The sequence below is a fragment of the Streptomyces sp. NPDC054786 genome (assembly GCF_053611685.1).
In genome coordinates this window covers 56,042-113,332 of the sequence record NZ_JBSHAW010000012.1, presented here as the reverse complement: position 1 = coordinate 113,332, position 57,291 = coordinate 56,042, and the positions used below count along the sequence as shown (strand labels likewise).

General features: G+C 71.8%; 43 protein-coding genes, 1 tRNA gene and 1 pseudogene (1 of these 45 running past the window's edge). 24 read left to right on the top strand and 21 right to left on the bottom strand.

The genetic code is table 11. The features are described from left to right. Nucleotides 1-119: 119 nt before the first annotated feature. From ACWGI6_RS12785 to ACWGI6_RS12775, 3 genes are all read right to left on the bottom strand, one after another. Nucleotides 120-1,067, bottom strand: a complete 948-nt coding sequence (locus ACWGI6_RS12785) for a YihY/virulence factor BrkB family protein (RefSeq protein WP_393907742.1) — start codon at nt 1,065-1,067, stop codon at nt 120-122. 87 nt (nt 1,068-1,154) lie between these two features. Continuing rightward, entirely contained in the window at nt 1,155-2,534 is a 1,380-nt protein-coding gene (locus ACWGI6_RS12780; protein WP_453267504.1) for a cryptochrome/photolyase family protein, read from the bottom strand. 58 nt (nt 2,535-2,592) lie between these two features. Further along, nucleotides 2,593-3,717, bottom strand: a complete 1,125-nt coding sequence (locus ACWGI6_RS12775; protein ID WP_453267503.1) for a DUF1266 domain-containing protein — start codon at nt 3,715-3,717, stop codon at nt 2,593-2,595. Nucleotides 3,718-3,818: 101 nt separating this feature from the next. On the opposite strand from ACWGI6_RS12775, the gene ACWGI6_RS12770 reads away from it, so the two are divergent. After that, a complete protein-coding gene (locus ACWGI6_RS12770; protein ID WP_453267502.1) occupies nt 3,819-4,733 on the top strand; it encodes a class I SAM-dependent methyltransferase in 915 nt (304 codons plus the stop codon). Nucleotides 4,734-4,898: 165 nt separating this feature from the next. Here the strand turns inward: ACWGI6_RS12770 and ACWGI6_RS12765 are convergent, their stop codons facing one another. From ACWGI6_RS12765 to ACWGI6_RS12750, 4 genes are all read right to left on the bottom strand, one after another. Further along, complete coding sequence (locus ACWGI6_RS12765) at nt 4,899-5,690, bottom strand: VOC family protein (RefSeq protein ID WP_453267501.1); 792 nt, start codon at nt 5,688-5,690, stop codon at nt 4,899-4,901. A 201-nt stretch (nt 5,691-5,891) separates the two neighbouring features. Next, nucleotides 5,892-6,725: an aldo/keto reductase gene (locus ACWGI6_RS12760; protein WP_453267500.1), complete on the bottom strand. Its 834-nt coding sequence runs from the start codon at nt 6,723-6,725 to the stop codon at nt 5,892-5,894. Nucleotides 6,726-6,992: 267 nt separating this feature from the next. Then, nucleotides 6,993-8,819: an AMP-dependent synthetase/ligase gene (locus ACWGI6_RS12755; protein WP_453267499.1), complete on the bottom strand. Its 1,827-nt coding sequence runs from the start codon at nt 8,817-8,819 to the stop codon at nt 6,993-6,995. A gap of 287 nt (nt 8,820-9,106) precedes the next feature. Then, on the bottom strand, nt 9,107-9,970 hold the full coding sequence (locus ACWGI6_RS12750) for a LysR family transcriptional regulator (RefSeq protein WP_453267498.1): 864 nt from the start codon (nt 9,968-9,970) through the stop codon (nt 9,107-9,109). 209 nt (nt 9,971-10,179) lie between these two features. On the opposite strand from ACWGI6_RS12750, the gene ACWGI6_RS12745 reads away from it, so the two are divergent. Further along, nucleotides 10,180-11,232 carry a bile acid:sodium symporter family protein gene (locus tag ACWGI6_RS12745; RefSeq protein WP_453267497.1) on the top strand — a complete coding sequence of 351 codons (1,053 nt, stop codon included), beginning with the start codon at nt 10,180-10,182 and terminating at the stop codon, nt 11,230-11,232. 54 nt (nt 11,233-11,286) lie between these two features. On the opposite strand, the gene ACWGI6_RS12740 is transcribed toward ACWGI6_RS12745, so the two are convergent. Both ACWGI6_RS12740 and ACWGI6_RS12735 read right to left on the bottom strand, forming a co-directional pair. Continuing rightward, nucleotides 11,287-13,260 carry an exo-alpha-sialidase gene (locus tag ACWGI6_RS12740; RefSeq protein ID WP_453267496.1) on the bottom strand — a complete coding sequence of 658 codons (1,974 nt, stop codon included), beginning with the start codon at nt 13,258-13,260 and terminating at the stop codon, nt 11,287-11,289. A 247-nt stretch (nt 13,261-13,507) separates the two neighbouring features. Then, nucleotides 13,508-14,450, bottom strand: a pseudogene (locus tag ACWGI6_RS12735) (quinone oxidoreductase family protein). Between the two features lie 215 nt (nt 14,451-14,665). Between ACWGI6_RS12735 and ACWGI6_RS12730 the strand changes: the two are divergent. Further along, a complete protein-coding gene (locus ACWGI6_RS12730; protein WP_393907753.1) occupies nt 14,666-15,109 on the top strand; it encodes a MarR family winged helix-turn-helix transcriptional regulator in 444 nt (147 codons plus the stop codon). A 69-nt stretch (nt 15,110-15,178) separates the two neighbouring features. Here ACWGI6_RS12730 and fdhD read toward each other — a convergent pair whose 3' ends face one another. Both fdhD and ACWGI6_RS12720 read right to left on the bottom strand, forming a co-directional pair. Beyond that, complete coding sequence (gene fdhD / locus ACWGI6_RS12725) at nt 15,179-16,039, bottom strand: formate dehydrogenase accessory sulfurtransferase FdhD (RefSeq protein WP_453267495.1); 861 nt, start codon at nt 16,037-16,039, stop codon at nt 15,179-15,181. Between the two features lie 224 nt (nt 16,040-16,263). Next, on the bottom strand, nt 16,264-17,586 hold the full coding sequence (locus ACWGI6_RS12720) for an FAD-dependent monooxygenase (RefSeq protein ID WP_453267494.1): 1,323 nt from the start codon (nt 17,584-17,586) through the stop codon (nt 16,264-16,266). 397 nt (nt 17,587-17,983) lie between these two features. Between ACWGI6_RS12720 and ACWGI6_RS12715 the strand changes: the two genes are divergently transcribed. The 18 genes from ACWGI6_RS12715 (at nt 17,984) to ACWGI6_RS12630 (ending at nt 41,264) form a co-directional block, all read left to right on the top strand. After that, nucleotides 17,984-19,165 (top strand): ROK family transcriptional regulator, encoded by a 1,182-nt coding sequence (locus ACWGI6_RS12715; protein WP_393907756.1) that lies wholly within the window; start codon nt 17,984-17,986, stop codon nt 19,163-19,165. A gap of 289 nt (nt 19,166-19,454) precedes the next feature. Next, nucleotides 19,455-21,032 (top strand): sugar ABC transporter ATP-binding protein, encoded by a 1,578-nt coding sequence (locus ACWGI6_RS12710; RefSeq protein ID WP_453267493.1) that lies wholly within the window; start codon nt 19,455-19,457, stop codon nt 21,030-21,032. Nucleotides 21,033-21,234: 202 nt separating this feature from the next. Continuing rightward, nucleotides 21,235-22,260, top strand: coding sequence for an ABC transporter permease (locus tag ACWGI6_RS12705; protein ID WP_453267492.1), 1,026 nt, complete (start codon nt 21,235-21,237; stop codon nt 22,258-22,260). Beyond that, the gene (locus ACWGI6_RS12700; protein ID WP_453267491.1) at nt 22,257-23,420 is read left to right on the top strand and encodes a substrate-binding domain-containing protein; all 1,164 of its coding nucleotides are present in this window, start codon (nt 22,257-22,259) and stop codon (nt 23,418-23,420) included. Before ACWGI6_RS12705 ends, ACWGI6_RS12700 begins: the two co-directional genes overlap by 4 nt. 155 nt (nt 23,421-23,575) lie before the next feature. Continuing rightward, entirely contained in the window at nt 23,576-24,691 is a 1,116-nt protein-coding gene (locus tag ACWGI6_RS12695) for a Gfo/Idh/MocA family protein (RefSeq protein ID WP_453267552.1), read from the top strand. 12 nt (nt 24,692-24,703) lie between these two features. Continuing rightward, nucleotides 24,704-25,720 (top strand): sugar phosphate isomerase/epimerase family protein, encoded by a 1,017-nt coding sequence (locus ACWGI6_RS12690; protein WP_453267490.1) that lies wholly within the window; start codon nt 24,704-24,706, stop codon nt 25,718-25,720. A 65-nt stretch (nt 25,721-25,785) separates the two neighbouring features. After that, on the top strand, nt 25,786-28,254 hold the full coding sequence (locus tag ACWGI6_RS12685) for a PQQ-dependent sugar dehydrogenase (protein WP_453267489.1): 2,469 nt from the start codon (nt 25,786-25,788) through the stop codon (nt 28,252-28,254). Nucleotides 28,255-28,340: 86 nt separating this feature from the next. Then, complete coding sequence (locus ACWGI6_RS12680; RefSeq protein ID WP_453267488.1) at nt 28,341-29,717, top strand: ThuA domain-containing protein; 1,377 nt, start codon at nt 28,341-28,343, stop codon at nt 29,715-29,717. Then, nucleotides 29,717-30,892 (top strand): inositol-3-phosphate synthase, encoded by a 1,176-nt coding sequence (locus ACWGI6_RS12675; RefSeq protein ID WP_453267487.1) that lies wholly within the window; start codon nt 29,717-29,719, stop codon nt 30,890-30,892. The genes ACWGI6_RS12680 and ACWGI6_RS12675 overlap by 1 nt, the downstream gene beginning before the upstream one ends. Nucleotides 30,893-31,035: 143 nt before the next feature. After that, nucleotides 31,036-32,259, top strand: coding sequence for an SCO3242 family prenyltransferase (locus ACWGI6_RS12670; RefSeq protein ID WP_453267486.1), 1,224 nt, complete (start codon nt 31,036-31,038; stop codon nt 32,257-32,259). Continuing rightward, complete coding sequence (locus ACWGI6_RS12665; RefSeq protein ID WP_453267485.1) at nt 32,256-33,317, top strand: TIM barrel protein; 1,062 nt, start codon at nt 32,256-32,258, stop codon at nt 33,315-33,317. Before ACWGI6_RS12670 ends, ACWGI6_RS12665 begins: the two co-directional genes overlap by 4 nt. Further along, nucleotides 33,311-34,006, top strand: a complete 696-nt coding sequence (locus tag ACWGI6_RS12660) for an EboA domain-containing protein (RefSeq protein ID WP_453267484.1) — start codon at nt 33,311-33,313, stop codon at nt 34,004-34,006. Before ACWGI6_RS12665 ends, ACWGI6_RS12660 begins: the two co-directional genes overlap by 7 nt. 152 nt (nt 34,007-34,158) lie before the next feature. Then, complete coding sequence (locus tag ACWGI6_RS12655; RefSeq protein WP_453267483.1) at nt 34,159-35,010, top strand: TatD family hydrolase; 852 nt, start codon at nt 34,159-34,161, stop codon at nt 35,008-35,010. A gap of 12 nt (nt 35,011-35,022) precedes the next feature. After that, on the top strand, nt 35,023-36,234 hold the full coding sequence (eboE, locus tag ACWGI6_RS12650; RefSeq protein ID WP_453267482.1) for a metabolite traffic protein EboE: 1,212 nt from the start codon (nt 35,023-35,025) through the stop codon (nt 36,232-36,234). After that, complete coding sequence (locus ACWGI6_RS12645) at nt 36,231-37,640, top strand: alkaline phosphatase family protein (protein WP_453267481.1); 1,410 nt, start codon at nt 36,231-36,233, stop codon at nt 37,638-37,640. Before eboE ends, ACWGI6_RS12645 begins: the two co-directional genes overlap by 4 nt. 59 nt (nt 37,641-37,699) lie before the next feature. After that, nucleotides 37,700-38,749: a sugar phosphate isomerase/epimerase family protein gene (locus ACWGI6_RS12640; protein ID WP_453267480.1), complete on the top strand. Its 1,050-nt coding sequence runs from the start codon at nt 37,700-37,702 to the stop codon at nt 38,747-38,749. Nucleotides 38,750-38,960: 211 nt separating this feature from the next. Beyond that, nucleotides 38,961-39,329 (top strand): chorismate mutase, encoded by a 369-nt coding sequence (locus ACWGI6_RS12635; RefSeq protein ID WP_393907770.1) that lies wholly within the window; start codon nt 38,961-38,963, stop codon nt 39,327-39,329. Between the two features lie 339 nt (nt 39,330-39,668). Beyond that, entirely contained in the window at nt 39,669-41,264 is a 1,596-nt protein-coding gene (locus tag ACWGI6_RS12630; protein ID WP_453267479.1) for an aldehyde dehydrogenase family protein, read from the top strand. Here ACWGI6_RS12630 and ACWGI6_RS12625 read toward each other — a convergent pair. Beyond that, nucleotides 41,246-41,494, bottom strand: a complete 249-nt coding sequence (locus tag ACWGI6_RS12625) for a hypothetical protein (RefSeq protein ID WP_453267478.1) — start codon at nt 41,492-41,494, stop codon at nt 41,246-41,248. The genes ACWGI6_RS12630 and ACWGI6_RS12625 overlap by 19 nt on opposite strands. Nucleotides 41,495-41,599: 105 nt before the next feature. Here ACWGI6_RS12625 and ACWGI6_RS12620 point away from each other — a divergent pair. Beyond that, nucleotides 41,600-41,684: transfer RNA gene (locus tag ACWGI6_RS12620), tRNA-Leu, on the top strand. Nucleotides 41,685-41,830: 146 nt separating this feature from the next. Here the strand turns inward: ACWGI6_RS12620 and ACWGI6_RS12615 are convergent. The 5 genes from ACWGI6_RS12615 to ACWGI6_RS12595 form a co-directional block, all read right to left on the bottom strand. Next, on the bottom strand, nt 41,831-43,762 hold the full coding sequence (locus ACWGI6_RS12615) for a collagenase (RefSeq protein WP_453267477.1): 1,932 nt from the start codon (nt 43,760-43,762) through the stop codon (nt 41,831-41,833). A gap of 139 nt (nt 43,763-43,901) precedes the next feature. After that, nucleotides 43,902-44,936, bottom strand: coding sequence for a LysR family transcriptional regulator (locus ACWGI6_RS12610; RefSeq protein ID WP_453267476.1), 1,035 nt, complete (start codon nt 44,934-44,936; stop codon nt 43,902-43,904). A gap of 623 nt (nt 44,937-45,559) precedes the next feature. After that, entirely contained in the window at nt 45,560-47,122 is a 1,563-nt protein-coding gene (locus ACWGI6_RS12605; protein WP_453267475.1) for a GMC family oxidoreductase, read from the bottom strand. A gap of 15 nt (nt 47,123-47,137) precedes the next feature. After that, nucleotides 47,138-48,712 carry an APC family permease gene (locus ACWGI6_RS12600; protein ID WP_453267474.1) on the bottom strand — a complete coding sequence of 525 codons (1,575 nt, stop codon included), beginning with the start codon at nt 48,710-48,712 and terminating at the stop codon, nt 47,138-47,140. After that, nucleotides 48,709-50,178, bottom strand: a complete 1,470-nt coding sequence (locus ACWGI6_RS12595) for an aldehyde dehydrogenase family protein (RefSeq protein WP_453267473.1) — start codon at nt 50,176-50,178, stop codon at nt 48,709-48,711. The genes ACWGI6_RS12600 and ACWGI6_RS12595 overlap by 4 nt, the downstream gene beginning before the upstream one ends. Before the next feature lie 232 nt (nt 50,179-50,410). Between ACWGI6_RS12595 and ACWGI6_RS12590 the strand changes: the two genes are divergently transcribed. Further along, a complete protein-coding gene (locus ACWGI6_RS12590; RefSeq protein ID WP_453267472.1) occupies nt 50,411-50,911 on the top strand; it encodes a DUF6314 family protein in 501 nt (166 codons plus the stop codon). Nucleotides 50,912-51,020: 109 nt separating this feature from the next. On the opposite strand, the gene ACWGI6_RS12585 is transcribed toward ACWGI6_RS12590, so the two are convergent. Continuing rightward, entirely contained in the window at nt 51,021-52,562 is a 1,542-nt protein-coding gene (locus ACWGI6_RS12585) for a hypothetical protein (RefSeq protein ID WP_453267471.1), read from the bottom strand. A 195-nt stretch (nt 52,563-52,757) separates the two neighbouring features. Here ACWGI6_RS12585 and ACWGI6_RS12580 point away from each other — a divergent pair, with 195 nt between their 5' ends. Further along, nucleotides 52,758-54,095, top strand: coding sequence for a PucR family transcriptional regulator (locus tag ACWGI6_RS12580; protein WP_453267470.1), 1,338 nt, complete (start codon nt 52,758-52,760; stop codon nt 54,093-54,095). A 62-nt stretch (nt 54,096-54,157) separates the two neighbouring features. Here ACWGI6_RS12580 and ACWGI6_RS12575 read toward each other — a convergent pair whose 3' ends face one another. The 3 genes from ACWGI6_RS12575 to ACWGI6_RS12565 all read right to left on the bottom strand — a co-directional run. Next, nucleotides 54,158-55,027, bottom strand: a complete 870-nt coding sequence (locus ACWGI6_RS12575) for a class I SAM-dependent methyltransferase (protein WP_453267469.1) — start codon at nt 55,025-55,027, stop codon at nt 54,158-54,160. Nucleotides 55,028-55,091: 64 nt separating this feature from the next. Further along, on the bottom strand, nt 55,092-55,739 hold the full coding sequence (locus ACWGI6_RS12570) for a TetR/AcrR family transcriptional regulator (RefSeq protein ID WP_453267468.1): 648 nt from the start codon (nt 55,737-55,739) through the stop codon (nt 55,092-55,094). 327 nt (nt 55,740-56,066) lie between these two features. After that, on the bottom strand, nt 56,067-57,291 hold the 3' portion of the coding sequence (locus ACWGI6_RS12565; RefSeq protein WP_453267467.1) for an OmpL47-type beta-barrel domain-containing protein. Its footprint extends 701 nt past the window's final position; only the last 1,225 of its 1,926 coding nucleotides appear in the window; its start codon lies off the right edge, out of view; the stop codon is at nt 56,067-56,069.

Below are 57,291 nucleotides of genomic sequence, written 5' to 3'. Positions count from 1 at the left end.
TTTTTTTTCCGTGGGGGCGGGGGGGCGGGCGGGCGGGGGACGGGGGGGGGGGGGGGGGGGGGCCCCCGGGGGGGGCCGGGGGGGGGGGGGGGGGGCGCCCCCCCCCCCCCACGCCGGTCTCAGCTCCCCGACCGCGGCCGCACCACCACCCGCCCCGCGCGTGCCAGCTCGACATTGAACTGGGCGCCGGACAGCAGCGACAGGTGGGAGAACCACAGCCAGATCAGAAACACCACCGGCCCCGCGACCGATCCGTAGAGCCGGTTGAAGGTGCCGACGTACGAGGTGTAGAGCGCGAAGCCGGCGGACGAGACCAGCCAGAGGAGAACGGCGACGACCCCGCCGGGGGCGGCTCTGCGCATGCCACGGGAACTGGGCGGTCCGGAGCGGAAGAGCACCATTGCCAGCACCGTGGCCAGGAGCAGCAGCAGCGGCCACTTCAGCAGGTTCCAGGTCGCCTCGCCCGCCTCACCGAGCCCGACGGCCCGGCCCAGCGCGGTCGCGATCGGCCCGCTCACCAGCAGCGCCACCGCACTGCTGATCAGCAGGGCCATCAGCAGCAGCGCCGTCATGAGAATCCGCGGTGCCTTGCGCCACGGCGGGCGGTCGTCCTTGGTGCGGTTCATGGCGTGCAGCGCGCGGCGGAAGACGGCCAGATAGCTGCAGGACGACCACAGCGCGCTGATCAGGGCGCCGCCCAGCACCACCCAGGCGGCGGTGCGCTGATGCGCCATGCTCACCAGCGCACGGTGGACGGTCGGGCCCGACTGGGCCGGGGCGATCGAACTGATCTGGTTGATGAGCTGCTCGGTGGCCGCCGGATCGGCGAGACCGATCAGCGACACCGTGACGATCAGCGACGGCAGCAGCGCCAGCACCGAGTAGTACGTCAGGCTCGCGGCCCAGTCCGTCACATCGTCGTGCCACACCGACAGCGGTGTATGGCGCAGTGCGGTACGGCACTGGGCCCAGGTCGGCAGCGCGGCCGGCTGCCGCGGCCCCGCCGCCCCGAGTGCACGGTCCAGCAGCGTCCGGTCCAGCCCGCGGCGCATACCACTCCCGCCCATGTCGTATCCGTCCTCTCCGTCGATCCGTCCTGCATCATCTCCCGGCACGGGGACCGCCCACGACACGGCGACCGTCCACGGACCCGCCTACTCCAGCCCGCGTGCCCGCCGGAACCGCACCAGCCCGTCCGCCAGGTCCACCACGGGATCCGGATAGTCGTACGCCGTGCGCTCCGGCCCGGTCAGCTTCCACGGCTGGTGCACCGCGGCACCCGGGAGACCCGCCAGTTCCGGTACCCAGCGCCGTACGTACTCGCCCTGCGGGTCGAACCGCTTGGCCTGCACGAGCGGATTGAGCACCCGGTTGGGGCGGGTGTCGGTGCCGGTCCCGGCCATCCACTGCCAGTTGAGCTGGTTGTTCGCCATATCGCCGTCCACCAGCAGATCCAGGAAGTGCCGCGCGCCCACCCGCCAGTCCACATACAGCGTCTTGGTCAGAAAGCTCGCCACCAGCATCCGCGCCCGGTTGTGCAGCCACCCCTCGTGCAGCAGCTGTCGCATCCCCGCATCGACCACCGGATAGCCGGTGCGGCCCGCCTTCCACGCCGTCACCTCGGCGTCGTCGTGCCGCCAGCGGTCGCCCCGGCTGCGGTAGTCGGCGTGCGCCGCTTCGGGACGGGCCGCCAATACCTGATGGTGGAAGTCCCGCCAGGCCAGCTGCCGTACGAACGCCGCGGCGCCGGCATCCGGCCGGCCCGCCGCCGTGTGCACCAGCTCCACCGGCGAAAGACACCCGAAGTGCAGATACGGCGAGAGCCGCGAGGTGGCATCGCCCGGCAGATCGTCCTGCCGGTCCTGGTAGTCGGCCATGCCCGAGCGCTGCCAGGCTCCGAACCGGCGGCGCCCCGCCCGCTCGCCGCCCTCCGGCAGCGCGGGCGACGGCGTCCCGTCCGGGCACAGATCCGCCGCCGACGGTACGTCGTCGGAGCTCAGCCCGGCCGGGACCCGTACGGACCGCGGGGCGGGCAGCACCGACCGCAGCCCCGCGGCCTGCCACCGACGGAAGTACGGCGTGAACACCGCGAAGTGGTCCTTTCCCGGGCCGGCGGGCAGTACCGCGCCGGGCGGCAGCGCCGTGATGACCGCGTCATGCACCACCAGCGCACGCCCCGCCGCCGCCAGTTCCGCACTCAACCGCCGCTCCCTGTGCAGCGCATAGCCGCTCACCCCGGCCGCGAGATGCACCTCCCCGGCTCCGGTCTCCGCCGCCACCCGGCAGGTCTCGGCGACGACATCCCCCGTACGGATGACCAGCCGACCCCCGCCACCGCGCAGCCCGGCATCGAGATCCGCCAGCGCATCGGCCAGGAACGCCGCCCGATTGGGCACCATGAACCCGGCGTCAACCACCCCCGCATCGACGACGAACAGCGGTACCACCTGCGCCGCTGAGCGCAGCGCGGCATGCAGCACCGGCTGATCGTGCAGCCGAAGGTCGGAGCTGAACAGGCAAACCGCGACATCCATGCCCTACGTCTACACCGAACCCGCGCCCCGCGAGCCGCCCGCCGGGGGCGTACACGGCTCAGGCGAAGGGCAGGCCGCGCCACGGTGAGGACGGGTCCTGGGTGAGGACACGGTGGAGGTGCACGGCCTCCGCGTACTGCGGTCCGAACCAGCCGTTGTCGAACGCCAGCATCCGGCCCAGCGCATAGCCCGCGGCGAACTCCTCCCACGAGCCGTACACCTCCCTTGCCTTCGCACCGGCCTGCGTCACTGCCTGCTCGGCCTGCTGCGGTGCGCACAGCCGGGCGCCCAGGCCCCAGCGGACGAGATTGACGGCATGCGCATGGTCCAGCGCGGCGAGGGAAACGACCCGGCCGTCCGCCGGCAGCAGCCCGTCCGTGCGGAACCGCTCCTCGTACTTGGTCACGAGCTCGGGGACGGCGGGCGCGTCCGCGGCGTCCTGGGCGCCCGCGGTCTCCTGGCCCGCTGTGCTCTCGGCGGCCTCGGCGGCCTCTGCGGCCTCTGCGGCCTCGGCGCCGCGGGCGCCGGCGCGTGCCCGCAGTGCCGCCTCCGTCTCCGCCGGTACGAACTGCCCGCCGAGCAGCTGGTCCAGGCGCTGCTGCCAACTGGCGGGGTCGGTCACCGACCACTGCTCGCGCAGCGTCTGCGCGTCCGCGGCGTGGTCGAGGAAGGCCGTACCGAGTTCGTTCCACGGCACGCTGTGGTGCACCGCGAGCGGCGCACCGCACGCCAGCCCCTGGGCCACGGGGCCGTGCAGCGGACCGCCGAAGTGTGTGACGAGCAGCCCGCCGGGGCGCGGCCCGACCTGGGCGCGCCGCTGCATCCAGCCTGCGCGGTGTGCCGGGGAGGCGGGCAGATACGCGGCGCACGGCGTCCCGGGGTTGACCGCGAGCCGCCACTTGTCGTTCGGCCAGTCCTGCGCCAGCTCCTCCACCGAGACCCGGTCGAAGAACTGCTGCGGCTGCCACGGCGGCAGCATGCCGCGGGTCAGGACGGGAATGCACTTACCACCCGTCGCCGGGTCGTCGTAGACGGGCAGCGGGTCCTGGCCCTGCTGCGGTGCCGCCAGATACAGATCCTCACCGGCGATCGCCGCGATCTGACCGTCCCAGTCACCACGCGCCGTCGCTTCGCACAGCCGCCGCTCGGTATCCGTCGGCGGCATCCATCCCGGAGTAGCCACGGGCCAGACCCTACGGTTACGCCGTCCTCCGCCGGAATCCGGGGTTGCCCGAACGGCAAGGAGAATTGCACCGGTACGACCCGTAACGGAGGCTCGATGTCATGAGCAACGACGAACGGCCCGGACCCGGGCACGGCCACGGCCCCCACGACGGTGCGCACATCGACTGGGGGGTACTCGGCCCGCACCTCGAACGGGGCGCCGAGCTGTACCTGCCGCTCTACGAGCGGGCCGCGGCCTGGCTGCGTGAGCTGCTCACCGAAGATTCCGCGGCCGGCGACGAGGGGGTGTTCCGGGTGCTCGACATCGGCAGCGGACCGGGCGTCGTCAGCTGTCTGCTGGCCCGCGCCTTCCCGGCCGCCGAAGTGGTCGCGGTGGATGCGAGCGAGGCACTGCTGGAGCGGGCGCGCGACCGGGCCGGGTCCCTGGGCCTCGGCGACCGGCTCCGCACCCATCGCGCCGAACTCCCGGACGGGCTCGACGCCCTCGGCGGCGCCGACCTCATCTGGTCCGGCAAGGCGATGCACCACGTCGGGGACCAGCGTGCCGCGGTCGCCGCCCTCGCCGGTCATCTGCGGCCCGGCGGACTGCTCGCCGTCGCCGAGGGCGGCCTCGCGCCGCGCTTCCTGCCGCGCGACATCGGCATCGGGCGCCCGGGGCTGCAGTCCCGGCTCGATGCGGCCGGCGAGGACTGGTTCACCGAGATGCGGACGGCGCTGCCCGACGCCGCCGACGAGATCGAGGACTGGCCCGCCTTCCTCGCCGACGCCGGCCTGTGCACCCCGTGCACCCGCAGCTTCCTGCTGGATCTGCCGGCCCCGCTGTCCGCCGATGCGCGCGCCTACGTCCAGGAGACCCTGGCCCACGGTCTCGACATGTACGGCGACCACCTCGACGAGGGCGACCTCACCACCCTCGCCCGCCTCACCGACCCCGATGACGCCGTCGGTATCACCCGCCGTCCCGACGCCTTCCTGCTGTCCGCGCAGACGGTCCACACGGCCCGCGCCCAGTAGGGCGTGCCTTTGGATTGCGCATCAACCCGGAGCCGGACAGCGCACCGGGCCGGTGGACCTGGCCCACGGTGCGGCGGGGCCGCCGCCCATGCGATGCGCCGGGCGGCGGCTCCTGTGACGCCATGTCAGATCCGGCCGGCCCGGATCAGCCCGGATCAGCCCGGATCAGCTCTGGTCCATCGGCTTCGGGTTGATCACGGCGAAGGTCGCGCCCTGCGGATCGGTCACCACGGCCATCCGGCCGGCGACCATGTCGAAGGGCCGCTGAAGCGCCGCACCGCCGGCCGCGGTGATCTTGTCGACCGTGGCGTCGGTGTCCGCCACGGCGAGGTACACCAGCCAGTGCGAGGGAGTGTCGGCCGGCATCTGTTCGGACATCGGCTGCATGCCGCCCACCGGCCGGTCGTTCACCACGAGGGCGTAGTAGTTGTCGGCGCCTTCCATGGGGGCGCTCTCGATACCGAGGGCCGCCTTGTAGAACGCGGCGGCGGCGGACGGCTCGGTGGTGTTGAGCTCGTTCCAGATCAGTGCGCCGGGCTCGTTGACGATGCCGGAGCCGGGGAAGTCGCCGGGCTGCCAGATACCGAACACCGCTCCGGTGGGGTCGGCCGCGATGCACATCCGGCCGAGCGTCATCACGTCCATGACGGGCATCAGGAGCGTGCCGCCGGCCTGGCTCACCGCTTGGGAGGTGGCGTCCGCGTCGGCGGCCGACAGATAGGTGGTCCACACGGTCGGCGGCGCGGGCTGGCCGCCCATCGGGACCGCGGCCATGATTCCGGCCACCGGCTTGCCGTTCAGCATGCAGACGGCGTAGCCCCCGTTCTCCGGGGGCCCGATCTCCCCGGTCCACCCGAAGACGTCGGAGTAGAAGTCGATGGCGGCTTGCTGGTCAGGGGCCGCGAGATCGATCCAGCAGGGCGTCCCGGACTGGTAGGGAGAGGTGACTTCAGGCATCGTGGCCTCCTCGATGGGGGCACCTCCCATGCCTGGCATGGGGGAGGAGCAGGGCGGAGCGAAGGGGTAGCCCCTTCGGCACACCGCCGGAGCCGCCCCACACTCACCCTCCACACTTCCTGCCGTCCGCCGGGCCCGCCACTCGGATACGCCGCGGCGCCGCCCGGACGAGCCGGGCGCGGCGCCGATACGGAGCGTCGGTCAGGCCATGTCGAAGGTGGCCGGGTCCGGGCCGAGGCGGTTGCCGGTGTCCAGGCGGGCGAGGGTGGCGAGGTCCTCGTCGTCCAGCTCGAAGTCGAAGACGTCGATGTTCTCGGCGATGCGCGAGGGGGTCACGGACTTGGGGATGACGACATTGCCGAGCTGGAGGTGCCAGCGCAGCACCACCTGGGCGGGGGTCTTGCCGTGCTTGGCGGCGAGCTCGGCGATCGTCGCGTTCTCCAGGAGGCCCTTGCCCTGGCCGAGCGGCGACCAGGCCTCGGTCGCGATGTGGTGCCGGGCGTGGAAGGCGCGGGACTCGGCCTGCTGGAGCTGGGGGTGCAGCTCGATCTGGTTGACGGCCGGGACGACGGACGTCTCGCCGAGCAGCCGCTCCAGGTGCTCGGGAAGGAAGTTCGAGACGCCGATGGCCTTGGCGCGGCCCTCCGCGTAGATCTTCTCGAAGGCCTTGTACGTCTCGACGTAGCGGTCCTTCGACGGCAGCGGCCAGTGGATCAGGTAGAGATCCACGTACTCCAGGCCGAGCTTGGCGAGGGAGGTGTCGAAGGCGCGCAGCGTGGAGTCGTGGCCCTGGTCGGCATTCCAGAGCTTGGTCGTGACGAACAGCTCGTCACGGGGGATTCCGGAAGCGGCGAGCGCCTTGCCCGTGCCCTCTTCGTTGCCGTAGATCGCCGCGGTGTCGATGCTGCGGTAACCGGCATCGAGGGCATGGCCCACGGCCGTGGACGCCTGGTCGTCCTCGACCTGCCAGACGCCGAAGCCGAGCTGCGGCATCGCGACGCCGTTGTTGAGCGTGATGGAGGGAACCTTGCTCACGGGGGAATCGATCCTTACGTCGGCTTTCTCGTTCATGGGTGTCAACGATCATCCGCCGGTGCGCATTCCCGCGGAGGCCCACACGATGCGGAGAAAACGGAGCGCTGTGGTGTGCGCGCCATGGGCGGGGCCGGGCCCTCGCGCTCCGCGGCGGGTGCGGGGCGGGCCGCGGCGGTGAGTGCGCAGCGGGTGAAGGCCGCGGCGCAGAGCACCGGGGCGCCGGTGGCGTCGGGCGCGGGCGGCCGCACCGGCGACCGCCCCCGTCCGTCACGCCTGGTACAGCGCGTCCACCTCGGCCCCGTAGGCCGTCTCGATCGCCTTGCGCTTGAGCTTCAGCGACGGCGTCAGCAGTCCGTGCTCCTCGCTGAACTGGTTGGCCAGTATCCGGAACGTACGGATCGACTCGGCCTGCGAGACCAGCGTGTTGGCGGCGACCACGGCGCGCCGGATCTCGGTCTCCAGATCCGGGTCGCGCACCAGGTCGGTCGCCGGCATCTCCGGCTTCTCCCGCATGGTCAGCCAGTGCACGACCGCCTCCGGGTCCAGGGTCACCAGCGCCGCGATGAACGGCCGGTCGTTGCCGACGACGATGCACTGGGCGACCAGCGGATGTGCCCGCACCCGCTCCTCCAGGCCCACCGGCGACACGGTCTTGCCGCCGGAGGTGACCAGGATCTCCTTCTTGCGGCCGGTGATCGTCAGATAGCCGTCCTCGTCCAGGGCGCCCAGGTCGCCGGTGGAGAACCAGCCGTCGTGCAGCACGGCATCGGTCGCCTTGGGGTCGTTGTGGTAGCCGTGGAAGATCTGCCCGCCGTACAGCCAGATCTCGCCGTCCTCCGCGATGTGCACGGTGGTGCCGGGTACGGGGGTGCCGACGGAGCCGAAGCGGGTGCGCTCGGGCGGGTTGGCGGTGGCGGCCGCGGTGCTCTCCGTCAGGCCGTAGCCCTCGAAGATCCGTACGCCGGCGCCGGCGAAGAACAGCCCGAGGCGGCGCTCCATCGCCGAGCCGCCCGACATCGCGTGCCGCACCCGGCCGCCCATCGCCGCCCTGACCTTGCTGTAGACCAGCTTGTCGAAGAGCTGGTGCTGCATCCGCAGCGAGGCGCTGGGGCCGGACCCGGTGCCGAAGGCCTTGTTCTCCTGCGCTTCGGCATAGCGGACCGCGATCTCGACGGCCTTGTCGAACGGTCCGACCTTGCCGTCCGCCTCCGCCCGCCGCCGGGCCGCGGCGAAGACCTTCTCGAAGATGTACGGCACCGCGAGGATGAAGGTCGGCTGGAGGGACTGCAGATCGGGCAGCAGGGCACGGGCCGCCAGCTCGGGCTGGTGGCCCAGCTTGACCCGGCCGCGGATCGCGGCGACCTGCACCATCCGGCCGAAGACGTGCGCCAGCGGCAGAAAGAGCAGGGTGGACGCTTCGTCGCCCGGCTTGGAGTGGAAGACCTTCTCGTAGCGGAGCACCATGTTGTCGGACTCGGCCATGAAGTTGGCGTGGGTGATCACACAGCCCTTGGGGCGTCCGGTGGTGCCGGAGGTGTAGATGATCGTCGCCGTGGCGTCCGGGGTGACGGCCATGCGGTGGCGGTGCACCACGTCGTCGTCGATATGCGCACCGGCCGCGGTGAGTTCGGCCACCGGGTCGCCGTCCAGCTGCCACAGCTTGCGCAGATGGGGCAGCCGGTCGATGACCGAGCCGATGGTCATCGCATGGTCCTCGTGCTCGACCAGACAGGCCGTGACGCCCGCGTCGTGCAGCATCCAGAAGACCTGCTCGGCCGAGGACGTCGGATACAGCGGTACGGTCTGGACGCCGATCGACCACAGCGCGAAGTCGAACAGGGTCCACTCGTAACGCGTACGGGACATGATGCCGATCCGGTCGCCGAACCGGACGCCCTGCGCGAGCAGGCCCTTGGCCAGAGCGATGACCTCGTCCCGGAATTCTCCGGCGGTGACGTTCTGCCAGTTTCCCTCGTCGTCCTTACGCGCCAGGGTGACGCGTTCGGGATCGTCTTCGGCATGTTCGTAGACGACATCCGCCAGCCCGCCGACCCGGGGCGCGGTCGCCAGTGGTGGGACGGTGAACTCGCGCAATGACCCAGCTCCTCGTGGTGTTGCTCACAAGGCCGCGACCGTACCCCAACGTGACGGCATCCGGCAGAGCGGTACCACGTCGTGAATCCGGCGGCATGGGATCTGGCCAACCGTCGAAATCGGGCTACTTCGGAGAAGCCTGGACAGGATCCAGTCAGTTCAACGCCGGACGATCACGACCCCGGGACCATATCTGCACCAAATCTCTGCACCTGGCACCGGATCAGCCGGCCGGCCCGGCGCGGAGCCCGTGACCAGGGCTTGTCCGGCGGATCGGGCCGGGCGGCCTAGGGAAGCTGCAGCCGGTCGCCGCCCGCCAGAATCGCGTCGGCCAGCGCCTCCGCCGGGCCCCGTGCCGCGCGATTGCGCTGCCCGTACAGAAGAACGAACTCCACTTCGCCGAGTTCCGGCAGTCCGGCACGTGGCGGAATCCGGACCAGACCTGGCGGGATCATGCCCCTCGTATGTGCCATAACGCCCAGACCTGCCCGAGTTGCGGCGATCAATCCGTTCAGGCTTCCGCTGGTGCAGGCGATCCGCCATTCCCGGCCCGCGCGCTCCAGCGCCTCCAGTGCCCGGGCGCGGGTCAGCGCGGGCGGCGGGTAGACGACGAGCGGGACCGGGCGCTGCGGATCGAGGCGCAGCCGTTCGGCCCCCACCCACACCAGCCGGTCGCGCCACACCAGCCGTCCGCGGGCCTCCTCCGGCCGCCGCTTGGCGAGGACGAGGTCGAGCCGCCCGGCCGCCAGCAGCTCGTGCAGGGTCCCCGACAGTTCGACGGTCAGCTCCAGATCGACCTCGGGGTGGTCGCGCCGGAACCCTTCGAGGACCTCCGGCATCCGCGTCAGCACAAAGTCCTCCGAGGCGCCGAAGCGGAGCCTGCCGCGCAGCCGGGTCCCCGCGAAGAAGCTCGTGGCCCGCTCGTTCGCCTCCAGGATCGTGCGGGCGAAGCCGAGCATCGCCTCGCCGTCCTCGGTCAGCTCCACGGCATGGGTGTCCCGGGTGAACAGCCGGCGCCCGGCGGCCTCCTCCAGCTTCCGTACGTGCTGGCTCACGGTCGACTGCCGCAGCCCGAGCCGGTGCGCGGCCTGGGTGAAGCTCAGCGTCTGCGCCACGGCGAGAAAGGTGCGCAACTGCGCGGGTTCGAACACGGGCCCTCCGCCTCTGTCGTCCGCCTCTGTCGTCCGCCGCTGTGGCTTTTCGCGAAGCGGGCCTCTCCCCGTGCCGCGTGAGCCATCGCAAAGCGTAATAGCAGTGACCACGGTAAGAGGGTTTCCCGATCGCCGCAGGTCACGGCACCCTGGAGGGGCCGTGGCCGGACCGCCGTGCCCGCGAGCCGCCGAACGACCGAAGAGAGACCATGCGCCGCCCTTTGCCGAAGCTCCCCTCCTGGCTGCCCGTGGACGGATACATCCTGGCGCTGATGGGCACGGTCGCCCTGGCCGCCCTGCTGCCCGCCCGCGGACCGGCCGCCACCGTCGCCGAGGGCACCTCCACCGGCGCCGTCACACTGCTCTTCTTCCTGTACGGTGCCCGGCTCTCCACCCGCGAGGCGATGGCCGGACTGCGCCACTGGCGGCTCCACCTCACCGTCCTGGCCGCTACCTTCGTGCTCTTCCCGGTGCTCGGACTGGCCGCGCGCGGACTGGTCCCCCACGTCCTGCCGCCCGCCCTCTACACCGGGCTGCTGTTCCTGTGCCTGGTGCCGTCGACGGTCCAGTCCTCGATCGCCTTCACCTCCCTCGCCCGCGGCAATGTCGCGGCGGCGATCTGTGCGGGGTCGTTCTCCAGCCTCGTCGGCATTGTCGTCACGCCGCTGCTGGCGGGTCTCGTCCTGCACGGGGACGCCGGGGGATTCTCGGCCGGCTCGCTGCTGTCGGTCGTCTGCCGGCTGCTGCTCCCGTTCGTGGCCGGGCAGTTGCTGCGGCGGTGGATCAGCGGCTTTCTCACCCGCCACAAGAAGGTCCTCGGTCATGTGGACCGCGGCTCGATACTGCTCGTCGTCTACACCGCCTTCAGCGCCGGCATGGTCGAGGGCATCTGGCACCAGGTCTCCACCCTGCGGCTGCTCTGTCTGCTGGGCGTGGAAGCCGTGCTGCTCGCGGTGATGCTGACCGCCACCGCGTACGGCTCGAAGCGGCTCGGCTTCCCCCGCGAGGACCGGATCGCGATCACCTTTGCCGGCTCCAAGAAGAGCCTGGCGGCGGGTCTGCCGATGGCCAGCGTGCTCTTCGGTGCGCAGGCCGGGCTCGCGGTGCTGCCGCTGATGCTGTTCCACCAGATGCAGTTGATGGTGTGCGCGGTCCTGGCGAAGCGGTTCGCGGCACACGCCGCGGCGACGGACACCGCTGCGGGGAGCGCGGCCGATTCGGGCAGTGCGGCGGAGGTGGTTGTGAGCGGAGCGCGGGGCTGAGGCCTGCCCGGGGCGGTGGCGGCCGGGCAGGCCGGGGCATCGCGCCCGGTTTGCTCAGTTCCGCGCGCCTCCGCGCACCCGGTCCAGCGGCAGCCCGAGGACCAGCGGACCGTTCACCGGGGCGTTGTCGCCGCGTACGCCGGAGAGTTCGGCGTCGGTCAGGGCCCGCCGGTAGACGCGTACCTCGTCCAGCGCGCCGGTGAACTGGACGCGGCTGTCCGGCTTCTGGCCGAGGTGGACGCCGAAGACCGAGCCGCGGCTGACCGACCCCGGGACATCGGGGACGACGGTGGTCTCCCCGCCGTCCACGGTGAGCAGCAGCCGGCCGCCCGTGCGGCGCAGCGCCAGATGGTGCCAGCTGCCGTCGTTGTACCCGCCGTCGGTCACGGCCTGGGCGGTGGTGGGCGGGGTGGGGCCGTTGACGGCGGTGAGGCGGGCGACGATCCGGTGGTGGCCGGGGTCGCCTTCCACCGCGACCTGCGGGGCCCTGGAGCCCACTCCGCCCATCCACAGCAGCGGCTGTTCGCCGGTGGTGGCGTCATAGCGGAACCACAGGCTGCAGGTGAAGTCGTGGGTGCCCAGCGGGAGGGAGCCGCGGTAGGGGAGGCGTACCGCATCGTCCGTGCCGTCGAAGGACAGCGCCTGGCCGAAGCGGCCGCCGGTGGTCCGGGCGCCGCCCAGGACGAGGGCCGGGCGGGCGCCCGGGGCGGTGTCGCGAGTCGTGGGGTCCGGGCCCCGGCGCGGGCCGAGCCAGTCCTCGGTGAAGCGGGCGAAGCGGATCTCGTCCCGGGCGTCGACCGCGCCGCCCTCGTACATCAGGCCGGTGACGTCGGCGGAGACGGCGACCAGGTCCGAGTAGCCGGACCAGTCGGCGGTGACCCGGGCGCCCCGGTCGACGCCCTCCCAGGTGCGGCCCTCGTCCCAGGAGGAGCGGATGGTCATGGTCCGGCGCCGGTCGGGGTCGGCGGGCGCCGCGAACAGGGTGCGGCTGCGGCCGCCGTGCGGGTGCGGCAGGCGCAGCGCCGAGCCCTGCACCATCGGGGCGTAGAGATCGGGGAGGGCGCGGAACGGCGCGGTGAAGGAGTTGCCGCCGTCACGGCTGACCGCCGCGGTGCGATGGCCCAGATCGGTGCCGTCCTGTTCCCGCCCGTTGACGTAGACGGAGCCGTCGGAGCGTTCCAGGAGGGTCATTTCCGAGGGCTTTTGACGGAACGTGCCGTCCTCGGCGAGGGGCCAGGTGTCCAGCGCGCCGACCTTCCAGGTGGCGCCGCCGTCGTCGCTGTGGACCAGCGCGGCGTGGTTGGCGGTGACCCGGTTGCCCGCGTAGCTCTCGGAGTTGATGCCGAACACCAGCCGGCCCGCGTACCGTCCGCGGGTGAGCTGGATGCCGTGTACGGGCCCGGTGGCGTACCAGGAATTCCACTGCGGGGGGCGGATGCCGGCGGTCAGGTCCCGGGGCGCGGACCAGGTCGCGCCGTCGTCGTCGCTGTACTGGAGGTGCGGCGTGCGATCGCAGGGGACGTCGCAGCTGAGGCCGTCGGCGCGCCCCTTGTTGTAGGTCTCGGCCAGGACGATCCGGCCGGTGCGGCGGTCCACGAGGGGCGCCGGGTTGCCGTGCGTGTCGCCGTTGCCGTGGTTGATGACCTGCAGCGGGCCCCAGGTCCGGCCGCCGTCGGTGGAACGCTTGAGGACGAGGTCGATATCGCCCGCGTCACCGCAATCGTGCCGTCGGCCCTCGGCGAACGCGAGGAGGGTGCCGCGCACGGACTTCACGACGGCCGGTATACGGAAGCAGGAGTAGCCCTGTTCCTGGGACGCTTTGAAGAGGATCTGCTGGTCGAAGCCGCCGGCGGGGGACGGTGACGCGGCAGCGGCACGGTCGCCCGATGCCCTGTCAGGCACGGCGTGTGCGGGGGCGGTCGGCAGCAGGGCGAGGGCTGTGGCGGTCAGCGCGGCGAGCAGGGCCGCGGCGCGGCGGCGCCGGGGTCTGCTGCGGGGGCTGGGGTGTGCGCGGAGAACTGACGTCATGGTCCGGCCTGCCCTTCGAGGCATCGGCGTCGGGTCATCAGGACATCCCACGTCCTATGTGCATCGCGACGGAAGCTACTGCCGCGTGTGGACCGCGACAAGGAGCGTGCGTCGGTTCTCCGTGCCGCGGCCGTAATTCACTCTCCCGGCCCGCAGATGCTGCGCCGGGTGCGCCCGGTGCGGTGCGAGGGCAGGGAGCGCCGGGTGGGCCGGGTGCTCCGCAAGTGCTGCCTGCGGCCGTCGCGCTTCAGGGCCGCAGCACGACCTTTCCGAGGTTGGCCCTGGCCTCGATGATCTCGTGTGCCTTCGCGGCCTGGTCCAGGGGCAGTTCGGCATGGACCGCGGCCCGCAGCCGGCCGGATCCGGCCAGCTCCCACAGCTGTGCCCGGTGCCGCTCGTACAGCTCCCGGTGAACCGTGGAGAAGTGGCGCATCGTCAGCCCGGTGATGGTCTTGGCGCCCGCCAGCAGCTCGTACGCCGGGACCGTCCCGCCACCGGAGTTGAAGAAGACCAGCCGGCCACCCGGAGCCAGCGCGGCCAGCGCACGCGGCAGCAGCTCGCCGCCTACACCGTCCAGGACGATATCGGCCGGCTCGCCCCAGGACTCCTGGTCATAGGTCACCACCTCATCGGCCCCCAGCCCGTACAGGAACTCCGCCTTGGTGGCCGAGCTGACGGCGGCCACCACCCGCGGCACGCCCTGGAGCTTGGCCAGTTGGACGGCGAGATGGCCGGTGCCACTCGCCGCGCCGGTGATCAGTACGGACTCGGCGCCCTGGGGTGCCGCGGTGCTGAGCGCGGCGAGTGCGACATGCCCGCTGCGTACCAGCGCCACCGCCTCCACGGCGCCGGCGCCGTCCGGTATCCGGCTCGCCAGGAAGGCGGGCGCCAGGGCGAGTTCGGTGTAGGAGCCGGTGAGGGTGAGCGAGGTGACGCGGTCACCGGGGGGGGGAGCCGGTGACGTCCGGGCCGAGCGCGACGACCGCACCGGCGATCTCGCCGCCGGGCATGGCGGGCAGCGGATCGCCGCCGCCCTTGCCGTCCCCGCGCACCCGTCGCACCGACGGCAGCGTGACCCCGATCGCCTCCGTACGCACCAGCAGTTCACCGGGGCCGGGCACCGGTGCCTCGGCCTCCTCGACACGCAGGACCTCGGGGCCGCCGTAGGTATGGAATCGGACGCGGCGCATGGGCGGATACCTCCAGGATCGTCGACGGGCAGTCGACAGTCGGCGCACGGTGACCGGCGGGCGGTGACCGGCGGGCGGCCGGGCAGCCGTGCGGTCGCCGTAACGGCGCGCACCGACCGGCCTTCATTGGTTCCCCCAACGATAGTCATAAGCCATTGGCTCCGCCAATGATTTTTCGTTGGGTGCTCCAATGGATTTCTCGGTACGGTGGCCCCATGGCCGACACCCCCTACGCCCCCAGCCGTATCCGCGCGCTCCCCAGCTGGCTGCTGGGCCGCGCCGCCGCCCGTGGCCACCGCCTTGTCGCCGATGCCCTCGCCGCCGAAGGGATGCGGATGATGCACCACGCCGTGCTGTCGGCGGTCGCGGAACTCGGCCCGGTCTCCCAGGCCGAACTCGGCCGGACACTGCGGATCGACCCCAAGGACATGGTCGCGATCGTCAACGATCTGCAGAAGGACGGGCTGGTGACCCGCTCCCCCGACCCCCAGGACCGGCGGAAGAACGCCGTCGGGATCTCCGACGACGGCCGGCGGCGGCTGGGCCGCACCCAGCAGCTCGGCGACGAGGCCAACGCGGAGCTGACCGCGGACCTGACGCCGGCCGAACGCGAGCAGCTGATCGCGCTGCTGACCCGGATCGCGCTGCCGGGGGAGTGAGCCACGGGCCGGCCGGCGCCGGTGGCCGCCCCGCCGACCGGCCCGGCATCCGTGCGGCGGCGCGCGGCCTCAGTCCGTATCCGTGGCGGCCGCTGCGGACAGGGCGAGGCGGTGCTCACCCGCGTACACGTTCATGGAGGAGCCGCGCAGAAACCCGATCAGGGTCAGCCCCGTCTCGGCGGCCAGATCGACGGCGAGCGAGGAGGGCGCCGAGACCGCGGCCAGCACGGGAATGCCCGCCATCACGGCCTTCTGCGCCAGCTCGAACGACGCCCGGCCGGAGACCATCAGCACACACGACGACAGCGGCAGCCGCCCCTGCTGCAGTGCCCGCCCGACGATCTTGTCGACGGCGTTGTGCCGCCCCACGTCCTCCCGGATGTCGAGCAGTTCACCGTCCGCCGTGAACAGCGCCGCGGCATGCAGGCCCCCGGTCCGCTCGAACACGCGCTGGGCGGCGCGCAGCCGGTCGGGGAGGGCGGCGAGCGTCGCCGGTTCGATACGGAACGGGGTGGCGGGGGCGGGGTCCAGGGGCCAGTGGGTGGTGGTGCGGACCGCGTCCAGGCTGGCCTTGCCGCACAGTCCGCACGACGACGTCGTATAGACGTTGCGCTCCAGGGTGATGTCCGGGACCGGGACCCCGTCCGCGAGCCGGACGTCCACGACGTTGTACGTGTTCTCGCCGTCCGCCGTCGCCCCCGCGCAGTAGACGATGTTCGCCAGCTCCTCGGCGCTCGCCAGGACGCCCTCGCTGACGAGGAAGCCGGCGGCGAGCGCGAAGTCGTCACCCGGGGTGCGCATCGTGATCGCCAGGGGCTTGCCGCCGAGCCGTATCTCCAGCGGCTCCTCGGCGACGAGGGTGTCCGGGCGGGTGCTCACGGCACCGTCGCGGATGCGGATGACGCGGCGTCGCTCGGTGACCCGTCCCATGTCTGATCAGTCCCGTCCTCGCCGGGCCGGCTCGGTCCCGGCGGTGTCTGTGTGGTGGCCGAAGCGGCCCTTGCTGCAGAGGTTGCCGCCGTGGTCACCGGGCGGTCCTGCGGCGAGGTGACCTCGGCGTTCCCATTCTCCTGCACCGCCGGGTGCGCGGGTGCAGCCGGTGCCGCACCGCGCGCCGGGTGCGCCTCGGCCGGCGGCGCGCCGTGTCCGGGGTGTCAGCTCCTCAGCTCACGGCCGCCGAACGCACCCGAGCCGTCGGCCGCGGCCCAGGCGGCCTCCAGCCCGGCCTGGTCCAGCGTCCGCCAGTCGGGGGTGTCCTGCACCAGGGTCCGGCCCAGCCGGCGCCCCAGCTCGACCATCGTCCGGCCGGTCGCGCCGCGCTCGGTGCCGTACGCCATCAGCGCGCCGGGCCGCTCCGGTGCGGCGCGCAGCGCGGTTTCCAGGGCGGCGGCGTCCTGGAGGGCCTTGACCGCGCCGGCGCCGGTGTGCGGGCGGGCGACGGTGGCCGCATCGCCGGCGAGCAGCAGCCGGCCGGCGGTGTAGCGCGCTGCGGTGAAGTCGTATATCGGCTGGATGAACAATTCTTGACGGGGCGTCAGTCGCATCAGTGCGCCCCAGTAGGGCGGCAGCAACGCGTCGGTGACGTGGGTGAGATGGGCGTGCAGGGCGTCGGTGAGGGTGCCGGGCGGCAGGCTGGTGGGGGTGTCGAGTCCCAGGTCGAGGCCGGCGGGCGGGGCGGTGTACAGGACCCAGTTCGCGCGGTGGCCCCCGTGGCCGTCCGGGATGCGGTAGATGATGACGTGGCCGCCGGGGAAGACGCCGTAGATGCAGTCCTCTTCCGCCCAGGGGTCGGCCGGCAGGCCGGGGAAGCTGAGTGCCGTCAGCCGGTCGGCCGGGACCGCGCCGCGCCAGGCGAGATAGCCGGCGTAGTCGGGCCGCACGCCGGGAAACGCGGTGTCGCGGACCACTGAGCGATAGCCGTCCGCGCCGATGACCAGGTCGAAGCGCTCCGTGCGGCGGCCGCGGCCGGCGTGCTGCCGCTCGCCGCTGTCCCCGTGCCCTGCCCGGCCCGCACCGTCCTCGCCTGCTGCGCCGCCGTCGAGGTGGAGGGTGGCGCAGACCGCCCCGTCGCTGACCGCGTCCACCCGTACGCCCGGCCGGAACACGGTGTCCCGCGGCAGTCGCCGCCGTAACTCCTGCCAGAGCGGTCCCCAGCAGTACGAGCGGAACGGGAAGGGCAGCACGCCGATCTGGCGGCCGAGCGGAGCGGCGCCGTCGCGTACGTACCAGCGACGGGTGGTCAGCTGCACCCATGGCATGGCGGCGTCCAGATAGCCGGCGGCCGCGAGCTCGGTGTACCGGGCGTTGTGCACCGCGAGGCCGACACCGCGGTCCGCGAGCCGGCCGGTGGTGCGTTCGTAGACGGTGACCCGGCCCGCGCCGGCCCGGTGTGCGGCCAAGGCCGTGGCGCAACCGGCGATACTGCCGCCCACGACGGCGACCTCGGCCCCGGTGATCCGGATGTGATCCGTGCTCATACGCGGTACCCCCTGCGTTGTCCGGCGCCGACGGTCGGTCGGCTGTGGTTGGACCTGGTTGGACCTGGTGGGACCTGGTTCGGCACATCCTCGCAGGATGTGCCCCTCCTGGGGTCCCGGTCCGGGCGGCGGGCCACGTGGTGTGGTCGGCAGGACACCGGCCGGCGGTGGAGGTGCGGGGCACCCCGAGGCTCCCGCCTCGCCCTCGCTCCGGGCAGCCCGCGCCATGCTTTGTCCTCACTCAGGAGAAAGTCGGTAGGGATTCTGTCCGTAGTTCTTCCCCGTGCGGACAAGCGCTGCTACGTTCCCCTCGAAAGCCCGGTGGTGACGCCGTACGGCGTCACCGCAACACCGGTCGGTCGATGCCGAGTACGGCTGGAGGGGCGGCGTGAGGCGCATGACGGCCAGGCCCGCGAACGCGCATCAGGCGCGGCTGCTGCGCCTGTTGCGCGACGACGGGCCCAACTCCCGTGCCCAGCTGGGCGATCAGGTCGAACTCTCCCGCTCCAAGCTCGCGGTGGAGGTCGACCGGCTGCTGGAGACCGGACTCGTGGTCGCCGACGGACTCGCCGCCTCGCGCGGCGGACGCCGCTCCCACAACATCCGGCTCGCCCCCGCGCTGCGCTTTCTCGGCGTGGACATCGGCGCCACCTCCGTCGATGTGGCGGTCACCAACGCCGAGCTGGAGGTGCTCGGCCATCTGACCCAGCCCATGGACGTCCGCGAGGGACCGGTCGCGGTCTTCGAGCAAGTCCTGGCGCTGGCCGCGAAGTTGAAGGCGAGCGGGGTCGCGGAGGGGTTCGACGGCGCCGGTATCGGCGTCCCCGGGCCGGTCCGTTTCCCCGAAGGCGTACCGGTCGCACCACCGATCATGCCCGGCTGGGACGGCTTTCCGGTGCGCGAGGCGCTCAGCCAGGAACTGGGCTGCCCCGTCATGGTCGACAACGATGTGAATCTGATGGCGATGGGGGAGCAGCACGCGGGCGTCGCCCGCACCTCGCAGGACTTCCTCTTCATCAAGATCGGTACCGGTATCGGCTGCGGCATCGTCGTCGGCGGTGAGGTCTACCGGGGTACGACGGGCAGCGCCGGCGACATCGGCCATATCCAGGTCGAGCCGGACGGCCGGGCGTGCGCCTGCGGCAACCACGGTTGTCTGGAGGCCTACTTCGGCGGTGCCGCGCTCGCCCGGGACGCGGCGGACGCGGCCCGGGACGGCACCTCACCCGAACTCGCCGTCCGGTTGGCGGCGGGCGCTCCGCTGACCGCCGCCGACGTGGCCGGCGCGGCGGCCTCCGGCGATGCCGCCGCACTGGAGCTGATCCGGACCGGCGGTACCCGTACCGGCCAGGTCATCGCCGGCCTGGTCAGCTTCTTCAACCCCGGGCTGGTGGTGATCGGCGGCGGGGTGACCGGCCTCGGCCACACCCTGCTCGCCGCGATCCGCACCCAGGTCTACCGCCAGTCGCTTCCGCTGGCGACCGGCAATCTCCCCATTGTGCTGGGGGAGTTGGGGCAGGTGGCCGGGGTGACCGGCGCGGCCCGCCTGATCAGCGACCATCTGTTCTCGCCCGCCTGATCCGTCCGCACGATCCGTCCGCACGATCCGCCCGCCCGATCCGCCGAGTGAACTGCGCGCCTGATCCGCCCGCCCGCACGCACGCGTGAGCCGCACCACCGGGCTTGCGCAGGCGCCGCACCGCCGGGCCCGTACGAGCCGCACCACCCGCACCGCAGTGGTCCGGTCCGCCGCACCGCGTCGCGCCGACGGCTGAACTGCCCGTCGTTCCCCGCCCGTTCCCTCTGCCCGTGTGCCCAGCCCGCGTTTGCCCTGCCCGCTCACCGGCGTCACGCCGAGGAGGCCCGCCATGGCACCAGAGCACCGCCCCCGGCCGCCCGCCGGACCCGAGGTTGCGTCCGCACCCCTGCTCACCATGCGGGGCATCACCAAATCCTTCCCCGGCGTCCGTGCGCTGGACGGCGTCGACCTCGACGTCACCGCGGGTGAAGTGCACTGCCTGCTCGGGCAGAACGGTGCCGGGAAGTCCACCCTGATCAAGGTGCTGGCCGGCGCCCACCAGCCCGACGCCGGCGAGATCCGCTGGCAGGGCACCCCCGTCACCCTCCCCTCGCCGATCGCCGCGATGCGCCTCGGCGTCGCCACCATCTACCAGGAACTCGACCTGGTGGAACATCTCTCCGTCGCCGAGAACGTCTTCCTCGGCCATGAGGTCGCCACCGGCGGCTTCGTCCGCTCCGGCGAGGCCGCGGACCGAACCGCCGCGCTGCTCGCCCGGCTGGGGCACCCGGAGATCTCCCCCGGCGCGCTCGTCGGCAGCCTGTCCGCCGCCGGAGCGCAGATCGTGTCGATGGCCCGTGCGCTCTCCCACGACGTCCGGCTGATCGTGATGGACGAGCCGTCCGCCGCCCTCGACCCGGACGAGGTCGACAACCTCTTCCGTATCGTCGCCGGCCTGACCGCCGACGGCGTCGCCGTCATCCATATCTCGCACCGTCTGGAGGAGATCCGCCGCATCGGCGACCGGGTCACCGTGCTCAAGGACGGCCGCGCCGCCGCCCACGGCCTGGACGCACGGGCGACCGCCACCCGCGACATCGTCGCCCTGATGACCGGCCGCACCGTCGAGCACCCGTTCCCTCCGCGCCCCGCAGCGGCCGGTGCGCCCGCCACCGCCCCCGTACTGACCGTCGAAGGCCTCGCCAGGGAAGGCGAGTTCGCCCCCCTCGACTTCGTCCTGCACCCCGGAGAGATCCTCGGCCTCGCCGGGCTCGTCGGATCCGGGCGCTCGGAAATCCTGGAAACCGTCTTCGGCGCCCGCAAGCCCACCGCCGGACGGATCCTCGTCGACGGGCGGCCGCTGCGGCCCGGCAGCGTTCCCGCCGCCGTACGCGCCGGCCTCGGCCTCGCCCCTGAAGAGCGCAAGTCGCAGGCGCTGCTGCTCCTGGAATCCGTCAGCCGCAATGTCTCCGTCTCCTCCCTCGCGCGGTTCGCCCGCGCGGGCTGGCTGGACCGTGCGGCGGAGCGGTCCGCGACCCGGTCCGCCACCCGGGGCCTCAGCCTGCGCCCCGACGACCCGGACCGGCCGGTGCGCACCCTCTCCGGCGGCAATCAGCAAAAGGCCGTACTGGCGCGCTGGCTGCTGCGCGGCTGCCGGGTACTGCTCCTGGACGAGCCGACCCGCGGGGTGGACGTGGGCGCCCGCGCCGAGCTGTACGCGGTGATCCGCCAACTGGCCGACGACGGCCTGGCCGTCCTTCTGGTCTCCAGCGAACTCCCCGAGGTCCTCGGCCTCGCCGACCGTGTCCTCGTCCTCCGCGAGGGCCGCGTCGTGCACGAGGCGACGTCCGGTTCGCTGGACGAACACCGGGTGCTCGACCTGGTGATGGCGGAGGGGCCGCCCACCACCGGCCCGCCCGGCGTCTGAGGGCCGGCTCAGCCCCGTACGGCCCGTCCGGCGGCCTGCGCGGAACCGCAGCCGCATTCCGTCCCGCCGCAGGAGGACAAGCCCGGCCGCACCGCCGTTCATGAGCCTCCGGCGCTTGAGGACGACCCCGTCCGGCGGCCGAGGACCCCACTGCACACCCGTACTCGCCGCCGCCCCGCCGACCTCCGCGAGGAGCAGTCCCGTGAACACCTCAGAAGGCCACGCCCCGGCCGCTGCCCTGGCCAAGGGCCCCGCCGCGGGCCCGCCCCGGCAGCACGCCGGAGGGCGGCCACGCATACGCCTAGACCTCCGCAACCTCTCCCTCGTCATCGTCCTCGCCGCCCTCGTCCTCGTCGGCGCCCTCACCACCCCCGAGCAGTTCCTCAGCCTTCAGAACCTCCAACTCGTCCTCACCCAGGCGTCCGTGATCGGCGTCGTCACCGTCGGTGTCACCTTCGTCATCATCGGCGGCGGTATCGACCTCTCCGTGGGCGCGATCGTCGCCCTCGCCACCGTCTGGGCGACGACGCTGGCCACCCAGCAGTACGGACTCGGCGGCATCCTGCTCTCCGCCCTGCTCGTGGGCCTGGGCTGCGGGCTGGTCAACGGACTGCTGGTCTCCTTCGGCAGCATGGTGCCGTTCATCGCCACCCTCGCCATGCTCGCCTCGGCCCGCGGCCTGGCCCTCCAGATCAGCGAGGGCCGCACCCAGATCGTCGACGTCGAACCCGTCCTGGAACTCGGCCAGCGCGACTCCTACGTCCTGGGCATCCCGCCGATCGTGCTGGTCTTCGCGGCCGTCACCGCCCTCGGCTGGCTGGTTCTCCACCGCACCACCTTCGGCCGCCGCACCGTCGCCGTCGGCGGCAACCCGGAAGCCGCCCGGCTGGCCGGCATCGACGTCCGCCGGCAGCGCCTGCTGCTCTATCTGCTCTCCGGCCTGTGCTGCGGTATCGCCGCGTTCCTGCTCATCGTCCTCACCGGCTCCGGCCAGAACACCAACGGCAATCTCTACGAACTCGACGCCATCGCCGCCGCCATCATCGGCGGCACCCTGCTCAGCGGCGGCCGCGGCACCATCACCGGCTCGGTGCTCGGCGTCCTCGTCTTCACCACCATCACCAACCTGTTCGCGCTGAACAACCTGGAGACCGCAGTCCAGCAGATCGCCAAGGGCGCGATCATCGTCGCCGCCGTACTGATCCAGAGGAAGGGCCGTACGTCATGAGGGAACACCGGCACCACGCGGAACGGAACGAGCACGCGGAACGGAACGAGCGGGCGGCGCGGAACCAGCATGCGGCGCGGAACCAGCACCCGGAGCCCGCACCGGGCGACGGCCCGGACCCCCGCACCTCCCGCCGAGGTGTCCTCTTCGGCGCCGCCGCCGTCTCCGCCGGCGCCTTCCTCACCGCCTGCACCAGCAACGAGAGCAACGACCGCGCGGCGGCGAACAGCGACCGGCAGGCGGGCGGCATCGACGACAAGCCCGGCAAGAAGGTGACCATCGGCTTCGCCGGGCCACAGGCCGACCACGGCTGGCTCAACGCCATCAACGAGAACGCCAAGTCCCGTGCCGGGCGCTACAAGGACGTCACCCTCGAAATCACCGAGGGCTCCAACGACACCGCCCAGCAGATCGGCCAGATCGAAACCCTGATCAACAAAAAGGTCGATGTGCTGGTGATCCTGCCGGCCGACGGCAAGGCGCTGACCCAGGTCGGCCTCAAGGCCATGCGGGCCGGCATCCCCGTCGTCAACCTCGACCGGGTCTTCGCCTCTCCACAGGCCTACCGCTGCTGGATCGGCGGCGACAACTACGGAATGGGCCTGAACGCCGGGCACTACATCGGCGAACAGCTCCAGGACAAGAAGCACGCCACCGTCGTCGAGCTGGCCGGAATGGACAACCTGGAGCTGACCCGGCAGCGCACCAAGGGCTTCGACGACGCGCTGAAGAACTACCCCCACATCGAGAAGATCGGCAGACAGGCCGCCGAATTCACCGTGGAGTCCGGCCAGTCGAAGATGGCGGGGCTGCTCCAGGCCCACCCATCCTTCGATGCGCTGTGGAACCACGACGACGACCAGGGCGTGGGCGCCGAACGTGCCATCAAGCAGGCCGGCCGGGACGGCTTCCTCATGGTCGGCGGTGCCGGGTCCCGCAAGGTCATGGACACCATCAAGGCCGGCGACTCCGTACTGAAGGCCACCGTCCTCTACCCGCCGACGATGTCCGCCTCCGCCATCGACCTCGCCCGTGCGCTCGCCCAGGGCAAGGGCATCGGCGGAATGGCGGAGCTGGAGATCCCGGCCTCACTCACCCTCTACTCCGCCGTCGTCACCAAGGACAACGTCGACGACTACCTCCCCACCGGCTTCCACTGATCCGCCGTACGGCGCCGGGCCGGGTGCCCGCCGGGCCGGCCGCGGGCCGTACGCCGCCGGAGAGGCCTCCCCACCGTCGACAGACGAGGTGATTCATGGACGACCACGCGCAGGACCACAGCCACCCCGACGGCGCCCCCGCCCTGGGCATCGGCATGGTCGGTTACGCCTTCATGGGCGCCGCCCACTCCCAGGGCTGGCGCACCGCGGGACGCGTCTTCGACCTGCCGCTGCGCCCGGCGATGAACGCCGTGTGCGGGCGCGACGCCACCGCCGTACGGGCCGCCGCCCGCAAACTCGGCTGGGCCGCCGCCGAGACCGACTGGCGGCAGCTGATCGCCCGCGACGATGTCCAGCTGGTCGACATCTGCACCCCGGGCGACAGCCATGCCGAGATCGCCGTCGCCGCGCTGGAAGCCGGCAAGCACGTGCTGTGCGAGAAGCCGCTCGCCAACTCCGTCGCCGAGGCGGAGGCGATGGCGCGGGCCGCCGAGGCCGCCCGGTCCCGCGGCCAGATCGCCATGGTCGGCTTCAACTACCGCCGGACGCCCGCGCTGGCGCTCGCCCGGCGGATGGTGGCGGCGGGCAGGATCGGGACGCTGCGCCACGTCCGGGCGACCTACCTCCAGGACTGGCTGGTCGACCCCACGGCGCCCATGGGCTGGCGGCTGCGCCGCGAACACGCCGGGTCCGGGGCGCTCGGCGACCTCGGCGCCCATATCGTCGACCTCGCCCAACACCTCGCGGGGGAGCGGCTGACCGGGGTGTCCGCGGTCACCGAGACCTTCGTCGCCGAGCGGCCGCTGTCCGATGGCGGCCGCGGCCGGGTCACCGTGGACGACGCCGCACTGTTCACCGGGCGGTTCGCCTCGGGCGCCCTGGCCTGCTTCGAGACCAGCCGGGCCGCGGCCGGCCGCAAGAACGCGCTGCGTATCGAACTCAACGGTGAGCGCGGCTCGTTGGCCTTCGACCTGGAGCGCCTCAACGAGCTGTCCTTCCACGACCAGACCGAACCGGCCGACGCCGCCGGCTTCCGCCGCATCCTGGTCACCGAGCCCGATCACCCGTATCTGAAGGCCTGGTGGCCGCCCGGCCACGGCCTCGGCTACGAGCACACCTTCGTCCACCAGGCGCGCGACCTGGTGGAGGCGATCGCCACCGGACAGCCCCCCGAGCCCTCCTTCGCCGACGGTCTGCAGGTGCAGCGCGTGCTTTCGGCCGTCGAGGAGAGCGCGGCCAAGAACTCCATCCACACATCCGTCCCGGCCTAGGGAGGCCCGGTCATGCCCCGCTCCTTCACCCTCTTCACCGGCCAGTGGGCCGACCTGCCCCTGGAAGAGGTCTGCCGGCTCGCCCGCGACTTCGGCTACGACGGCCTGGAACTCGCCTGTTGGGGCGACCACTTCGAGGTCGACAGGGCGCTCACCGAGCCCGGGTATCTCGACTCCCGCCACGCCCTGCTCGACAAGTACGGCCTCACCTGCTGGGCGATCTCCAACCACCTCGTCGGCCAGGCGGTCTGCGACGCGATCATCGACGAACGTCACCGGGCGATCCTCCCGGCCCGGATCTGGGGCGACGGCGAGGCCGAGGGCGTACGGCTGCGGGCCGCGGCCGAGATCAAGGACACCGCCCGCGCGGCCGCCGCCTTCGGCGTCGACACCGTCATCGGCTTCACCGGTTCGTCGATCTGGCATCTGGTCGCGATGTTCCCGCCCGCCCCCGAAGCCATGATCGAGCGCGGCTACGAGGACTTCGCCGCGCGCTGGAACCCGATCCTCGACGTCTTCGACGAGCAGGGCGTGCGGTTCGCCCACGAGGTGCACCCGTCCGAGATCGCCTACGACTACTGGACCACCCACCGCGCCCTCGAAGCCATCGGCCACCGCCCGGCCTTCGGCCTCAACTTCGACCCCAGCCACTTCGTCTGGCAGGACCTCGACCCGCTCGGCTTCCTCTACGACTTCCGCGACCGCATCTACCACGTCGACTGCAAGGAGGCCCGCAAGCGCCTCGACGGCCGCAACGGACGGCTCGGTTCCCATCTGCCCTGGGGCGATCCGCGCCGCGGCTGGGACTTCGTCTCCGCCGGGCACGGCGACGTCCCCTGGGAGGACGTCTTCCGGATGCTGCGCTCCATCGCGTACCACGGGCCCATCTCGGTCGAGTGGGAGGACGCCGGCATGGACCGGCTGCAGGGCGCCCCGGAGGCGCTGGCCCGGCTGCGCGCCTATGACTTCGAACCGCCGACGGCGACGTTCGATGCGGCATTCAGCAGCGCAGGCCCGTCCGGCGACTGAGGACGAGCCAGGCCGGAGGCCGCGCGACAAGGACTCCATCACCCACCCGCACGGAAGGCACCGCAATGCCCCGAAGAAGGCCCCGCATACGGACGGCACTGGCACTCCTCGCGAGTACCGCACTGGCCACCGCCTCACTGGCGCTCGGCACCGCCCCCGCCGTCTCCGCCGCCTCGCCGCCCGCCAAGGGCTCGGCCGCCCAGGCCTCGGCCGAGGACTTCCAGCAGGTCACCCTTGCCAAGGGCGCCGAAGAGGTCGGCGAGCCGATGTCGCTGGCCGTCCTCCCCGACCGCAAGGTCCTGCACACCTCCCGTGACGGTGTCCTGCGCCTCACGGACGAGAACGGCACGACGCGGCAGGCGGGCAAGCTCGCGGTCTACAACCACGACGAAGAGGGCCTCCAAGGCGTCGGTGTGGACCCGGACTTCGCGCAGAACCGCGCCATCTACCTCTACTACGCACCCCCGCTGGACACCCCCGCCGGCGACGCCCCGAACGACGGAACGGCCGCCGACTTCACACCGTTCGACGGGGTGAACCGCCTCTCCCGCTTCACCCTCAACGCCGACGGCACCCTCGACAACGCCTCCGAGAAGAAGATCCTCGACGTCCCTGCCTCCCGCGGCATCTGCTGCCACGTCGGCGGCGACATCGACTTCGACAAGGCCGGCAACCTCTACCTGTCGACCGGTGACGACTCCAACCCGTTCGCGTCCGACGGCTTCACGCCCATCGACGAGCGCGACAACCGCAACCCCGCCTATGACGCCCAGCGTTCCGCGGGCAACACCAATGACCTGCGCGGCAAGATCCTGCGCATCAAGGTCGCCGATGACGGCTCGTACACCGTCCCGTCGGGCAACCTCTTCGCCCCCGGCACGGACAAGACCCGCCCCGAGATCTACGCGATGGGTTTCCGCAACCCGTTCCGGATGAGCGTCGACAAGCCGACCGGCATCGTCTATGTCGGCGACTACGGCCCCGACGCGGGCGCCGCCGACCCGAAGCGCGGCCCGGCGGGCCAGGTCGAGTTCGCCCGTGTCACCAAGCCGGGCAACTTCGGCTGGCCGTACTGCACCGGCAACAACGACGCCTACGTCGACTACGACTTCGCGACCAAGGCCTCCGGCGCGTCCTTCGACTGCCACGCACCGAAGAACAACTCGCCGCACAACACCGGCCTCGTCGACCTGCCGCCCGCGCAGCCCGCGTGGATCCCGTACGACGGCGGCTCCGTGCCCGAGTTCGGCTCCGGCTCCGAGTCCCCGATGGGCGGCCCCGTCTACCGCTACGACGCCGCGAACGCGTCCCCGGTGAAGTTCCCCGAGGCCTACGACGGGGACTTCTTCGCCGGCGAGTTCGGCCGCCGCTGGATCAAGCGGATCGAGCAGGACGCCGACGGCAAGGTGACATCCATCAACCCGTTCCCGTGGACCGGCACCCAGATCATGGACATGGCCTTCGGCCCGGACGGCGCCCTGTACGTCCTGGACTACGGCACCGCCTGGTTCGGCGGCGACGAGAACTCCGGCCTGTACCGCATCGAGAACGCCACCGACGGCCACTCGCCGGTCGTCGACGCCAAGGCCGACAAGACCTCGGGCCAGGCGCCGATGCGGGTGAAGCTCTCCGCCACCGCGACCGACGCCGACGGCGGCACCCTCACCTACGCGTGGAACTTCGGCGACGGCACCACCGGAACGGGCGCCGCCCCCGGCCACACGTACAAGAAGAACGGCACCTACACCGCGACCGTCACCACCAAGGACCCGACCGGCCGCACCGGCAGCGCCGACGTGCACCTCGTCGTCGGCAACACCGCACCCAAGGTGACCCTCGAACTCCCCGGTGACGGCCAGTTGTTCACCTTCGGCGACGAGGTGCCCTTCAAGGTGAAGGTGACCGACCCGGAGGACGGGACCATCGACTGCACCAAGGTCAAGGTCACCCACATCCTCGGCCACGACAGCCACGGCCACCCCGTGACGTCCGCCAACGGCTGCTCGGGCGTCATCAAGACCAGCGCCGACAGCGAGCACGACCCGAACGCCAACGTCTTCGGTGTCTTCGACGCCGAGTACACCGACAAGGGCGCCAACGGACAGCCCGCGCTCACCACGCACGACCAGCACGTCACCCAGCCCAAGCACCGCCAGGCCGAGCACTTCGGCGACTCCAAGGGCGTCTCGGTCGTGAACCACCCGCCCGCCAACGGCGGCAAGACGGTCGGCGACATCAACAACGGCGACTGGATCTCCTTCAAGCCGTACCTGATCTCCCAGGCCACGTCCCTCACCGCGCGCGTCGCCTCGGCGGGCAGCGGCGGCACCCTGGAGATCCGCAGCGGCTCGCCCACCGGCCGGCTGGTCGGCAGCGCGAAGGTCGAGCCGACCGGGTCCTGGGAGACGTACCAGGACGTGAGCACGGCCATCAACCGTCCGCCCACCACGACCACCACGCTCTACCTGGTCTTCAAGGGCAGCGACGGCGCGGCCCTCTACGACGTGGACGACTTCACCTTCACCACTGGCTGAGCCACTCGGCTGACCCCCTCGCCGACCGGGGCGTACGGGCCGTGCAGCACCTCGGCCCGTACGCCCCGCCGGAGGAAGGACACCCCATGCACCCCTCCGCACGCCGCCTGGGCATCACCGCCGCCACGGCCGCCGCCCTGCTCGCCACCATGGCCCTGCCCGGCGCCGCCGCACCCGCCCACCACCACGACACCGGCCGCGTCCTGGTCTTCTCCAAGACCGCCGGCTTCCGCCACGACTCCATCCCCGACGGCATCGCCGCCCTCAAGGAATTGGGCAACGCCGGCTCCCTCACGGTCGACGCCACCGAGTCCGCGGACGCGTTCACGCCCGGCAACCTCGCCCGCTACGACGCCGTCGTCTTCCTGTCGACCACCGGCGATGTCCTCGACGACACCCAGCAACAGGCGTTCGAGGACTACGTCGCCCACGGCGGCGGATACCTCGGCATCCACGCGGCCGCCGACACCGAGTACGACTGGCCCTTCTACGGCGGGCTCGTCGGCGCCTACTTCCAGTCGCATCCGGCCATCCAGCCCGCCACGGTCCGGGTCGAGGACCGCAGCAACCCGGCGACCGCGCATCTGCCGGCCGCCTGGGAGCGCACCGACGAGTGGTACAACTACCGCACCAACCCCCGCGCGCAGGCCCATGTCCTCGCCTCCCTCGACGAGACGACGTACACGGGCGGCACCATGAAGGGCGACCATCCGATCGCCTGGTGCCAGAGCTACGGCGGCGGGCGCGCCTTCTACACCGGAGGCGGTCACACCAAGGAGTCCTACGCGGACCCGGCGTTCCGCGCCCATCTGCTCGGCGGGCTGACGTACGCCGCGGGGAAGGCCAAGGCCGACTGCCGGCCGGACACCGGCTACCGCCCGATCTTCAACGGCCGGACCCTCGATGGATGGAAGCAGGCCGGACCCGGGGGGTTCACCGTCGAGAACGGCACCCTCAACTCCTACGGCGGCATGGGCCTGCTCCGGTACCAGGCCAAGGAGCTGACGGCGTACTCCCTCAAGCTCGACTGGAAGATGCAGGGCGACGACAACTCCGGTGTCTTCGTGGGCTTTCCGGCCTCCGACGACCCCTGGTCGGCCGTCAACAAGGGCTATGAGATCCAGATCGACGCGACGGACGCGCCGGACCGCACCACGGGCGCCGTCTACTCCTTCCAGTCCGCCGACCTCACGGCCCGCGACCGGGCCCTGCGACCGCCCGGACAGTGGAACGCGTACGAGATCAAGGTCCAGGGAGAGCGCCTGCGGGTGTACCTCAACGGAGTCAAGATCAATGACTTCACCAACAAGGACCCCGAGCGGAGCCTGACCGACGGCTACCTCGGTCTGCAGAACCACGGCGCCGACGACCACGTGGCCTTCCGCAACATCCGGATCAAGGAACTGGCGGCCCCACAGGCGGCGGCAGCGGACGCGGAGCACGGAGAGGCGCGGGGTAAGTGATGGCTGACCCGACCCGAGAAGCGGCCCGCGAGGAGGGCCGCCGCGAGCGCACCGGCCGCACCGGCGTCTGGCTCGTCGGCGCCCGCGGCTCCGTCGCCACCACCGTGATCGCCGGCTGCGCCGCCCTGACCGCCGGTCTGCACCGGCCCGTCGGCATGGTCACCGAAACCGCCCCCTTCACCGACACCCCCGTCCCCTCCCTCCCGCCCCTCTCCGCCCTCGTCTTCGGCGGCCACGACACCGCCTGCTGCCCGCTGCCCAAACGCGCCGAGGAACTCGCCGCCGGCGGCGTCCTCCCGTACGGCCTGCCGCATGCCGTACACGCCGAACTCGCCGCCGCCGACGCCGCGATCCGGCCCGGCGGACCGCAGCAAGGCGACACCCGCAGCGACGCCGAACTCATCAGCGCCTTCGCCGCCGACCTGCGGGACTTCGGCCGCGACCACGACCTCGACCGCACCGTCGTCATCAGTGTCGCCAGTACGGAACCGGCCCCCGCCGACCCGCACACCGACCGGCTCCCGGCCAGCTCCCTCTACGCCTGCGCCGCCCTGCGGGCCGGTTGCCCGTACCTCAACTTCACCCCCTCCACCGGGCTGCACCACCCCCTCCTCCAGGAGATGGCAGCGGTCAGCGGACTGCCGTATGCGGGCCGCGACGGCAAGACGGGGCAGACCCTGCTGCGCTCCGTCCTCGCCCCGATGTTCGCCCAGCGCGCGCTTGCCGTACGTGCCTGGTCCGGTACCAATCTCCTCGGCGGCGGAGATGGCGCGGCCCTCGCCGACCCGGGCGCCGCGGCCGCCAAGAACGCCGGCAAGGCCCGGGTCCTGGCCGACACGCTCGGCGCACTCCCCGCGGGCGACCTGCACATCGACAACGTTCCGGCGCTCGGCGACTGGAAGACCGCCTGGGACCACATCGCCTTCGACGGCTTCCTCGGCAGCCGGATGACCTTGCAGACCACCTGGCAGGGCTGCGACTCCGCGCTCGCCGCACCCCTCGTCCTCGATCTGGCCCGGCTCCTGGCCGCCGCACACACCGTCGGCCTGTCCGGCCCGCAACCCGCCCTCGGCTTCTACTTCAAGGACCCGGACGGCGGCCCCGCCGCCCTCGCCGACCAGTACACGGCCCTCCTCGCGTACGCCGGCCTGCTGCGGACCGGGACGCGGTCATGAGCCCGGACGGCGGACCGGGCCGGTCACCGGAGGGCGAGGGAGGGATGGCCGGGGGGCAGCCTGGGTATGTGCCTGAGCCGGGGCCGGGGCCGCGCCCTGGACCCGGGGCCGGCCGCGCGCCGCGCCCCATGAGGAACGGCCCGGTGGTGGGTTCTGTGGGGGAACCTGCCACCGGGCGTGGGCCGGCGGGCGGTACCGGGCCTGCCGGCGCCGACGGGCATGCGGGCGGCGGGGGAGCCGCCGACACCGGCAGCGCGGGCCGGGCCTGGGCCGAACTCCTCCGCGTCTCGGCCCTCTTCAGCGTCCCGGGCGATCTGCTCGCGGGCGCCACCGCCGCCGGTCACCGGCCGAACCACCGCACCGCGCTCGCGGCCTGCGCCTCCCTCTGTCTCTACGAGGCCGGTATGGCGCTCAACGACTGGGCCGACCGCGATATCGACGCCATCGAACGCCCGAGCCGCCCGATCCCGTCCGGCCGGATCGCACCGTCCGCCGCCCTCGCCGCGGCCGGTGGCCTGACCGTCGCCGGGCTCGCCCTCGCCGCCGCGGCGAGCCGTCCCGCTCTGCTCACCGCCACCGCCCTCGCGGCCACGGTCTGGGCCTACGACCTGCACCTCAAGAACACCCCCGCGGGTCCGGCCGCCATGGCCTGCGCCCGCACCCTGGACCTGCTCCAGGGAGCCGTCGCGACCGCTCCTCCCGGCACCGCGCGACAGCGACGGCCGGAAGGCACCGGCCGTGCGGACACCCGGCCTCCCTCCGGGGCCGCCCGGTCCGCCCGCGCGGCGCTGCCCTCCGCGGTGCTGCTCGGCGCTCACACCCTCGCCGTCACCACCGTCTCGCGGCGCGAGGCCCAGGGCAGCTCGTCCGCCCTGCCGCTGGCCGGACTGACGGCGGTCGCGGCCGTGGCCGGCGCAGTCATGGGCGGCCGGGGCCGGGATCGGGGCCGGGGGCGGGGGCAGGGGCAGGGCCGACGCCGAGGTCGTCCGGCGGGGTACCGCTCGGCGGCTCCTCGCCCGGCTGCGTACGGCCCGGCCGCGGTCCGCCCGGCTGCGTACGGCTTGACCGCCTCGGGCAGCTCCCCGACCAATTCCCCGACCGACTCCGCGGCTCACTACGCGACCCCCTCACCGTTCACCGCCGCGCTCGTCGCCGGGTACGGCGTCACCGCGGCCCGTCCGCTCCTCCAGGCGGTCCTCAACCCCTCGCCGTACTTCCTTCAGCGCGCCGTCGGCGGCGGAATCCGCGCCATGATCCCGCTCCAGGCGGCGCTCACCGCCCGCGCGGGCGCGCCCCGTACCGCGGCGGCCCTGCTCGCGCTGATCCCCGCCGCCCGGCGCCTGTCCCGGAAGGTCAGCCCGACATGACCCCGACGACGACCACGTCCTTGCGGCTGGCCTACGGCACCAACGGCCTCACCGACCTCCGCCTCACCGACGCCCTCGCGCTGCTCGCCGACCTCGGCTACGACGGGGTGTCGCTGACCCTCGACCATATGCACCTCGACCCGCTCGCCCCCGGACTGGCGGCCCGCACCGCCGATATCGCCCGCCGCCTGGGGGAGTTGGGGCTCTCCGTAGCCATCGAGACCGGCGCTCGGTACGTCCTGGACCCCCGTCGCAAACACCACCCCACCCTTCTCGACCCGGACCCGGAAGCCCGCGCGGCCCGTACCGGACTGCTGTGCACCGCCGTACGCGTCGCCGCCGACCTGGGCGCGACCGCCGTCCACTGCTTCAGCGGTGTCCGCCCGGACGGCACCTCCGAGGACATCGCCTGGGACCGCCTCGCCGGCTCCCTCGGCCCGGTCCTCGAAGCCGCGGCGGACGCCCGGCTGCCGCTCGCCCTGGAGCCCGAGCCCGGCCACCTCGTCCCCGACCTCGCCGGTTTCCACTACCTCCGCGCCGTACTCGGCAGCCCGGAAGCCACGCTGTTCGGCCTCACCCTGGACATCGGCCACTGCCGGTGCCTGGAGCCCGATCCACCTGCCACCTGTGTACGGGCCGCGGCCCCATGGCTGTGGCATGTGCAGATCGAGGACATGCGGCGGGGCGTCCACGAGCATCTGCCGTTCGGCACCGGCGAGATCGACTTCCCGCCGGTCCTGGACGCCCTGAAGGACGTCGGCTACCAGGGCCTGGTGAGCGTCGAACTACCCCGCCACTCCCACGCGGGCCCCCAACTCGCCGCCTCCTCCCTGCACTTCCTCCGGACCGCCGAACAGCGGAGCACCGAGCAGGACACCGCCGTAGCGCGCTCCGCCGTCCCGCGCTCCGCCGTCCCGAGCCCCGCCGTCCCGAGCCCCGCCGGGCGGCGCACTGCCGAACAGCCCGTCGACGGACAGCCCGCCGCCGGACCATGCCCGGTGCCCGGACCGGAGCACCCCACCCACACCGCCGCTCACCGGGGAGACACCCCATGCTGACCCCCGAACAGCGCCTCACCCGCCTCCAAGACTCGCTGCGCGCCCGTCTCAGCACCCCCGCCCGAACCTGGCTCACCAGCGCCCTGGCCGAGGCCGCGCAGGGCGACGGGCCCACCCCGGCGGCCGACTCACCACCCCCCTGGGAGATGCGGTTCGCCTCGGCAGGGCGGTACTGCACCCGGCCCGGTCCGCCGTATGAGCCGGACCCCGAAGCAGCCGAGGCGGCTCGGGTGCTCCTGCTGTGCACGGCCCGCGCCGACGCCCCGACCGTCACCCGGCTCTCTCTGCACGGCACCGCCGCCGAACGCTGCGCCGTGCTCCTGGCCCTGCCCCACCTCGCGCTCGGTCCGGCAGCCAAGCCCTTGGTCGAGGATGCGCTGCGGACGAACGACACCCGGCTCGTCGCGGCCGCCGTCGGGCCGTACGCCGCACGTCACCTGGACGCCCACACCTGGCGGCACGCCATCTTGAAGTGCCTTTTCACGGGCGTCCCCGTGGCAGCCGTGGCCGGCCTCGCGCAGCGCGCCCGGGGCGACACCGAACTCGCCCGGATGCTCGGCGACTACGCCCGCGAGCGCACCGCCGCCGGCCGCGCCCTCCCCGACGATCTCCACCGCGTCCTGGCCCTCACCGCACTCACCCCCGCTCACCACCTCCCCACCGGACCTCAGGCCCCCACGGAGCCCTAGGACGTGTCCGCAACGTCCCGCCTGGCCTCCGGGCGAACGACGGGACTTCGCGGACACGCCCTGGCCCCGTAGCCCCGTAGCCCCGTAGAGCCGAAGCCCTTCAGAGCCCTGGCCGTTCAGAGTCCTGGCCCCCACCCCGCGAGGAGTCCCCGATGCGCATCTTCGACCCGCACATCCATATGACCTCCCGCACCACCGACGACTACGAGGCACTGCACGCCGCCGGCGTCCGGGCCGTCGTCGAGCCCTCCTTCTGGCTGGGGCAGCCCCGTACGTCGCCCGCCAGCTTCTTCGACTACTTCGACTCCCTGCTCGGCTGGGAACCCTTCCGCGCCGCCCAGTACGGCATTGCCCACCACTGCACGCTGGCCCTCAACCCGAAGGAAGCCAACGACCCCCGTTGCACCCCCGTCCTCGACGCCCTGCCCCGCTACCTCGTAAAAGACTCGGTCGTCGCCGTCGGCGAGATCGGCTACGACTCCATGACCCCCGCCGAGGACACCGCCCTCGCCGCCCAGCTCCAGCTCGCTGCCGACCACGGCCTGCCGGCGCTCGTCCACACCCCCCATCGCGACAAGGCCGCCGGCCTCCGCCGCACCCTGGACGTCCTGCGCGAATCCGCACTGCCTCCCGAGCGCGTCGTCCTCGATCACCTCAATGAGACAACCGTGGGCGAGGCCACTGACAGTGGCTGCTGGCTGGGCTTTTCCCTCTACCCCGACACCAAGATGACCCCCGAGCGCATGGTCCGGATCCTGCGGCTGCACGGCACCGACCGGGTCCTGGTCAACTCCGCGGCGGACTGGGGCCGCAGCGACCCGCTCAAGACGCGCGAGGCGGGTGACGCGATGCTCGCGGCCGGCTTCAGCGACGACGACGTCGACCAGGTGCTGTGGCGCAACCCCGTCGCCTTCTACGGACAGAGCGGCCGGCTGAACCTGAACAGCCCCCGGCCGCCCGGCGCGCTGCACGAGGGCAACTCCATCCTCCGCGGCGGGGAATGAGGAGGTACGGCCATGCGCTTCCGCCACCCGGACGGGTCCACCGTCCACCTCGCCTACTGCACCAATGTCCACCCCGCAGAAAGCCTCGACGGCGTCCTCGCCCAGCTGCGCGACCACTGTGCACCGGTCCGCAAACGCCTGGGCCGGGACCGTCTGGGCATCGGACTCTGGCTCGCCAGGGACGCCGCCCGTGCCCTGACCGCCGACCCGGCAGCACTGCGCCGCCTCCGCCGGGAGCTCGACACCCGTGGCCTGGAGGTCGTCACCCTCAACGGCTTCCCCTACGAAGGGTTCGGCGACCAGCGGGTCAAGTACCGCGTGTACCGGCCCGATTGGACGGAAGCCGCCCGGCTCGACCACACCACCGACCTGGCGCGGCTGCTGACCGCCCTGCTCCCCGACGACGCCGCCGAGGGCACCATCTCCACCCTTCCGCTCGCCTGGCGCACCGACTTCGACCCGGTCCGCGGCGCCGCCGACCGCCGCGATACCGCCCTCGACGCGCTGCGCACCCTCTCCGGCCGGCTGGACGCCCTCGAAGACCTCACCGGCCGCTCGATCCGTATCGGCCTGGAGCCGGAGCCCGGCTGCCTCATCGAGACCACCGCCGATGCCATCGGTCCCGTCACCGCCCTCCGCCGGCACCCGGCAGCGGGCCGCCACGCCCGGATCGGCCTCTGCCTCGACACCTGCCACCTCGCCACCTCCTTCGAGGACCCCCACGCCGCGCTCGCCGCGCTGCACCGCGCCGCCGTGCCGATCGTCAAGTCCCAGCTCTCCGCCGCGCTGCACGCCGAACACCCCGGGCACACCGCCGTACGCACCGCCCTCGGCGCCTTCGCCGAGCCCCGCTTCCTCCACCAGACCCGCACCCGCAGCCCACAGGGCGCGCTCCTGGCCACCGACGACCTCGACGAGGCGCTCGCCGAGGGCAGCGGCCTGCCCACGGACGGCCCCTGGCGCGCCCATTTCCATGTGCCGCTGCACGCCCCACCCCAGCCGCCGCTCACCTCCACCATGGCCGTCCTCCAGGACACCCTCTCCCTCCTGGTCGGCGGACCGGTCCCGCGCACCCACCACCTGGAGGTGGAGACCTACACCTGGCAGGCCCTGCCCCCCGAGCTGCGGCCGCGTACCCGCGGCCGGCTCATCGACGGGATCGCCGCCGAACTCTCCCTGGCCCGCGATCTGCTGACCGACCTGGGCCTCAAGGAGCTGCCATGACCGGCCCGAAGCACACCGTCCCGGAGTCCGCCCCCGTGCAGCGTCTTCTGGTCCTCGATGTCGTCGGCCTCACCCCGCGCCTGATGGCCCATATGCCGTATCTCTCCGAGCTCGCCGAAGCCGGTGCGTACCGCCCGCTGAGCACGGTGCTGCCCGCCGTCACCTGCAGCGTCCAGTCGACTTTCCTGACGGGGACGACACCCGCCGGGCACGGCATCGTCGGCAACGGCTGGTACTTCCGCGACCTCGGTGAGGTCCACTTCTGGCGGCAGCACAACGCGCTGGTCGGCGGCGACAAGATCTGGGACGCCGCACGCCGTACACACCCCGGCTACACCGTCGCCAATGTCTGCTGGTGGTACGCGATGGGGGCGGACACCGACTGGACCGTGACGCCCCGCCCGATCTACTACGCCGACGGCCGCAAGGAACCCGACTGCTACACCCGGCCGCCCGACCTGCACGACGAACTCACCGAGCTGTTCGGCCCGTTCCCCCTGTTCACCTACTGGGGGCCCACCGCCTCCCTCGCCTCTTCACAGTGGATCACCGACGCCACCCGCCACCTCCACCGCACCCGCCGCCCCGACCTCACCCTCGCCTACCTCCCGCACCTGGACTACGACCTCCAGCGCTACGGCCCCGACGACCCCCGCTCGCACGCCGCCGCCACCGCACTCGACAGCGTCCTCGCCCCACTGCTGGACGAGGCCCGCAGCGCCGGCACCACCGTCGTCGTGCTGTCCGAATACGGCATCACCCGGGTGCGCCGGCCCGTCGACATCAACCGGGCGCTGCGCCGCGCCGGGCTGCTGGAGGTGCACACCCAGGACGGGATGGAGTACCTCGACCCGACCGCCTCCCGTGCCTTCGCGGTCGCCGACCACCAGATCGCGCATCTCTACGTCCGGCGGCCCGAGGACCTCGCCGCGAGCCGCGAGGCGCTCGCCGGCCTCCCCGGGATCGCGCAACTCCTCGACGACAAAGGCAAGAAGGAGTACGGCCTCGATCATCCGCGGTCCGGTGACCTCGTCGCACTGGCCGACCCCGACGCCTGGTTCACCTACTACTACTGGCTCGACGACGCCCGCGCGCCCGACTTCGCCCGGCTCGTCGAGATCCACCGCAAACCCGGCTACGACCCGGCCGAACTCTTCATGGACCCGCGCGACCCGTACGTACGGCTGCGCGCCGCTGCCGCCCTCGCCCGCAAGAAGACCGGGATGCGCTACCGGATGGCGGTCGTCCCGCTCGACCCCGAGCCGGTCCGCGGCAGTCACGGACTGCTGCCCGCCGACCCAGCCGACGGCCCGGTCCTCATCTGCTCACGGCCGGACGTCCTGCCCGCGGCCCCCGCCGCCACCGATGTGAAGCCGCTGCTGCTGCAGCTCGCCGGCCTCACCTGAGCCGCCCCGGCCCCACAACGCCCCCCTTCACCCTCCAAGTCCTTCACGAGGAGCCCACCATGACCCACGACCCGGAGCACACCCGCGACCTCGCCCGCCGGCTCGCCCGCCGCAGATTCCTCGGCGTCGCCGCCGGCACCACCGCCGCGGCGCTGCTCGGCGCGCAGACCGCCGCCGCCGCGCCCACGGCCGCCCCGGGGGCACCCGGCCGGCGCCGACTGCTGCCCCCCGGCCGGCTCGGCATCCAGCTCTACACCCTGCGCGACCAGACCGGATCCCTCGGCTTCGCCCGGGTCTTCGAGGAACTCGCCCGCTACCACTACGACGAGGTCGAGTTCGCCGGCTACACCCAGGGCAGCGCGGGCCCCATCGACCTGGCCCAGCTCAAGCACCTGATGCGGGACAACGGGCTGCGCGGCGTCGGCAGCCACGTCGGTTACTCCTCCACCGACCCCCAGGCGTACACCTTCGCCACTCGGCTCACCCAGGTCCTCGACGACGCCGAGGCGCTCGGCCTGCCGTATGTCGGCACGCCCTCCAGCCCCGACCGCTACGGCAACACGGTCGACGCCTGGAAGCGCGCCGCCGAGGAATTCAACACCTACGGAGCCGCCGCGAGGGCCCGTGGACTGCGCTTCTACCACCACAACCACGCCGACGAATTCTCCTTCGCCACCGACAACCCGCGCGTACGCCTCTATGACGTACTGCTCGCCGAGACCGACCCCGACCTGGTCTTCCTGGAGATGGACATCTACTGGGCGTATGTCGCCCAGTCCCGCTTCTCCCGGCGCCCCGACGGCACCCCCGCCCCCTTCGAACCGCTCGACTACGTACTGAAGGCCCCGCACCGCTACCCGCTCTTCCACGTCAAGGACGGTGAGCACGACACCGCCACCCAGGACGGCTACCACATGACCGATGTGGGGGACGGCGATATCGACTACGGACGATTCCTGGCCACCGTGTACCGCCGTAGGGGCGATCGTCACCGCGACCACCACTGGATCGTCGAGCGCGATGACGCCGTCGACCCGGCCGCCAACCCGGCCGGCTCCCTGTCCACCGCCGACCGCTCGGCCCGACACCTCCGCCGGCTGCGCGGATAGCCGGCGCGGGGCGGGTCCACCGCCCGCCCCGTCTCGCGGCCGCTTCGGACTGCCCGGTTCCCCGCTCCGCCGGAGCGGGTTGCCCGCGGTCCGATCCGCGAGACCGGCCCGGCCGCCGGCCACCGTCCGGGTAATGTGCACCCGATCACGAAGGAAGCATCAGAAGTACGACACCGCACCAGGCATCCGAACCACGAATGGCGAGACGCACATGAGCGAGGGGACAGCACCGGCGGCCGGCGAAGCGGCCGCCATCGCCGACGAGGCGGCCCGTGAACGGCTGAGCTATCTGCGCAGCAGCATCGACAACCTCGACGCCGCCCTGGTGCATCTGCTCGCCGAGCGCTTCAAGTGCACCCAGCAGGTCGGTGAGCTCAAGGCCCGGCACAGCCTGCCGCCCGCCGACCCGGCCCGCGAGGCCGCACAGATCGAGCGGCTGCGACGGCTGGCCGAGGACGCCAAGCTGGATCCGGCCTTCGCCGAGAAGTTCCTGAACTTCATCATCGGGGAGGTCGTCCGCCACCACCGGGCGATCGCCGACCGTACGCAGGAGGAGACGGGGGAGCCGGCCGCCGGCTGAGCCCCTACGCACGTCGGACGAGGGCGGGCGGTGTCCTCGCGGCACCGCCCGCCCTCGCCGCATCCCGTGCACGCGAACTTCGCCTCCACCACGGCGTGTTGGTGCCGGGCGCCGGGAGTGCCCGCGGTCCACGGGCGGACCGCGCCGCCGCCGGGGGCCACGCGGTCGCCTCACCCAGCTGGCCCCGTCGCCCGCGCCGAGTGACACTCGCCATACCTGACGCCGGCCGGTGCCGCAGTGCCGCCCTGCCCACTACCGTCCAGTAACACGGTTCCTCCGGGAGCCGCCGAGCGCCACCACCCTGCCCCTCCGGCCGTGCACCGAGAGCGGAGACACCCGATGGCACCCACCGCCGAACCCCCCTCGAACCCGCAGCGGAACGAGCGCACCACGCCCGCCCCGACGCTCCTCCTCAAGCCGGGAACCTCCTGGCAGGACGCCTGGCAGCGCAGCCTGGCCGCGGCCCCCGAAGCCTTCCGCGACGACCAGGCCCTCAACCTCTGGGCCGCTGCCTGGCATCCGGACGGCGATCCGCTGTCCGCCACCAGCCCCATCGACGGCACCCCCATCGCCGGCCCGCCCCGGCTCGACGCGGACGCCGCGCTGCACGCCGTACGTGCCTCCCTCGACCAGCACCGCGCCTGGCGCCATGTGCCGTTGACCGAACGCAAGGCCCGGATCTCCGCCACCCTCGACGCGCTGACCGAGCACCGCGAACTGCTGGCGCTGCTGCTCGTGTGGGAGATCGGCAAGCCCTGGAAGCTCGCACAGGCCGATGTCGACCGCGCCATCGACGGCGTCCGCTGGTACGTCGCCGAGATCGACCGGATGGTCGCCGACCGCACGCCGCTGCCCGGCCCGGTCAGCAACATCGCCAGCTGGAACTACCCGATGTCGGTGCTGATCCACGCGATGCTCGTCCAGGCGCTGGCCGGCAATGCGGTGATCGCCAAGACCCCCACCGACGGCGGTCTGGTCTGTCTCACGCTCGCCTGCGCCCTGGCCGCCCGTGAGGGGGTCCCGGCCACCCTCGTCAGCGGCAGCGGCAAAGAGCTCTCGCCCTCCCTCGTGCGCTCGCCGGAAATCGGCTGTGTCTCCTTCGTCGGCGGCCGGGACACCGGCGCCCGCGTCGCCACCGCCGTCGCCGACCTCGGCAAACGCCACATCCTCGAGCAAGAGGGCCTCAACACCTGGGGCATCTGGAACTACACCGACTGGCAGTCCCTGACGCCCCTGGTGCGCAAGACCTTCGACTACGCCAAGCAGCGCTGCACCGCCTACCCCCGCTTCGTCGTCCAGCGCGAGGCCTTCGCCGACTTCCTCGCCGCGTACCTCCCGGCCGTCCGCAGCGTCCGGTTCGGCCACCCCCTGGCCGTCGCCGACCCCGCCGACCCGCTCCCCGAACTCGACTTCGGCCCGCTGATCAACGCCGCCAAGGCCAAGGAGCTCGCCGACCTCACCACCGAGGCGATCTCCCGGGGCGCCGTCCCCCTGCACCGCGGCACCCTCGCCGACGGCCACTTCCTGCCCTCCCAGGACACCTCGGCATACTTCCCGCCCACCACCCTCCTGGCCCCGCCCTCCGCTTCCCCGCTCCATCACGCCGAGCCGTTCGGCCCCGTCGACACCCTCGTCCTCGTCGACACCGAGGCCGAACTCCTCGCCGCCATGAACGCCAGCAACGGTGCCCTGGTCGCCAGCCTGTCCTGTGACGACAAGGGCACCTTCGACCGTCTCGCCCCACAGATCCGCGCCTTCAAGGTCGGCCACGGCAAGCCCCGTTCCCGCGGCGACCGCGATGAGCTGTTCGGCGGCTTCGGCAACTCCTGGAGCGGCGCATTCGTCGGCGGCGAACTCCTGGTCCGCGCGGTGACCGAGGGCCCGGCATCCGAACGGCTGCCCGGCAACTTCCCCGACTACCACCTCATGCCGTAGCACGCGCACCGGCCGTCCGCGGCCGCCGGCACCGCACGCTCCACCACCTGCAACAGCAGCGTGCGGTGCCGCAGCGGCGGCTCCTGCCGTCCCTCCGACGCGAGCAGCAGCAGATCACCGATGGCGGCAGGGGGGCGTCCCGCGGTGACCCGCAGACGCTCCCGCAGCGGCGAAAGCGCCCGTGGCCTGCGTGGACCACTGAGATGCGTAATTTGTCCCTCATTGCCCATAAATCGAGGTTATGTGGCGGACGGATATGCAGGTGAAAGGCACTCCGAAACCTTGGTATTGTTGTCCATGTCGCCGCGGGGAACGCCCCGTGAAGATCACACCTAGTCCGGGTGGCGGAATGGCAGACGCGCTAGCTTGAGGTGCTAGTGCCCTTTATCGGGCGTGGGGGTTCAAGTCCCCCCTCGGACACTCACATACGCACATGTCAGCGGGTTGTGACCGTACGGTCACAACCCGCTGCTTTGCGTGGTACTCCAGCCCAAGACCGAAGTCGGCGTAGAGCGGGACTTCGTTGCCTTGTGCTTCATGCCTCGTGCGGTGCGGTACTCAGTACGTCACCGGGCCTTGGCGGCGCAGGCACCGGCCGCGCACGCGGTGAGCCAGGTGTCGAAGTCGGCGTCGTAGCTGGTACCGATGCCGGTGTTGTAGACGGCGTAGCCGCCTTCGTAGTCGCCCGTCCGGAAGTGCGTGAGCATGTTGGCGATGTCCGCCGGGTGCTTCTCGAACATGTAGCGGACCGCGAGGTAGCCCCAGGGATAGGTGCGGGTCACATCGCTGTTGTCGTAGGTGCTCTGGAACAACGTGCTCAGCTTGTAGGTGTGCTTTCCGGCCTCGGAGACCGCCTCGTCGTCGGTGATCTTGCGGTAGCCGTACGAGACGTACTCGGCGAGTCCCTCGATCCACCAGACGTCCGGGACCGACGTCTGCTTGCCGAAGTCGCCCTTCATGTCGTCGCGGGCGTCGAGGTAGTGGGTGTATTCGTGGTTGAGGTTCCAGATCCGGGCCGGGAAGCCGTTGTCGTCGCTCCTCTGGTACATGATGGACAGGGGCTTGTTGTCGGGTTCGGTCGGGTCGCCGATCATGGTGATGCCGCCGTTGTTCGTGTCGACGCCGTAGATCGCCCCGGCGTAGGTCTGGTAGTCGTTGCGACTGCCGAACACGGAGAACTGGATGGTCGACTCGTACTGGCCGGGGATCGGGCCGTCGTCCTTCACGAGGCTGTGGACGTACGAGTCCTCTTTCAGGACGCTTTCGCATGCGGCGTCGAGTTCGGCGGCGGTCAGCGCCTGCGCCTTGAGGGTGTGTGTCGTGTCGCAGGTGTGGGAGACCGGGAGGGCCGCCTTCGTGAGTTGCCCGGCCAGGTCGCAGACGGCGTAGTACGAGCAGTTGTCCTTGTCGTAGGAGTCGGCCTGTGAGGCGACCGTGACCCACAGGGGCGCAGTCGGTCCGGTGATCTTCGAGGCATCGAGCAGGCCCTTCATCAGCGGCCGGACCTTGTCCCGGAGGGCCGCATGCTCGACGTAACGCGCCACGTTCATACCGGCGTTGGAGTCCAGGTAGGACTTGTCGGTGCCCAGCAGGTCCTTGTGGTCCAGCGCGAACGAGTTGACCGTGTCGACGATGCTCGGGTCGGCCGTCACCGCCTTCACATACTCCGGATTCCAGTTTCCGCGCCAGAGCGGGGTGTAGACGTCGTTGACGGCCGACAGCATGCTGGGGATGCCGTCGTAGGAGTTGTTGTACCCGGTGAGCACCTTCTTGTAGACGTCCAGATAGCGGGCCTGCTCGTTGGCGCTGTCGGTGAGGATCATGACCTCGCCGAGGACGTCGCCGTTCTTCGAAGTGACGTCCTTGGAGTGGGAGTTGGCGAAGAAGCCGTCCAGGCCGCCCTCGACGGCCGTCGCCAGGGTCGTGCCGTAGTCGCCGACGTCGTCCGAGTGGTTGGACTGCACGTAGTAGCCGGCGCGCAGGAAGAGCACGAGCTGCCACGTGTTCGCCGAGTTGTCGCCGGGATAGGCCGCCGTCGCGTCCTTGAAGGCGGTGGCCATGGTGACCATCTGGTCCTCGCGGAAGACGTTGTACGCGTCTTTCCCGGTGACCGAGAAGAGGCTGTTGATGCACTCCATGCTCGCGGCTTTGACGGCCGTGACCAGTTCGGGTCCGGTCCGGCCGCCGAAGTCGCCGGGGCTGCAGGAGGCCGCCGCAGTCGGTGAAGTGGGGGGTTTAGACGCGCTGAGTGGGGGGCGCTGGGCGGGGGAGAGCGGCCGACGCTGCACATCCGGCCGTTCGCCCGTGCCGACGGTCGAGCCGATGGGCGGCGGTGTGGGGCGGGGTGTGAGAGGGGGTGCGGTGCGGGGTCCGGTCACGGGTTCGGCGACGGCTGTCGGATGGGGCGTGGCCGCCGCCGGCGTCGCCAGGCAGGCGATCGTCGCTAAGACGGTCAGGCCGTCGACCACACATCTGGGCCAGGTGAAGCGGTAGCGCATCCCTGCTCCTTCGTGGGGGGAAGGTGCGCCTCGGGAACCGCGTGAGGCGCGTGTGGCACCTTCTCAGCGCACACCACCCGCCGACAATGAGGTGTGACATAGCACATCGGGCTGACCCGCCATAACGTCCCACGAGGCGTCAACGTCCCGACGTGTCTTCGTCGGTGGCCGGTCCGCGGTGGTGCCGCACCTCCCGGTCGGACCGGATCACGCCCTGCGGCCCGGCCACGCTCCAGGTCCGCGACGCCCACCTCCGCAGATGCGGCGACTGCGCGATGAGAGCGCGGTACGCCGCGGTGGCGGAGCTGACGAGCGTGTCCGCAATCTCGTCGGCGAGGCTCTCACGCCGCCAGGCCAGCACGTAACGGCACCACAGCGGTGTGCCGGTCAGCGGTTTGACGAGGACGCCGGGGACCGGACGGAGCGTCGCCTGCACGATGGAGACCCCGAGACCCTCTGCGATCATGTTCTGCAACTGCATCTGGTCGCCGAGGAATTCGTGCACCGTCGCCGGGGTGAAACCGGCCGACTCGCAGGCCGCGTAGAACACCCCCGGCCAGCCGGCCCCGTCGTCCGGAGTGACGAACCACGCGTCGTCGGCCAGATCTGCGAGCCCGGCCTCCAGGCAGTGTTTGAGCCGGTGGTTCGTCGGCAGGGCAACGAAGGACGGCTCGGTGACGATCCCGCGATGCGCGACGGCGGCCGAGTGCCGTAGCTCCAGCCCGGGATAGTCGGCGGCGATCGCCGCGTCCACCTCGCCGTCCTCCAGGAGTTGGACGATTTCCGAGGACGGATACACACTGCTCACCGTGAGCGCGAGGTCGGGCAGCCGGCTCCGGAGCCGGACGGCCATGCCGGACAGCACCGGGGAGTTGGTCGCGGCGAGACGGAGGGGCCGGCGCGCTCGCGCCACGCTCTCGGCCGGGCGGCGCCCTATGGCATCCGCGCGTGCCAGGACGTCACGGGCCTGCGCCAGGACCCCCGCGCCGTACGGTGTCAGCTCGACACCCGAGATGTTCCGCTCGAACAGCGGCGTGCTGAAATAGCGCTCGATGCGCCTGAGTTGTGTGCTCATCGCCGGCTGCGAGTAGCCCAGCTCCGATGCGGCCCGTCCCACACTCCCGGCATCGGCGATCGCACACAGCACTCTCAGATGCCGAAGCTCCAGATCCATGTGCCCACCCCTCCCATCGGGTCAGTGCATCATCGGCATGACTCGTCCTTGATGCCCTGCGTCCCAGCGTCGGTCCTTCCCGGCAGTGTCCGGTGGGTCAATTCCGGGCAGGTCGTGCACACGCCTCCACACTGCGTGGCGGCGCCGCACGTTGATTCGCTCCGATTCCCCGCCCGACGCCGCTGAGTATGCCCAGGCGGACCGGGCGCCCGCCGAGTCTCGACGCATCTTCCAACTTCTCCTGCGGTGCGCTGACCGCGCTCAGCGTGTACATAGGGTTTACCGGCATGTGCGTACGGTGCGCGCCCCCTCGGACGCCAGTGAAAATCCCTGCTGAGCGGGGGTTTTTGCGTTCCCGGGCAACGCCGGAAAAAAGTCTGAATTGCCTGTTCAATCCCCTTTAGTGGGGAGTATGCTAAATGAAGGCCTGCGGGGCGAGCGAGGGAGTCCGCCCCGACTGGCCTCGGAGAAGGCAACCCTGGTTGCCGCCGAGGACATGAAGGAAGGTCGGGCTGAGAGGTCGAAAGGTCGTGAGACCGGACGGCGACCCCTAGCACCTGATCCGGACAATGCCGGCGAAGGGAGCCCACCTCGTAGGTCGATTGTGTGCGTCGATCCGTCGCTTAGTCGCTGCGCATGAGATCCGCACACTTCTCCCCGATCATCATCGTGGTGATGCAGGGGTTCACCGCGGGCAGGAACGGCATCACCGAAGCGTCCGCCACCCGCAGGCCGGTCACGCCCTTGACGCGCAAGTGGGGGTCGAGTGGCGTCGCCTGATCATCAGCGGGGCCCATCTGGACGGTACATGCGGGGTGGTAGACCGTGTTGTGCGTGGTGCGGATGTAGTCGAACAGATCCGCGTCGGAGTGGGTGGACGGGCCGGGGGCGAGTTCGGTGCCGGCCCAATCGACCATCGGCTTCTGGGAGATGATCTCGCGGGCGAGGCGCAGGCCGTGGGTCATGACGCGGATGTCGTGTTCGTGGGTGAAGTAGCGCGGGTCGACCTTGGGCTTGTCGCGGAAGTCGCGGGTGCGCAGCCGGACCGTGCCCATCGAGCGGGCCCGGGTGACGTTCGGGGTGAGACAGAAGGCGTTTTCCGAGGTGGGGTAGCCGTGGCGGTAGGTGTTCATGTCGAAGGGCACCTGACCGTAGTGGAACATCAGGTCCGGGCGGTCGAGGCCGGGCTCGGTGTCCGCGAAGATGCCGATCTCCCACCACTGGGTGGACGAGTTGACCATGGGCTGTTTGGCGTCCCACATGATCACGCCCTCCGGGTGGTCCTGGAGGTAGGAGCCGACGCCGGGGGAGTCGACGATCGGCTCGATACCGGTGGCCCGCAGATGGGTGGCCGGGCCCACACCCGAGAGCATGAGGAGTTTCGGGGAATCGATGGCGCCGCAGGAGACGACGGTCTCGCGGCGGGCGTTGACGGTGCGGGTGTGGATCAGGTCGGGGGCGAGATAGTCCACGCCGGTGCAGTGCCGGGCGGAGTCGAAGTTCAGGTGCTTGGCCTGGAGCCCGGTGCGTACCTCAAGGTTCTTGCGGGTGCCCATGACGGGGTGGAGATAGGACACCGAGGCAGAGGAACGGGTGCCGTCCGGGCGGCAGTTGATCTGGAACCAGTTCGCACCCCGGACGACGGTATGGCCGGTGTTGAACGCCGTGTTCGGGATGCCGGCCGCCACACAGGCCTCCAGAAGCGCCACACCGCACGGGTCGTGGGGCGGGATGGTGCGCAGGGTGACCGGGCCGTTGCGGCCGTGGTGGTCACCGGGGGCGTCATTGTTCTCCAGCCGCTGATAGAGCGGGAAGCAATCGGCCGCGCTCCAGCCCGTACAGCCCATCGCGGCCCACTCGTCGAGGTCCTCGGCCGGGGCCCAGAAGGCGATACAGGAGTTGTGCGAGGAGCAGCCGCCGAGCACCTTGGCGCGGGCGTGCCGCATGAAGCTGTTGCCGTTCTCCTGCGGTTCGACCGGGTAGTCCCAGTCGTAGCCGGACTCCAGCAGCCCCATCCAGCGGTCCAGGCGCAGCACGTTCTCGTCCCCGACGTCGGAGGGTCCGGCCTCCAGTAGGCAGACGGTGGCCGTCGGGTCCTCGCTGAGCCGGGCCGCCACGACCGCGCCGGCCGTGCCGCCGCCGACCACGACATAGTCGAACTCGTCCACAGGGGCCTCTTGGGACATCGCGCCGTCTCCAGATCAGGGGGTGGGGGTGCTGCTGGTGCCCGGCCCGCCGTTGCCGGGGGCGACGGCGGCGTGCGTGGCCAGGACGCCCGTGCGCTTGCGCTGGACGAACCAGTAGTAGGTGAACCCGCCGATCGCCACGACGCCGATGAACAGGAAGGCGCCCCAGCGCAGATACCAGTGCTGCGGGCCGGTCGCGTTGTACACCGCGGCGCGCGGCCAGGCGAGGTTGAGGGACATCCCGAAGCCCCAGAGCACGGCGAGGGCGTTCACCGGAAGGCCGAACCTGCCCAGGGAGAATTTCCCCTTGGCCGGTGTCCAGTTGCCGCGCAGCCGCTGGACCAGCATCGGCAGGGTCACCGCCAGATAGGCCAGATAGATCATGATGATCGCGATGCTGGTGATCACCGAGAAGATCTGCGGCTGGTTGACGTTGATGAGGAGGATGGCGATCGCCACCAGGCCGATGACAACGGCGGGCAGCACCGGCGTCTGGAAGCGCGGACTGACCTTGGCGAGCAGGGAGGCGGCCGGGAGGTTGTTGTCCCGGGCCATCGCGAACGCCAGCCGGATGCCGGCGGTGTGCACCGCAAGCTCGCACACGGTGATCGCGATGACCACACACCAGAGGACGATCTGCCCGATGGTCGAGCCGAGCGTGGAGAGCACCACGTACTGCAGGCCGTCCACGGACAGCTGCTTGGCGTGCAGATCGGGCACGGAGAGCAGGGCGAAGAGGAGGATCAGGCCGCCGATGAGAAAGGACGCGATCAGCGCCCGCAGGATCGCGCGGGGCGCGTTGCGGCCGGGGTCCTTGGACTCCTCACCGAGCGACGAGGCGGTGTCGAAGCCGTACATGACGTACGCCGAGGCCAGTGCCGCGGTCAGGAACGCCCCGAAGTAGCCGAGGCTCTGGCCTTGGCCCAGACCGAAGGTGTCGAACACCACGCCGGGGCCGCGGGTGACATGCGCGGCAAGGAGAATGATCAGGATGACGGCGGCGATCAGCTCGATCGCCACGCCCGCCGAGTTGATCCGCGCCATCAGCTTGACGCCGAAGGCGTTGACCAGGGTGGTGAACGTGATGAGGATCGTGCCGAGCACCACGGCGTTCTCGGCCGCGGACTTGCCGGTGCCGTCGCCGATGAACTGGAACCACGACGAGATCTGCGGCAGCGTCACCTGGTACGCCAGCGCCACCGCGGACAGCGACACCATGGTGGCGGTCAGCATCATCCAGCCGCCCAGCCAGCCGATATGCGGCCCGCCGAGCTTCTTGGACCAGTTGTAGACCGACCCGGCCACCGGATAGCGGGCGGCCAGCTCGCAGAAGCACAGCGCCACCATGAGCTGGCCGACGAAGACCATCGGCCAGGACCACCAGTACGCCGGACCGCCGTGGGCGATGCCGAAGTAGAACAGCTGGAAGGTGCCGGTGAGGATCGAGATATAGCTGATCCCGGCGGCGAAGGTGTGGAAGTTGCCCAGGGTGCGCTTGAGTTCCGGCTTGTAGCCGAGCTCGGCGAGCGAATCGTCGTCGTGCGATCCGTCGGCCCGGGTGCCGGGGCGCGGGGACTCCGAGCCGGTCACTCGAACCACCTCTGCGGACGTGGCGCCGTATTGCGCCAGACGTGCTTGGCCTCCTGGTACTCGGCCAGCCCCGCGGGCCCGAGCTCACGCCCGATGCCCGACTGCTTCATTCCGCCCCACTCCGCCTGCGGCACATAGGGATGGAAGTCGTTGATCCACACCGTTCCCGTGCGCAGCCGGGCGGCGACCCGGTGGGCACGTCCGCTGTCCTGCGTCCACACCGCCCCGGCCAGTCCGTACACCGTGTCGTTGGCGAGCGAGACCGCCTCCTCCTCGTCCCGGAACCGCTCGACGGTCAGCACCGGGCCGAAGCTCTCGTCGCGGACGACGGACATGTCCGGGGTGCACTCGTCCAGCACGGTCGGCAGATAGTAGAAGCCGTTCGCCAGCGACGGATCGTCGGGCCGCGAGCCGCCGCAGAGCAGTACGGCGCCCTCGTCGAGCCCGGCCGCCACATACGCCTCGATCTTCGCGCGGTGCGCGGCCGAGATCAGCGGACCGGTCCTGGCATGCTCGTCGAACGGCCCGCCGAGCCGGATCCGCTGGGCGCGGGAGACCAGCTCGTCGACGAACGCATCGTGCAGCTCCTCCTGGACGAGCAGCCGGGCGCCCGCCGAGCAGACCTGGCCGGAGTGCAGAAAGACCGCCATCAGGGCGTAGTCGACGGCGGTGTCGAAATCGGCGTCCGCAAAGACGATGTTCGGGTTCTTGCCGCCCAGCTCCAGCGCGATCTTCTTCACCGTGGGCGCCGCCGCGGCCATGATGCGCCGGCCGGTGACCAGACCCCCGGTGAACGACACCATGTCCACCCGTGGGTCCTCGGTCAGCGGTGCACCCACGGCCTGGCCGGTGCCCAGCACCAGATTGGCCACGCCGTCCGGCAGCCCGGCCTCGGCCAGCAGCCGCATGAGGTGGATGGCGGTGTGCGGGGTGAGCTCACTGGGCTTCAGGACGAAGGTGTTGCCGGTGACCAGGGCGGGTGCGACCTTCCAGGCGGTCTGCAGCAGCGGGTAGTTCCACGGGGTGATCAGCGCACAGACGCCGACCGGCTGGTGCCGCACCGTACTGTCGATCTCCAGGGCGCCGGCGTCCACCACCCGGTCGGTACCGCCGGCCGCGCCGAGGTTGCCGAAGTAGCGGAAGCAGTTGGCGATGTCGTCCATGTCGTATGCGCTCTCGACCAGCCGCTTGCCGGTGTCCAGCGACTCGGCCCTGGCCAGCGCGTCCTTGTCGCGCTCCAGCAGCTCGGCGACGCGCAGCACCAGCCGTCCGCGCTCGGCCGCCGGCGTCCACGGCCAGGCTCCGTCGTCGAAGGCCGTTCGGGCAGCGCCGATCGCCGCTGCCGCGTCCTTCGGCCCGCCCTCGTCCACGGTCGCGACCAGCGTGCCGTCGGCCGGGCAGCGGATCTCCCGCACCTGCCCGTCGGCCGCTGCGGTCCACTGACCGCCGATGAACAGCTCCGGCATGGTGGTGCCTCCGGTCTCCGGGCTCGTACGAGGCGGCAGCGGCAGGCCCGGCGCCCCGGCCGACGGCGTCGGGCCGACGGGCGGCCCGCCGTGCGGACCTCGGTGACGATCACTGCACCGAGAGTAAGACGGGCGGTGCGGCTCCGCACGGTACGAGGGGCCGGGGGAGAGGGGAGCGGAGGTGGTCGGGGCCGACCGAGTGACGCGAGCGGGCGCACGGGAGAATGGGGGGATGGGCAGTGAGCTGGACCGAGGGCGCGGGCCGGAGCCGGGGCAGGCCCCGGTCGCCGGGCCGGCGCCGCACCCCGTCCCCGATGCCGCGGCGTACCTTTCCGGCCGCTGGAGCGTCGAGCGCACCGTGTACGACCTGCGGGCCGGCACCGAGGGCAGCTTCCGCGGCACCGCCGAGTTCCGTCCCGACCCGGCGGGCGAGACGCTGCTGCACATCGAGGAGGGGCGGCTGACGTGGGGCGGACAGGCGAACCCGGCGAGCCGCACCCTGCGGCTGCGGCCCCGGCCGGACGGCACCGCCGAGGTCGACTTCGCCGACGGCCGCCCCTTCCACGACCTCGACCTCAGGACCGGCCACTGGAGTGCCGTCCACCCCTGTGCCGAGGACCGGTACGAGGGAACCTTCACCGCCCTCGGGGCGGACACCTGGCATCTGGAGTGGCGGGTCGGCGGGCCGGCGAAGGACCAGCTGCTGCGCTCGGAGTACCGGCGGCTGGGGTGAGAGCGGCGGGGCCGGTAAGCGCACCTCCGCCGGGCCGGTACGCGGACGCACGGACGGCGCCCCCGAGATGTCTCCGGGGGCGCCGTCCGTGTGTGTGGCGAGCGAGGGCTCAGGCGGCGGGGAGCCTGCCCCGCCCGAAGAGCTTGCGCTCGTCGTGCAGCGCGAACGGTGTGGTCCTGAGATCGGCGATCTGAATGCCGAAGATCTTCAGCTGCAGCATCAGTTCGGTCTTGAGGTCGTAGCCCGCGCTGAGCGCCCATGCCGGGGCGCCGCCGCGGGACGCTGCGGCCCGTCCGGTGAGGTGGACGGACAGATCGGCGCCGACGCCCGCGGTGTCGTAGAGGAAGACCTGGGCGTGCGCCCCGACGCGGGCCGTCGCGGCGGCCGCACCCTCGACCCGGGGAGCTGCTCCCTTGGTCTGCTGGTGCGCCTCGCGCAGCGGCTGCCATCCGTTCCCGCGGTCGTACTTCGCGCCGACGGCGAACGAGCCGGAGGTGCGCTGGTCGGCATCGAGCACGATGCGGCCGCCCGCGGTGAAGCGGTAGGTGAAGGTGACCTCGGTGCTGACCACGACGGGGACCGGGCCGACCCAGAAGACGTGCCGTCCGGTGACCGCCGCCAGCGGCACCGCGACCTGCCCGGTGTCGGCGGTCCCGCGCACCTTGCCGTGCACCTGCCAGCCGTAGGCGTACGAGCCGCCGAGTCCGATGGCCGCGCGCTGCGGCAGCAGGTTCAGCCCGCCGCGCTTCTCGTACTGAAAGATCAGCTCGGGCCGGAACGTCACCTCGCCGGCCAGCCGTGCCGGAGACTTACCGGTCGCCGCCACGCCCTTGGGCAGCGGCACATTGACGCCCAGCCGCAGGGTGGTGAGCGCCTTGGCCGCACCGGGCGGCAGCGCGCCGCGGGGGGAGGTGTGGGCCGCGCGGGTACCGGAGGGGGTGAGCCGGGAGCGCAGGGCCGAGGACGCGGACGAGGCGACGGCCGAGGGGCTCGGAGAGGCCGTGGCCGGGGCGTCCGGGCCACCGCCGGAGGGGGCACTCGCCTCGCCGGACGGTGCGCTCGGACCGTCGGACGGCGCCTCCGGGCCCGCGCCGGAGGAGGCGGGCTTCTGCACGGTGACGCCGGAGGAGAGCGCCTTGACCGTGAGCTCACCGGCCCGCAACGCCGTGCGCCGGTCCACCTTCTGATTGCCGAGCAGCTCCGAGAGCGTCGCGGGGGCGGTGGTCACCCGGACCTCGCCGCCGTGGGACCCGGTGACCTTGCCGACCTTGAACAGCGCGCCCGCGGGGGCGTGCCGGCTGGGCGTGGCGGCGATGACATCGCCGGTCCGCACGCTCTTGCCGGCGGCCGGCTTGAGCACCGCCTGCTTGCGGGGCGCGTCGTACGACGCAAGCTGCACGGCGACCGAACGGCCGGAACTGCCGGGCGCGTCGGACGGCTTGGCGGCCACGGCGCCGCCCTCGGGGCCGGCGGCTCCGTCACTGCCGTCCGTCAACCCGTCCGGGTCCGCGGACCCGGTGGCCCGTATGCCGGCCGGGGAGGTGCCGGGCTCCTCGGAGTGCGAGAGCAGTGCGTGGGTGCCGAGGGCGGCGGGGACGAGTACGCCGACCGCAGCGGCGGGCACCGCGATACGGCGCCAGGAAACAGCCATGGGATTCCTTGATGATGCGGGGGGGTGATGGGGGAGGAAAGCGGGGCCGGGCGCCGGACGCCAGGACGGATCCGGACGGCTGGGGAAAAGTCGTCCAAGATCGAACATCTGTAGGGGTTCGGGCGGCTTCCTCGTAGCATGGCGACGAATGATCGCTTTCGCCATGGGGAAAGACACCGAGTCGGGAGGGGACGGGTGGAGACTTCCACAACGGTGCCGGAGGCCGTCGCCGCGCTGCACGCGGGAATCGACGCCCTCGCCGACGAGGTCATCGGCGGCCTCCGGGCCCAACTCCCCTCCTACGCGGCGGTGTCGGTGGACCAGCTCCGGCCACGGGTGCTGGCGTCCCTGCGGAACGGACTGTCACTGGTGCAGCGCTGGTCCGCGGAGCGGCGGACCCCCCAGGGCTCCGGGCACGGCGACGGCCGGTCGTACGGCATCCCGGAGACACACCTCGACGAGGTGACGGCCCTGGCCCGGGCGCTGCCCGCCGAGGACATCATCTCGGCCTACCGGATCGGAACGGACGTCGTCTGGCGGCGGTTCGGCGAGGAGATGGCGGCCCGGCGCGGCACCGCCGAGGACCTGCTGCCGATCGCCGAGACGCTGCGTGCCTGGGCCGACGCCAACACCCTGCGCATCGTCCGCAGCTGCCGGGTCGGCTTCCCCGGCGACTCGATGACGGACCGCCGGCGCGCGGCGCTGGTCCGCGCCCTGCTGCTCGGCGAGGAGCAATGGCCCAAGACCCGCTCCGGAGGCGGCGCGTGGGGCACCGGGCCCGCCGATGACGGCCCGGCCGACGAGCACCGGGCCGACGGATACCCCGACGGCGGGGGCGCCGTGGACGGCTGGTACGACCGGAGCGCGCTCCGCCTCCCTTTCCGCGCCTGCCTGCCCGACGTTCCGCCGGAGCGTGCCCCCGAGCCGGGTCGCATACCGCAAGCGACCGGCCATCCCGGCCCCGGCGACCGCGCCTTCGACCGGATCGTCGCCCTGCTGCGCCCCTGGCTCGCCCTGGACGGGACGGGGAAGGCTCTCGTCACGACCTTGGAAGGGGAGGTGGCGGGGCTGCTGGCCGGGCGGCCGGGCGGGTTGTGCCGCGGCCTGATCCTGGGGCTGGGCGCCCCGGCCCCCGCGTCCGGACTCGCCGCGGAATTCACCCGGGCCACCCAGGCGCTCCGGGCCGCCGTCGGCTTCGGACTCGTCGGGGCGTTCACCCGTGAGGAACTGGGGCTGCGGGCCACGGTCGTGGCGCTCCCGGCCGTAGGGGAACAGCTGGTGGGGCTGCGCCTGGCGCCGCTGGCCGAACGGGGCGAGGACGGAGCCCAGTTGGAGGAGGCGGCGGCCGCCTATCTGCAGCAGGGGCTGCGCCTGGAAGCCGCCGCGCGGACCCTTTACGTCCACCCCAACACCCTGCGCAACCGTCTGCGGCGCTTCGAGGAGATCACCGGCACCAGCCTTCGCGACCCGGCCGATCTGGCGGAGGTCTGGTGGGCGCTGACACACCGCCGGATCCACGGGCCGGCGAGCTGAGGTGCCCGCCGGTCCCGGTGGCCGACGGACGGAGGCCGTCGGAGCCCGTGCCGACAGGCGGCTCAGGCCTTCACCGCCCGTAGCGCATACAGCAGCGGAATGATCGGCTCCGACGGCGGGAGACGCCACCAGCCGTTCTCGGACGGGACCATCGCCTCGAACCGTTTCCAAGGCAACAGCTCGGTCTCCCGGACCAGTTGGACGCGCAGCCCCGCGCCGATCACCGCGGAGATGACCTCCCCGAGGCCGTGCCGCCACTCGTAACTCGTCGTGGCGCCCTGCACCGGTGGACCGTCGGTGTACGTGGAGGGCGTATCGCTCCTGAGCGGACCGCGGCCCCCCAGGTAGTCATGGTGGAGCTCCAGTTGCTGCCGCTCCGGGCTCGGCGTCGGCCCCAGGGAGTCGAGCAGGGGATGGAACTCGACGAGGTAGAACGTCCCGCCGGGCCGGAGCAGCGCGCTGACGATCCCGGCCCAGGCGGTCAGATCGGGCAGGTAGCACAGCGCGCCCTTGCCCGTGTAGATCACATCGAACCGGCGCTCACCCAGCGCCTCGACGGCCCGGTGCACATCGGACCGGATGAACTCCACACTCCGGCCGCCCTCCTCGGCGATCCGCCGCGCCTCGGCGACCGCCGCCGCGGAGAAGTCGAGCCCCACCGTGCGCGCGCCCCGTTCGGCGAACGCGGCCGTCTCGGTGCCCAGATGGCACTGCAGATGCAGGACATCGCGCCCGGCCAGATCGCCCAGATCGGTCCACTCGAACGGCGCGAACCAGTCCTCGGCGGTCCGGGAACCGTCCAGGCCGTAGAACTGGCTGGCCACATGGACCGGGGTGCGGGCGTCCCAGTTCGCCTGGTTGGCACGCACCATCTCCTCGGTGGTGGGCGAGGCCCCCGGTACGGTCGACAGCTCACTCTGCTCTGTGGTCATCCCCCTCTTGTACCGGCCGGGCCGGGGATCCGGCCAGTACGGCGAGCGCGACGGCGGGCACCCACTACGACTCCCGCACCGGCGTTGTCCACCCCTCGCCGTCGAGAACGTTGCGCATCCCCACCCACACCATGTTCATCAGCCGCAGGGTGATCCGCTCCGGGGGCTCGTCGGGGTGGAGGGTCATCCAGTCGGTGAGCGAGTCCGCCGCACCGACCAGCGTGTACGTCACGAAGCCGGCCTCGTCGTCGGGGCAGGGGGTTCCGGCGCGCTCCGCGTCCCCGGCCCGGACCAGCCCGGAGACCTCCGTCATCACCGCCCGCCGGGTCCGGGCCAGCTCCGCCGCGATCGCCGGGCTCAGCTCCGACGCCTGGCGGTGCAGCACCACCCAGCTGTCGCGGTGTTCGGTGACGAAGGTGAAGAACGCGAGCAGTCCTGCCCGCAGCCGTTGCTCGGGCGGGTGTACGGGGGCCGCGGCAGCGCGTAACGCGGACACCAGGTGCTCGGCCTCGCGCCGCAGACAGGCGAGGAACAGCCCCTCCTTGGAGTCGAGATAGAGATAGACCATCGGTTTGGAGATTCCGGCGAGTTCGGCGATCTCGTCGACCGAGGCGGCGTGATAGCCGCGCTTCGCGAAGACCCTGATCGCCGCGTCGATGATCTGCTGCTCCCGGACGGGGCGGGGGACGCGTCGCCTGCGTGTGTCAGCCATTCGGGCCAGCCTACCTCAACCTTACTGGTGAGTAACTTGACTGAAAAGTAAGGCAGTGGCGGGTGCGGGGTGAGCCTCGGCGGCGCTGTCGCCGGGTGTAAAGCGGGCCGATGGTGGTAGGCGTCCTCATACAACGCTCCATTCCGCAACGGCTGTTGCTCGGGTGTCTGCCGAGGCGGAACCGGATGCGGCCCCGGGCCCAGGTGTGCTCCTCGCCGGGCCGGACCGCGCGGGGGGCGTGCCCGGCGTCGGGTGTCGCCGGGGGGAGAGGAACGGGCCGCCGCCTGTGAGTGGCGTGGTGGCGGCCCGTACCCCCGCCTCGGGGTCCTACAGCTCCTGGATGCGGATGTTGCGGTACGAGATCACATCCGTCTCGCTGTGGACCTGCAGGCCGATGTAGCCGGAGGCGAAGCGGCGGCCGTCCGTGCCGGGGTCGTCCGCGCGGGGCGGGGAGAACTCCTGGCCGCCGGTGTTGTCGAACTCGTTGAGCAGGACGCCGTTGCGGTAGACGGAGTAGTGCTGGTCGATGACGCGGATCTCGTAGTCGTTCCAGGTGCCCTTGGGGGTGACACCGGCGCCGCCGAGGCCCACCCGGTCGAAGCCGTAGACGGATCCGGTCTTGTACATGTCGCCGTCGGGGCGGTCGAGGATCTGGATCTCGTGCCCGTATTTGATGGCGACCCACTCGGGGCGGGACTCCTCGGGATGGTCGTGGACGTCGGGGAAACGGACGAAGACACCGCTGTTGGCGTTGCCGGTGCCGGGGGCGTCGTCGCGGAACTGGAGCTTGAGGGAGAAGTTGTCGTAGGTGCGCCGGGGGTACCAGAGCATGCCCATCCCGGGGACGGCGGAGCTGCTGGTCATGATGCCGTCGGCGGTGCGGCTGAAGGCGCCGCCGCCGACCTGTTCCCATGCGGCGAAGGACTTCTGTGTCCCGTCGAAGAGGTCGCGGTAGCCGGTGTGCTGTCCCGGGGTGCCGATGCCGGACTGCCGGGCGGCCTTGTTGATGGTCCGGTACTCGCGGTCGTCGACGACGCCGTCCTTGCGGAGGCCGTCGGTGACGCCGCGGACGTGCTTGAGGAAGAGGGCCTGGGAGGACCAGTCCTTCTCGTCCTCGATCAGCTCGTTGATGGTGCAGCGGCTGCGCGTGATGCGGTTGGGGATGCCGGTGTTGACGGTGCCGACGATGACGGTCAGCCGTTCGTCCCATTCGGCGCACTGGGGAGCGGGGACCCCGCCACCCTCGGCGATGGCGAAGGAGACGGTACGCGCCTGCGAGGTGTTGCCGGCTTTGTCGGTGGCGCGATGGGCGACGGTGTGGCGGCCGACCCGGTCCACGATGACCGGTGCGGTGTAGGCGAGGTAGGGGCCGCCGTCCAGGGCGTACTCGGTCTTCCCGACGCCCGATCCGGCATCGGTGGCGGTGAGGGTCACCGTGGCCCGGTTGAGGTAGTCGCCGTCGGAGTTCTTCGCGCCGGTCAGCTCGGCGGTGGTCTCGGGGGGTGTGGTGTCGCCGGTGGGCGGGGCGACGACGGTGAAGTCCACGGTCTTC

What these genes read in the sequence shown, in the direction of transcription:
- ACWGI6_RS12575 (WP_453267469.1), bottom strand. Translation starts at nt 55,027, where the DNA reads ATGACCACAGAGCAGAGTGAGCTGTCGACCGTACCGGGGGCCTCGCCC.
- ACWGI6_RS12605 (WP_453267475.1), bottom strand. Translation starts at nt 47,122, where the DNA reads ATGTCCCAAGAGGCCCCTGTGGACGAGTTCGACTATGTCGTGGTCGGC.
- ACWGI6_RS12675 (WP_453267487.1), top strand. Translation starts at nt 29,717, where the DNA reads ATGGCTGACCCGACCCGAGAAGCGGCCCGCGAGGAGGGCCGCCGCGAG.
- ACWGI6_RS12695 (WP_453267552.1), top strand. Translation starts at nt 23,576, where the DNA reads ATGGTCGGTTACGCCTTCATGGGCGCCGCCCACTCCCAGGGCTGGCGC.
- ACWGI6_RS12785 (WP_393907742.1), bottom strand. Translation starts at nt 1,067, where the DNA reads ATGGGCGGGAGTGGTATGCGCCGCGGGCTGGACCGGACGCTGCTGGAC.
- ACWGI6_RS12740 (WP_453267496.1), bottom strand. Translation starts at nt 13,260, where the DNA reads ATGACGTCAGTTCTCCGCGCACACCCCAGCCCCCGCAGCAGACCCCGG.
- ACWGI6_RS12700 (WP_453267491.1), top strand. Translation starts at nt 22,257, where the DNA reads ATGAGGGAACACCGGCACCACGCGGAACGGAACGAGCACGCGGAACGG.
- ACWGI6_RS12615 (WP_453267477.1), bottom strand. Translation starts at nt 43,762, where the DNA reads ATGCGCTACCGCTTCACCTGGCCCAGATGTGTGGTCGACGGCCTGACC.
- ACWGI6_RS12680 (WP_453267488.1), top strand. Translation starts at nt 28,341, where the DNA reads ATGCACCCCTCCGCACGCCGCCTGGGCATCACCGCCGCCACGGCCGCC.
- fdhD (WP_453267495.1), bottom strand. Translation starts at nt 16,039, where the DNA reads ATGGGACGGGTCACCGAGCGACGCCGCGTCATCCGCATCCGCGACGGT.
- ACWGI6_RS12635 (WP_393907770.1), top strand. Translation starts at nt 38,961, where the DNA reads ATGAGCGAGGGGACAGCACCGGCGGCCGGCGAAGCGGCCGCCATCGCC.
- ACWGI6_RS12745 (WP_453267497.1), top strand. Translation starts at nt 10,180, where the DNA reads ATGCGCCGCCCTTTGCCGAAGCTCCCCTCCTGGCTGCCCGTGGACGGA.
- ACWGI6_RS12665 (WP_453267485.1), top strand. Translation starts at nt 32,256, where the DNA reads ATGACCCCGACGACGACCACGTCCTTGCGGCTGGCCTACGGCACCAAC.
- ACWGI6_RS12595 (WP_453267473.1), bottom strand. Translation starts at nt 50,178, where the DNA reads ATGCCGGAGCTGTTCATCGGCGGTCAGTGGACCGCAGCGGCCGACGGG.
- ACWGI6_RS12610 (WP_453267476.1), bottom strand. Translation starts at nt 44,936, where the DNA reads ATGGATCTGGAGCTTCGGCATCTGAGAGTGCTGTGTGCGATCGCCGAT.
- ACWGI6_RS12765 (WP_453267501.1), bottom strand. Translation starts at nt 5,690, where the DNA reads ATGCCTGAAGTCACCTCTCCCTACCAGTCCGGGACGCCCTGCTGGATC.
- ACWGI6_RS12645 (WP_453267481.1), top strand. Translation starts at nt 36,231, where the DNA reads ATGACCGGCCCGAAGCACACCGTCCCGGAGTCCGCCCCCGTGCAGCGT.
- ACWGI6_RS12585 (WP_453267471.1), bottom strand. Translation starts at nt 52,562, where the DNA reads ATGGCTGTTTCCTGGCGCCGTATCGCGGTGCCCGCCGCTGCGGTCGGC.
- ACWGI6_RS12625 (WP_453267478.1), bottom strand. Translation starts at nt 41,494, where the DNA reads ATGGGCAATGAGGGACAAATTACGCATCTCAGTGGTCCACGCAGGCCA.
- ACWGI6_RS12720 (WP_453267494.1), bottom strand. Translation starts at nt 17,586, where the DNA reads ATGAGCACGGATCACATCCGGATCACCGGGGCCGAGGTCGCCGTCGTG.
- ACWGI6_RS12660 (WP_453267484.1), top strand. Translation starts at nt 33,311, where the DNA reads ATGCTGACCCCCGAACAGCGCCTCACCCGCCTCCAAGACTCGCTGCGC.
- ACWGI6_RS12770 (WP_453267502.1), top strand. Translation starts at nt 3,819, where the DNA reads ATGAGCAACGACGAACGGCCCGGACCCGGGCACGGCCACGGCCCCCAC.
- ACWGI6_RS12780 (WP_453267504.1), bottom strand. Translation starts at nt 2,534, where the DNA reads ATGGATGTCGCGGTTTGCCTGTTCAGCTCCGACCTTCGGCTGCACGAT.
- ACWGI6_RS12715 (WP_393907756.1), top strand. Translation starts at nt 17,984, where the DNA reads ATGACGGCCAGGCCCGCGAACGCGCATCAGGCGCGGCTGCTGCGCCTG.
- ACWGI6_RS12730 (WP_393907753.1), top strand. Translation starts at nt 14,666, where the DNA reads ATGGCCGACACCCCCTACGCCCCCAGCCGTATCCGCGCGCTCCCCAGC.
- ACWGI6_RS12590 (WP_453267472.1), top strand. Translation starts at nt 50,411, where the DNA reads ATGGGCAGTGAGCTGGACCGAGGGCGCGGGCCGGAGCCGGGGCAGGCC.
- ACWGI6_RS12690 (WP_453267490.1), top strand. Translation starts at nt 24,704, where the DNA reads ATGCCCCGCTCCTTCACCCTCTTCACCGGCCAGTGGGCCGACCTGCCC.
- ACWGI6_RS12570 (WP_453267468.1), bottom strand. Translation starts at nt 55,739, where the DNA reads ATGGCTGACACACGCAGGCGACGCGTCCCCCGCCCCGTCCGGGAGCAG.
- eboE (WP_453267482.1), top strand. Translation starts at nt 35,023, where the DNA reads ATGCGCTTCCGCCACCCGGACGGGTCCACCGTCCACCTCGCCTACTGC.
- ACWGI6_RS12640 (WP_453267480.1), top strand. Translation starts at nt 37,700, where the DNA reads ATGACCCACGACCCGGAGCACACCCGCGACCTCGCCCGCCGGCTCGCC.
- ACWGI6_RS12710 (WP_453267493.1), top strand. Translation starts at nt 19,455, where the DNA reads ATGGCACCAGAGCACCGCCCCCGGCCGCCCGCCGGACCCGAGGTTGCG.
- ACWGI6_RS12685 (WP_453267489.1), top strand. Translation starts at nt 25,786, where the DNA reads ATGCCCCGAAGAAGGCCCCGCATACGGACGGCACTGGCACTCCTCGCG.
- ACWGI6_RS12630 (WP_453267479.1), top strand. Translation starts at nt 39,669, where the DNA reads ATGGCACCCACCGCCGAACCCCCCTCGAACCCGCAGCGGAACGAGCGC.
- ACWGI6_RS12655 (WP_453267483.1), top strand. Translation starts at nt 34,159, where the DNA reads ATGCGCATCTTCGACCCGCACATCCATATGACCTCCCGCACCACCGAC.